Genomic DNA, 43,857 nt, shown 5'->3' with positions numbered 1-43,857 from the left:
TCCCGAACTTTTTTCACTTGTCTGTTTTCGGTTTTCAACTGACTGAACGAATACGCGGAATATTAATAATAACAATACAAATTTCAATATTTTCAAGTTTTACTATTGACAAATTAATATTTTTGCGTACAATATCATTTAGATTTAAGTGCCACCTAATTTTCACAAGGAGAGCACCACATGTACGCAACATTTGAAATGGCAAAAATTCGCCAGCACCAAACACTTGAAGCCGCCGCCCAAATCCCCCCTTCCCCGGCGCAGCATGATTTGTTGTCCATCTTAGGGACGCTGTTAATCCGCGTGGGACGCCGTCTGCAAGCCCGCCATCAATACGGCACAGTATTGCACGCCGGTTAGGATACAACCCCCACGCCCGGGGATACCGGTCAGCAACCCTGTTTTGCAATTCGGAACCTCCGGGCGTTTTTTTAGTGAAAGGTAAAGCCCTATGCACACTCTCCCTACCCAATGTCCCTTCTGCAGCGGCGAAGTCACAGTTACAAAAATTTACTGTCGCGAATGCGATACAACCTACGAAGGCCGTTTTTCGGCGGGTACGTTTTTTGCCCAACTTTCCAGCAAGCAACTCGAATTTGTAGAAACCTTTGTGCGCTGCGAAGGCAAAATCAATCGCATGGAGCAAGAGCTAAATCTCTCGTACCCGACCATTCGCAATCGGCTGCACGAAGTCATTCGGGCGATGGGGCACGAACCCGGCGCCCCCGAAGATGGCGCGCTTTCCGAAACTGCCCGCCGCAAAGTACTCGAAGACCTGGATGCGGGGCAAATCAGCTACGAAGACGCCATCAAATTGCTCGAAGAAGGCGAGGCCTGAGATGGTGCAAAAATCACTCGAACTCGGGCCTGCGCCCGAAATATTCGTTGAGCAAGTTGCCGGAGACCTGCACATCAAGGGCTGGAAACGCAGTGAAGCGCTGCTAAAAACGACTTGCGAAAACAAAATTGTATTTGAATTGAGCGATAAAGCCCTAAAGATTAGCTGCCCCGAAGATTGCATTCTCTACGCCCCACACGATTCTAAATTGAATATTCAGCAGGTCGGTAAACATGTACGCCTGCAAGCCCTGGAGGGCGTTACCAAAATCCACACTGTGGGCGGCGGGCTGACGCTGCGCGATGTCGGCGCAACCAACGTCGAAAACGTGGGCGCCGAATTTTCGGCCAAACGCGTGCGCGGCGATTTGCGCGTGGGCACAATTGGCGGCGGGGCGCGTGTGCGCGATATTGATGGTCAATTCGCTGCCGCCAGCATCGGCGGCAACCTGCGCCTGAGCGATGTCAGCGGCGGCGTGACTGCCGTAGCCCGGGGCAGCGCCCGCATCGAAATTTCGCCCGTGCCCTGGCAGGCCTACAACATCACTGCGGGGGGCAATCTTCGCTGCCATGCCCCCGAAGACCTGAACGCCGAAATTGCTTTCAGCAGCGGGGCGCAGAAAATTCAGCTTTCTTTCCCAAATCGCAGCGAAACCGTCCGCGAAGGGCTGTACACCGCCGAATTTGGTGAAGGCGGCACCAGCATCCAATTCAACGCCGGGGGGAAAATTGAACTCGTCGGCCTGGATTCCGATTGGGATAATGACGACTCTTTTGACATCCATCTCGAGGGCGATTTCAGCCGCATGGCCGAGAGCATCACCCGCCAGGCTACCGAACAAATCGAAGCCCAGCTTGGCTCACTCAACGAACACTTATCCGGCCTTTCAAAAACCCTCGAAGAAGCCGGTCTGCCCGCCGAGCGTTCACAAGAAATTTACCAACGCCTCGAGCAGGCCCGCCTGAAGGCATCACAGCGCGCCCAGGCAGCCGCCGAACGCGCCCAGGCCAACCTGGAGCGAAAACTAGCCGCCGCCCAACGCAAAGCGGTGCGCGAAACTCGCAAACAATCCCATAAATCGTTTTCCATTGATGTGGACGCGCTGCAATCCGCCGCCAAAACTGGCGCCGATCCGGTCAGCGACGAAGAGCGCCTGCTCATTCTCAAAATGTTGCAAGACAACAGCATCAGCGTAGACCAGGCCGAAGAGTTGCTATCAGCGTTGGAGGGCAAATAAATCATGCCACTTTCCGAAGAACGCAAACAAATCCTGGGGATGATCGATCAGGGCATTATCAACGCAGAGGAGGGATTCAATCTGCTGCAAGCGCTGAATGCCGAACCGGACGAGCATAACTCCTCCGGTGTGGATTCTGCTACCGAGGCAGAAATTCTCCCCAATGAGATTCGCGGCGAAGAAAACATGGCCCCCGACCCCGAAGAGATCGCCCGCTGGAAGCGCTGGTGGCTGATTCCGTTGTACGTTGGGGCGGGTGTTACCGCGTTCAGCGGATTGCTCATGTATTGGGCCTGGCACGCGTCGGGGTTTGGCTTCTGGTTCGCCTGCACCTGGATGCCCTTTTTAATCGGGGTGCTGTTTATGGCTATCGCCTGGAGCAGCCAAACTTCGCCCTGGTTGCATGTACGCGTCAAGCAAAAAACGGGTGAAAAACCCCAACGGATTAGTATCAGCTTTCCGCTGCCCATCCGCCTCTCCGCTTGGGGCTTACGGAACTTTGGGCATTTGATCCCCAATATAGATGCCACCGGCCTGGACGAAGTCATCCTGGCCCTGGGCGACAGCAAAACCGAAGATACCCCGCTCTTTGTCGATGTCAGCGAAGGCGACGACGGTGAGCGCGTACAGGTATTTATTGGATAGAGGAGACAACCCATGACCACAGCCGAAGAACGCATGAAAATTCTGAAAATGATACAAGAAGGCAAAATTTCTGCCGATGAGGGCGCAAAATTGCTTAAAGCGCTCAGCGCCAGCAGCGATAAACCCAAACGCAGCGATAAAACCAACCCAAGCGGAGCACGCTGGCTGCGCGTGCGCGTCACCGATATGCACAAGGGCAAAGCCAAAGTTAATGTCAATTTGCCACTCAAACTTATTGACGCCGGGTTGAATATTGCCGCCCAATTCACGCCCGATGTCGATTTTGAAGAACTGGGTACTGCAGTCAGTGAGGCGATTGCCGAAGGCATGACCGGGAAAATCGTCGATGTGGTAGACGCCGAAGATGGCGAACACATTGAAGTTTTCATAGAGTAAAAACAACTTATTCCTCCATGCCAGAAGGCGCACAAGTGTTGGCTTGTGCGCCTTCTACGTAAGGGATAAAATCAGACTTTACACTACATCGCCCTCACCCTGAGCCGAAGCTCTGAGCAAAACGAAGAGATAGCGAAGGTCAGGGTGAGGGTCGTGCGCAAAAAATACTCAACAAGGAGTGCCCCCATGCAACAACCAACGCAAAAACGCCCCACCGGGATGCTAGGCTTCAGCATTGTCTGGCTGGGACAGATTATCTCGGTGTTAGCCTCAATGATGACCAACTTCGGTATGACATTGTGGATGTATAAACAAACCGAGAGCGCCACGGCAATGGGGTTGATGCAGGTGGCATTTATCACACCGTTTCTACTACTTTCGCCCATCGCTGGGGCGATGGTGGATCGCTACAACCGCAAGCTGATGATGATGCTCAGCGATTTGGGCGCGGTACTCTCCACAGCAGGCATTTTGATTCTCTATTCTACGGGACATTTGGAATTCTGGCATCTCTATGTTGCCGCGGTTGTCAATGGCCTCGGGAATACCTTCCAATGGCCTGCCTATTCTGCGGCTATCACCACGATGGTTCCCAAAGAGCAATACGGGCGCGCCAACGGCATGATGTCCATGGTTGAAGCCGGGCCGGGCGTGTTGGCTCCCATGCTGGCTGGCGCGGTTTTGGCGCTCAGTTTGGATGGCCCCTTTGATAGCTTCGCACTGATTATGCTGATTGACCTGGTTACGTTTTTCTTTGCCATTGGGGCGCTGCTCCTGGTCTACATTCCGCAGCCCAAACAGACCACCGAAGGCGAAAAAGCCTCCGGCAGTCTCTGGCAAGAAGGATTGTACGGCTTCAAATACATCTTTGAGCGCCCCAGCCTGCTCGGTTTGCAGATCATCTTTTTCTTCGGCAATCTGTTTAGCGGCATTGGCTTTACCGTTTTTGCGCCTATGATTCTGGCGCGCACCGGACAAGACAGCCTCATCTTCGGCTCGGTGCAAACTGCCGGGGCCGTGGGTGGTATTTTAGGGGCGGTCATCATCAGCGCCTGGGGCGGATTCAAGCGCCGCGTGCATGGTGTACTTTTGGGCTGGATGATGAGCGGTATTTTATTCGCCTTGATGGGCCTGGATGCCGGGCCAACGCTGTGGATTGTTGTGATGGGCGTAGCCGCGCTCTTCTTCCCGCTCATCAACACATCCAATCAGGCCATCTGGCAAAGCAAAGTTTCCCCCGACTTGCAGGGGCGCGTTTTCTCGGCGCGGCGGTTGATTGCCTGGTTTGCACAGCCGATCTCGCCCATCATCGGCGGCACGCTGGCCGACTTCGTTATGGAACCGGCCATGCAATCTTCCAGCGGGTTAGCCGCGGTTTTTGGTCCGCTTTTCGGCACCGGCCCCGGCGCAGGCATGGGGGTGTTAATCGCGTTTGTGGGTCTGGCTGCCGCGCTGGGGGGCCTGATGGGGTATTTCATCCCTTATATCCGCAACGCCGAAGACATCCTTCCCGACCACGACGAAGGATAAAAACATAACGCCAGGGCGCGAAGACGCGGAGCCGCAAAGAAAAAACCTGGAAAATCTTTGCGACTTTGCTTCTTCGCGCCCTGGCGTTAAAAACGATATGATAGAATCCCCACGATGCAAATCTCCGATCAACTTCAGGGCATATTAGACACCCTGCCCACCAAAACCGGCTGCTATCTGATGAAAAACGAAGCCGGAAAAGTCGTCTACGTGGGCAAGGCCGTCAATCTGCGCAGCCGCGTGCGCTCGTACTTCAACAGCGGGGGGCAAGATCATCCGCGCACGCGCCAATTGGTGCATAAGATCCGCGACATCGAATGGATCGTAGTCGGCTCCGAATTGGAAGCCCTGATCCTGGAGATGAACCTGATCAAAAAGCACAAGCCCTTCTATAACGTGCGCCTGAAGGATGATAAACGCTATCCCTACATCAAACTCCATTGGGGGGAAGATTACCCTAAAGTCACCGTTACCCGCCGCGTAGTCGAAGACGGGGCGCAATACTTCGGGCCGTATACCGGCGTATGGGCGGTGCATCAAACTTTGGATGTGCTGCGGCGCATCTTCCCTTACCTCACCTGCAACCGCGAAATCACCGGCGAAGATACGCGCGCCTGCCTATACTACGACATCAAGCTCTGCGTCGGGCCGTGCATTGGGGCCATCAGCAAAGACGAATACCGCGCCATGATCGGCAGTTTGGGCGAATTTTTGCGCGGGCGCACCGACGGCATTGTCAATCGGTTGCGTGGTGATATGCAGACCGCGGCCAACGAGCTACGCTTCGAGCAAGCCGCTGCGCTACGCGACCAGATCGACGCCATCCAGCATATCGTTGCCCGGCAAAAAATTGTGCTATCATCAGATTACGAAGATACCGATGTGATCGCCCTGGCGCGCTCCGAGCGTGAAGCCTGCGTGCAGGTTTTCTTCATCCGCAACGGCAGGCTCATCGGGCGTGAGTACTTCCTCATGGAAGGCACCGACGATACCCCCGACGCCAACATAATGGGCGAATTTGTCAAACAATTCTACGACCAAAGCCCCAGCATTCCGCCCCAGGTATTGCTACCCCACGAAGTCGAAGAAACCAAAATTATCCACCAATGGCTGGAAAACCGACGTTCGGGCAAAAAAGTAAAAATCAAAATTCCCAAGCGCGGCCAAAAGCGCGAACTGGTGCAAATGGCCGCTGAGAACGCCGCCGAAACGCTCAAGGCACTCAAAACCCAATGGGAAAGCGACGAACACCGCCAAACTCAGGCGCTGGCTGAACTGCATGAAGCCCTCAATCTGCCCAAAGCGCCCGCCCGCATCGAGTGTTACGATATTTCCAACACACAAGGCACAGCCATGGTCGGCAGCATGGTCGTTTTCGAACAGGGCGTGCCCAACAAACAGCACTACCGCCGCTTCAACATCAAAAATGTGGTCGGCCCCGACGATTTCGCCAGCATGGAAGAAGTACTCATGCGCCGCTTCCGCCGCTGGCAGGCCGCCGAAGAGTTGAAGCAGGATGACAGCCCCGGAGCCAAGAAACCCGATGCGTCTTTTTCCGCTCTGCCCGATTTGTTGATTGTGGATGGTGGCAAAGGACAGTTGAGTCGTGCCGTCAAGGTGTTGGATGAATTTGGGCTGGTTGATGTGGTGCCTGTGGTGGGGTTGGCAAAACGTGAGGAAGAGTTATTTACCCCCGGAGAGCCGCGCCCTATTTTGCTCTCCCGCAAATCCGAGGGACTCTATCTCGTGCAGCGCATCCGCGACGAAGCGCACCGTTTCGCTATCACGGCTCACCGCAAGCAGCGCTCCCGCTTGGGGATCACATCCCAACTCGACACCATCCCCGGCATTGGCCCGGCACGCCGCAAAGCCTTGATGCAACACTTCGGCTCCATCAACGCCATCCGCCAGGCCTCCGAAAAAGAACTCGCTGCCGCACCCAAAATGAACGTCAACGCCGCTGCCGCCGTCAAAGCGCATTTACAGTAGCTAAAGGTGACAGGCACTTTCGTGTAGTATTTCGTGCAAAGCGAGTAAGCAAAGTGCCTGTCACCTGGAGTATCAGGATATTATGAAAACTGCATGGTATGTCGAAGACGATGGGGAAATGATCCAGGCCATTCGTTTGATGCTGCGCCTGCTGGATTATGAAACGCGCTCCTTTTTCGATTGCAAACGGGCTGCCAAAACGCTGCTGGCCGGAGAAAAACCCGATATTATCCTTTTAGATATTAACATGCCCATTGTTACCGGCATCGATTTACTCAAATATATCCGCAGCCGCGCCGATTTAGATGCGCTTCCGGTGATTATGCTCTCCTCTGAAGTCACCGATACGGTGATTAATGAGGCGGTTGGGTTGGGCGCGGATGCATACCTATTTAAACCAGTGACCATTGACGAATTAGAGGATAAAATAGCACAGGCTATACAAAGCCGTAATCAATTTATAGAAAGGAAATCAAAAAATGGCTAAAAAACAAGCAAAAAGAAGACGATCAACATCGCAAACGGTTATGCTTATTATTGGCGTTTTAATTATTCTCGCTATGATACTCCCATCCGTGCTAACTTTCATCCAGTAAATCAGGCTGCCATGAGCCAAAAAATCATCGTCTACGCAACAGCGTGGTGTCCAGACTGCCATCGAGCGAAACGCGTGCTCGACAAAGCAAACGCTGACTACGAATGGATCAACATTAGTAACGACGACAAGGCACGCGCCCAGGTTGAAAAACTCAACAATGGCAATCGCAGTGTGCCAACCATTATCTTCCCCGATGGCGATGTTCTCGTTGAACCCTCCAACACAGTTTTAAATCAGAAACTCGAAACGCTAGCCTGAGGCAATCGGCGTGGTGCGTTTCAGTCTCAGATAAGGCCTCGAACTGGAGTTTTTGCGCTTCCCGTTGTATACTCGTAGCACAACACTACTCGTACCGCAAGGCTTTAACAGCATACCCATTGAGGAGAGAGCAACATGAAAGTTTCTGTTCTGCAAGAGAATCTCACCCATGGTTTGAATATCGTATCGCGTGCAGTTTCCCCGCGCAGCACACTGCCAGTGCTGGGCAATATTCTGGTCGCCACCGATGAAGGGCGTTTACGCCTTTCGGCAACCAACCTGGAACTGGGCATCACCTGCTGGATTGGCGCCAAGATTGAGGAAGAAGGCTCCACCACAGTACCGGCGCGCACGTTTACCGATTTAATCAATACCTTGCCCTCTAGTCAAGTCAGCATGAACCTCGATATTCGCTCACAAACGATGAATGTGCGCTGCGGCTCATCCACCACGGATATGAAGTGTATCGATGCGCAAGAATTCCCCCCCATGCCCACCCCCGACATGCGGGACGGCATCCAACTCAATGTGGCCGATCTCAAAGAGATGATTCAGCAGGTGGTCTTTGCGGCTTCGAATGATGAAGCCCGCCCTATTCTCACCGGGGTATTGCTGAATGTGGAGGGCGACAAGATGACCTTTGCCTCCGCGGATGGCTTCCGATTATCGGTACGCTCGGCGGAACTTTCCTCCCCGGTGGGGCAACCCATCAAAGCGGTGATTCCCGCTCGGGCGTTGAGCGAATTAGCCAGGATCAGCTCCGATGGCAGTGAAACCGTCACAATGATGCTGCCACCCCAGAGCGGGCGCGTGATTTTCCGCACAAAAAATGTTGAGCTGGCTTCCCAACTCATCGAGGGGAATTTCCCCGATTACGAGCAAATCATCCCCCGCGGCCACCAAACCCGTACCGTACTTTCAACCGATGCATTCTTGAAAGCCTGCAAACAAGCCGAGATTTTCGCCCGCGAAGGCACGCTGATTGCGCGGGTGAGCATCACCCCAGGGGGCGAACTGCAACCCGGCACGGTGGAAATTTCCGGCCAATCGGAGGAAACCGGCTCCAGCCAGGCGGTGGTGGATGCTTCAATTGAGGGGCCGCCAGTGCTGATTGCCTTCAATGTGCGTTTCTTGCGCGAGGCGCTGGAGGTGATGAAAACGCCAACGGTTGCGCTTGAAACTACCGCCGACACCAGCCCAGGCATGTTGCGCCCGGTAAGTAATCGGGATTTTTTGCACGTCATTATGCCCATGCACCTGGGGAATTAATTTCACCTGTGTTTCGTTTTCATCCAAAGCCATTGCGGCTTCGGGCCTTATAGGGCTTTCGCCGCGTCGTGGAAAATTTTCGAAAAATAGGGGTGTGCGGGTTACTTGGTAACCCGCACACCCCTATTTTTCGAGTTTTCCGCTTGCAGTTGCGATTTTAGGAAAACATGACATTACCCAGCCCATCCACCGACCGATCTTTACGCATTCACTTGGCCTTGGCGCAATACCCAATTTTGCGCACGCGGATTCGCGCCCGTATGCGTCGCGAGCTTTTTGAACGCGGAATTATCTCGCCCAAAAATTTCGAGGCCGAAGTACGCGAAAAAGCGATTCAATCGCAGGCGCGCGAGGGGTTGCACGATCCGCTCTGGGAAGAAACTGAGGAGATTTGGGAAACGCGCATGTCGCGCATCCGCACGCATCTCACCGATTTTTATTTTGCCTACAACTTGCGTTACGAAGATTTCGAACGCATTGTCAAAGATGTTGTCGCCGAACGCGGCTCACGCCCAGATGAGATTGAAGTGTCCTTCAATCCGGAACTGGCGCCCCAGGAAATGCTCTTTGAGCACGCGCTGGCCCTTGAGCGCTTGCCTGCTGAAGAAAAAGCCCATTATCAACACCGTTACAACGAGTTGATCGTTGTACTCATCCGCCGCATGATCAGCGATCAACTGGCTTATATCAATATTGCCAAAGCCTGGTTTACAGCCAGCGATTTGATGGAAATTCGAAGGCGCAAAATTGGGCTGGGAAAAATTGGCGGAAAGGCAGCGGGGATGCTGCTGGCCGCGCGCATTCTTAGCGAAGTTGCTGAAGATGATATTCGCGATTCGCTGTGCATTCCAGAGTCGTTTTTCATCGGCTCCGATGTAATGTATGCCTTTATGACATACAATAATTTGCTGCACTGGAATGATCAAAAATACAAATCTGAAGCGCAAATTCACGCTGACTACCCCACAATTCAAGCCGAATATACGCAAGGCGAATTCCCGGATGATATTCTCGAAAAATTGCGCACCTTGCTCGACGAAGTCGGGGACAAACCGCTAATTGTGCGCTCATCCAGTTTGCTGGAAGATAATTTTGGCACCTCTTTTGCCGGAAAGTACGATAGCGTATTTTGCCCTAATCAGGGTTCAGTCAAACAAAATCTGCGCGATCTTACGCAAGCGATTATTCATGTTTTCGCCAGCGGCCTGAACCCCGATGCGCTGCTCTACCGCCGCAGCATGGGCCTGCAAGATTATGACGAACGGTTGGCAATTTTGATTCAGGTTGTAGAGGGGGAGCAATATGGCGATTACTACTTCCCGCACGCGGCCGGGGTTGGTTTCAGCCGCAATCTTTATCGCTGGTCGCCTCAAATTCGCAGCGAAGATGGCTTTTTACGCCTGGTCTGGGGAATGGGCACGCGGGCAGTAGATCGCGTGGGCACCGATTATCCTCGTCTGGTGGCGCTCAGCCATCCCCATCTGCGCCCAGAATCAGCCCCCAAGCTGATTCGCCAATACTCGCAGCACGCTGTCGATGTGATCAATCTGAAAGAAAATCGTTTTGAAAGCCTGCCAATCGAAAATGTGCTCGACCGGCGTTACCCGCTGCTACGCTATATCGGCGAACTTGATCAGGGTGGCTATCTTATGCCCATCCGCTCATTGCTCTCAGATGAAGATGTCCAAAATGTTGTGCTGACTTTTGATACATTGATTCAACGTACCCAATTTGCCGACCGGATGAAACGCATTCTCACGATGCTGGAACATTACTATAAAACCCCTGTAGATATGGAATTTACTATCCGCCTAAAAGAACTACAAAACCTGACACCGGAATTGACCATTTCGATTTTGCAATGCCGTCCACAAAGCCACGCTGAAGATGAAGAGGCGCATATCCCCGAACACCTGGCTGAAGATACAATTATCTTCTCAACCAGCCGCATGGTGCCGCAAGGGAAAGTGAAAAATATTCGCTATGTTTTATATGTATCTCCCGAGGGCTATTTCGCACTGCCCACCTCGGCGGCGCGCGCCGAATTAGGGCGCACTATCGGGCGCCTCAACACTGCACTGGCAAACGACACCTTCATTTGCATTGGCCCTGGGCGCTGGGGTACACGCAACCCCGATCTGGGTGTCAATATCCGCTACTCAGAAATTTATAATACCGACTCGCTGATTGAGCTTTCCGGAGCCGGAATTGGGCCTGCCCCGGAACCATCCTTCGGGACACACTTCTTCCAAGATTTGGTGGAAGCGCGCATATACCCGCTGGCAATTTATCTGGATGATGAAGATGTCATCTTTAATCGCGATTTCTTTTACAACACCCCCAACCGTCTGATCGAATTTGCCCTTGATGAGGTTCATCTGCAAAATAGTTTGCGCCTGATCGAGGTTTCAAGCTATCGGCCCGGCCACCACCTTGAATTAATCATGGATAATCCAGTTGGGCGGGCGGTAGCATTCCTTGCTGCGGACTAAAAAATGAAAAAATTTATTGCTGTTGCTGGAAATATTGGCGTTGGAAAATCAACTCTAGTAAATATGCTCGCCAAACACCTGAATTGGCAGCCGTTCTACGAACCGGAAGCTGAAAATCCCTACCTGCCAGATTTTTACCGGGATATGAAAACCTGGGCCTTCCATTCACAACTTTTCTTTCTCACCCACCGGCTGCGCATTCATCGTCGCCTGATCGATCAACCCCATTCGGTGATTCAGGATCGCAGCGTGTATGAAGATGCCGAGGTCTTCGCCCGCAACCTCCACCTGCAAGGCCAGATGGGCGAGCGCGATTACACAACCTATTGGGAGTTGTATCAGGTTTTGAGTGAATTCTTACCCCCGCCCGACCTGGTGGTCTACCTGCGCGCCTCCGAAACTACGCTGCTGCGCCGCATCCATCGCCGCGGCCGCGACTACGAGCGAGAAATCAGCCAGGATTATTTGCACCAACTCAACCAGTTATACGAATCCTGGGTCAACAACTTCAGTTTATGCCCGGTACTCACCGTCCCCGCCGATGACATGGATTTTGTCGAACACCCCGGCCATTTGGCGCTAATCGTCCAAAAGGTGCAACAAAAACTCACCGGAAAAGATGTGGTCGTTTTTGACCCTGAAGAAGTCGCCAACGGGCGCAATTATATTGTCAAAAAAAGATAAGTCGAAGCAATATTGCTTCGACTTATCTTTTTTCGACCAATTCCCCTCCCCCGATACGGGGGAGGGGACAAGGGTGGGGGCTATTCTTTGCTGCGCAAATGGGGGAATAGCAGCACCTCGCGTATGCTATGCTGATCCGTCAGAAGCATCACCAGGCGATCCACACCTAAACCAAAACCGCCGTTCGGGGGCATCCCGTAGCGCATGGCACGCAGATAATCCTCATCAATGGGATGGTGTTCTTCGTCATCGGCATCATAATCCCGCCCCATTTCAACAAAACGCGCCTCTTGATCGAGCGGATCATTCAATTCGGTGAAAGCGTTGCACAACTCCATACCGCCGATAAAACCCTCAAACCGCTCCACCGTCAGCGGATCGCCGGGGATGGATTTTGCCAGCGGAGAAATGTCGCGCGGATAATTATAGAGGAACGTCGGCTGGATAAAGGTTGGCTCCAGATAGGTGCTGCCCAGTAGATCGATGAGTTTGCCGCGCGTGGCTCCGGGTGGGGAATCGATGCCCTGGGCTTTCATCGCTGCGGCGAGACTCTCGCTCGTGAGGTGATTCTGAATATCAATGCCGATTTTGTCGAGAAGGCCCTGGCGCAATTCCACGCGCTGCCAGGGCGGATCAAGATTGATCGCTTGCCCCTTGAATACAAATGTACCCTTACCAAAGACTCGATTGGCCACAAATGCCAGCATTTGCTCGGTGAGCGCCATTACCTGTTCGTAATCGGCATAGGCCCAATAAAATTCTAGTTGGGTAAATTCTGGATTGTGTTTGAAAGACACGCCCTCATTACGAAAATCGCGCCCAATTTCATAGACCTTTTCGAAGCCGCCAACCAACAAACGTTTCAGATATAACTCGAATGAAATTCGCAAATATAAATCTTGCTTGAGTTGGTTATGATGAGTCACAAAAGGCTGCGCCGCCGCCCCGCCATAGATGGGCTGCAAGATGGGCGTTTCCACTTCGAGAAAACCCTCGTTATCCATAAAATCGCGCAAGGCACGCAGAATCGCTGAACGTTTACGGAAAACGGCGCGCACCTCAGCGTTGATGGCTAAATCGGCATAACGTTGGCGAAAACGCGTTTCGGGATCGTTGAGCGTGGCATGTTGCACAACTTCGCCATCCACAACTTCATCTTTTGCGGCTGGCAGCGGCGTGACTGCCTTTGCCAACATGCGGAAAGCCTCAACCCGTACTGTGGCTTCGCCGGTGCGCGTACGAAACATTAATCCAGTGGCCTGTACAAAATCGCCCAGATCAAAGTTGCGGCTGAAAAATTGCAGCGCTTCTTCGCCAACATCATTCAGGCGCAAGAAAAGTTGCACGCGTCCTGTACCGTCTTCGATATGTGCAAAAGTAATCTTACCCATCGGGCGCATTGAACGCAATCGTCCGGTTAATGTGACGATCACCGAGTCTGCGTTCTCATCCCCTTCAACCGTCTCGAAAGCCTCGATGGCAGCCTGCGCAGTATGCGTGCGCTCTGCCCGTGAAGGGAAAGGCTCTACACCTTCGGCACGCAGCGCATGAATTTTTTCAATACGAATTTGCTCTAAATTGGATAACTCAGCCGCCATGTTGTACTCCTTAGTCTGTGGGAATATCTCGGAAGTCGCTATCCCATATGGTTGGAAAATCACGAATTTTTTCGAATGGCTCAAATGGCACGAATATAATGACGGGGTTCAGATTTCACAGAAAAACACTCGTGTTATTTGAGTTACTCGTTATCATTCGTGATAAAAAACTACACTTTTGTAGTATCAAAATACTATAAAAAAGCCCCGCACCAACAAATTGGCGCGGGGCAAATTTTATCACGCCTTAACTTTTATTCGACCTTCAATACCGATACCGTAAATGAACCATTGGGTGCGTTTACAGTCACCAGATCGCCTTTTTTATGTGTTAGCAATGCTTTCCCCAAGGGAGATTCATTCGAAATCAATCCGTTGCGCGGGTCGGCTTCAACAGCCCCAACGATAGTATAGGCTTCAGGCTCCATACCGTCTTCCTTAATTGTCACTTTGGTGCCAATTTGCACAAACCCGTTTTTGTCTTCGTCTGAGATTAACTTGGCGTTTGCAAGAATCAACTCAAGTTCGCGAATGCGCCCTTCAACAAAAGATTGCTCATTGCGTGCGGCATCGCATTCGGCATCCGCATCGACGCCTGCATCGCCATCTTCAAGTGCCTCGCGCAAACGCTCGGCAACTTCTTTTCGCCGAGTTGTGCGCAAGTATTCAAGCTCTTCTTGCAGTTTTTCATAACCTTCTTGGGTCAAATAGGTTGGTGGCATCATTCGTCCTTGCACCTTTATGCTCATGTAACTGCTCAATATAGGTCAATCCCAAAAGGAGTCATTTGAGTGGTTACAACTTCTGGTTGTTGCAAAAATTCTTAGGGCCTGCACAACTATAATGGTCTGCGCCCCATCCTGTAACAAAAAACCTCTTACTGAGCGTAATCGTTCGGATGAGTGAAGATTATTATCAGCAAGAAGCGCCATGAACAAAAAAATGACGCATAACTTTCTGCGCCGCGGGCAGAATTCTAGCACAAGTTTTTATGCATGACAAGGGCAAAAACAGAACATTCATTCTAGCACCAAAGGGTCACGCCTGCTTGCCTTTCAACGTAAAATTGGATCGCGGCGTACATTTCATCACGACTGGCCCAAAAGGTGCTAATTTGAGATTGATGTGCCGCCACTGCAGATTGCCATTTTGCCAGTGCAGCCTTCGAGATAGGATATTGCCGGGGAGTCAGATCACCTACATCCCAGGCAGGGACATCCAGCACGTAGGGGTAGTCGGCGTAATACCCCAGGGGGCAGCCCAATCGCTCAGCCGCGGCCCGCGTCAGGCGATGATCCACATGCCCACCCAACCCCCAGGGAATGATGATTTTGGCATCGACGGGCAGGGTAGCCTTCATGGTTTGAGCCAACTGATCCACCAGCACGGCTTCATCTGGGTGAACTTCGCCAAAAATGGCTTCTTCGGTAGCATAAAGCGGTTCACCGGTGCGCAGCGAGCGGCGATAAATGCAATCGGGCAGCGAAAAATGACGGTATGCTACTTCCAGCACACGACATGATTCAATATCTTCGGCCCGACGCACAGCTGTGGCCTCGCGCCCCACACCCCAACGCCGATGCAGAGCGCGGGCAAAGGGCGAGAGTGGGCCTGAGGGCGCATCACCCGCGCAGATCGTCCACACACTGATGCGTTCACCAGCCAGACTTTGCCGCCACAGCAGCCCACCGAGCGAGAGGGCAATATCATCGAGATGCGGGGAGAGGTAAATCCAAGTCATTGGTGAGATTATATATCAGGACTTACGCACTTTCGCAAAAGAAAACCCAAAAATAGGGGTGTGTGGGGTGCTTTGCACCCCACACACCCCTATTTTTGGTATATTTCTCATCGTTTTGCGTAGTCCTATATATGAATTTTGTATGATTCCACTGCAAAATCACATCTATTCTTGACAGAAATAGTCTTATTATTTATGATATATATAAATTAAATTATTGAGTTTCAAATTAACTCTTAACCCTATCCACCCCCTTAGGAGGCTACGATGTTCCACAAAATTTTTCAAACCCTGGATACGAAACTCGGCTTTGAAGAAGCCAAAGCGCACTGCGACGTTCCCTGTGGCATCTACGACCCGATTGTTGCCCAAATCAGCGCCCTGACTGTTGTGCGTATGATGGATTTGATGGCCGGTCTGGAAAGCGAAGGCGTTGCCCGCGACAACAGCATGTCTCGCTATATTGCCGTGAAAGAAGAGCACGCCGAGAATGCCAAGCACGAAGTTCGCATTATCTGGGGTGATTATATTAAAGATCACCACGTTGAAGCACACCCCGAACTGACCGGCGTGGTTCACAAAGTTATGCAGCTTGGTTCCAAGGTGCGCCAGACTGCCGACCGCGAGGCGGGCGTGGCCTTTGTTGAGGCTGTCAATCAGTTTGCCGAGATTTTCTGGGCGACCAAGAACGTAAAGACCAAGAAAGCCAAAGCTCCCTACGCTCCGGCGTTGGAGATGGTTTATCCCGAACTCTAGAAAAAAAGAGCCGAAAAATAAAGCTGTCAGCATGGGTCACGCTGACAGCTTTATTTTTCGGCATTGTTCATGCTCAAAATTATTAAAGTCACCGGTGAGAGTTTATCGCCCAGATATCAGACGGGGGATTATGTGCTACTGGCAACCAATGTCCGCGTCCGGCGTTTGCGTTCTGGCGATGTGATTGTCTTTCGGCATGAAATCTACGGGCGGATGATAAAGCGCGTGGAACATATCTCACCTGATGGCGCACAAATCTTCGTCACCGGCACGCACCCTCACAGTATCGATAGCGCCACCTTCGGCCCCATTTCCCCGACAAATCTAATCGGCAAAGCCATCTGGCATATCCGCAAGCCACGCTGATCGTTTATAATCGGCGCTATGGAATCGCGCCCCCCCATCTCCCCAAAACTCGCCATCCCCTTTGGAATCCTGGCCGTTTCAACATCTTCCATATTTATTCGTTACGCGCAGGCCGATATGGCCTCAATCGTCATCGCTGCCGGGCGTTTGAGCATTGCCGGGGCTATTTTGGCTGTTCTGGTTGCATGGCGTCATCGCGCCGAAATCCGTGCCCTCACGCTGCGCGAATTACTGCTGGCGTTGCTTTCGGGCTTCTTCTTGTCGCTGCACTTTGCCACCTGGATTACCTCCCTCGAATACACTAGTGTTGCCAGTTCAGTGGTGCTGGTGAGCACCGCGCCGCTGTGGGTAGCCCTTCTGGCCCCGCTAACGATCAAAGAGCCAGTCAGGCGGGTTGTCGTATTGGGTATGGGATTGGCGCTGCTCGGCGGGACGATCGTAGGGTTGAGTGATTCATGCACCCTGGGGGGAGGCAGCCTGCAATGTCCGCCGTTCTCAGATTTTGTGGCGGGGGAGGCCTTCACGGGGGATTTACTCGCCCTGGCAGGCGCATTGGCCGGAGCCGGGTATTTGCTCATCGGGCGTAGATTGCGCGAAGGAATTTCACTTGTCCCATATATTTTTCTGGTATACGGAGTAGCGGCGATTTTTCTATTGGGGTATATGCTGATCGCCGGTGAAACATTGGCCGGGCATCCACCGCGGGCTTATTTGTGGTTATTGCTGTTGGCGCTGGTGCCGCAACTCCTGGGTCATTCAACCTTTAACTGGGCCTTGCGCTATCTATCGGCGGCTTTTGTTTCGATCACTTTATTGGGCGAACCCATCGGATCGGCGGTATTGGCTTATTTTCTCTTGGGGGAGACGCCATCCTTGATGATGGGTTTTGGTGCTATACTTATTCTGGCTGGCATCTGGGTTGCTGGTAGTCGCTAATTAAAAACCCGTAGGGTCTGTTTTTGTATGGCACGCTCATCTTCCTCATCAGCGAATAAAAAAACTCCGTCATCCCCACAATCTCAATTCTCAAACCGGGTTGTGGGCCTATGGCTGCGCTTCGAGCGCTTCGTCGGGGATATCGCCGGAGTATTGGTCATCGCCATTGCCCTGATGACATTATTGGGCATTCTCACCCCTGAGTTAGCCAGCGGCAAACTGCTCACCGCGTGGGTTAGTTTTATTAAACGGTGGCTAGGCTGGGGCAGCATTTTTGTGGTGCTTTCTACTGGTGCGCTTGGGCTGTTCCTGCTGCGCCGCCGGGCGGAGGATATGCCCGCGATCCGTTGGGGGCGCATTTTTGCCCTGGAGGGCGCGGCTTTCTCGTTTATGGCATTGCTGACGCTGATCCGGGATGATAATCTCACCGCCAATACGCTGGAACGCGCCGAACTTGGCCTGGACGGCGGATTGGTGGGCTGGGGTCTGGCAGAGTTGTTGAAGTCATTTATGCCCTATTTGTTGGCTTTGGGGGTCACGCTGATTGCCTTCCTGATTTTCGTCACGATGGGGTTAAATCTGGTGGGGTGGCTGACGGGCTGGCTGGAACGCGCCCTTTCGGCGGAATCTACCCCGAGAATTGCAGGACCACGCGCCTCTGCCGTCAGCGTGGCGCCTGCCGATCTTGGTAATTCACAACGAGCCGCGGCACAGGCATCCAAGAAAAAACCTCAACGGGTCGCGCCCGAATTCCGCAAGAGTTTTAAAGTTGAACCCACGCAAGATGAATTGCCTATCGAGCCACTGACGCGTGCCGAAGATTTGCCCAGTCTGGAGATGCTCTCTGCCGAAAAAGGGCATCGCCCCAGCGAGCGACATATCAACCAGCGCGCCGGGCTGATCGAGCAAACGCTGGCTGAGTTTGGCATCCCGGCCAAGGTGGTCGGTTTTCAGGTGGGGCCAACGGTAACGCAATTTGCCGTAGAACCGGGCTATATTGAGAAACCGGGCGCGACCGCCGATGAAATTGCGCATATGCGCAAAGTGCGCGTTTCGCAGGTTTCGGGGCTATCACGCGATCTGGCGCTGGCGTTATCGGCGTCGCGGCTGCGTATTCAGGCTCCGGTGCCGGGCCGAGCGTATATTGGTATCGAAGTGCCCAATTCGCAATCGAGCGTAGTGCGCTTGCGGGCGGTTCTGGAGTCGGCGGCTTTTCACAAGACCAAGTCGCCGCTGGCAATTGCACTGGGGCGCGATGTCTCGGGCGAGGCTGTAGTGGCCGATTTATCAACCATGCCACACCTGTTAATCGCCGGAACAACCGGTTCGGGCAAATCGGTGAGTATCGCGGCGATCACAACGTGTCTGGTGATGAATAATACCCCGCGCGATTTGCGCCTGGTGATGATTGATCCCAAAATGGTGGAATTGATTCGTTTCAACGGATTGCCGCACTTGTATGGCAAAGTGGAAACCGACCTGGAGCGAATTCTAGGGGTATTACGTTGGGTGGTCAGCGAGATGGATCGGCGTTATATATTGCTCGAAGAATCACGCTCGCGCAATATCGATACCTTCAACCGCAAGATGGCGCGCCGCAAAGATGGCGAAACCCTGCCGCGCATTGTGGTGCTGATTGACGAATTGGCCGATTTGATGATGTCGGCTCCTGAACAAACCGAGCACAATCTGGTACGTCTGGCGCAGATGGCGCGCGCCACGGGTATTCACTTGGTAGTCGCAACACAGCGCCCCAGCACCGATGTGGTCACCGGGTTGATTAAGGCCAACTTCCCGGCGCGTATGTCTTTTTCAGTAGCATCTTCAATTGACTCGCGCGTGATTTTGGATACCACCGGGGCCGAGCATCTACTGGGCAGCGGCGACATGCTCTTTTTACCGCCAGAAGCGGGCAGCCCCATTCGCGTCCAGGGCGTGTGGATCACTGACCATGAATTGGAAAAAGTTGTTGATTTCTGGCAGAAATCCAGCCAGATCAAAGCCGAAGATACGCCCCCCTGGGATGCCATGCTCGAAAAAGAAGCCGTACTTTCGGATCGCGATGGGCTGATCGAAGAAGCGATCAAACTGGTACAGCAAACGCAACGCGCCAGCATCTCCATGCTCCAGCGGCAGTTGCGCATCGGCTACCCGCGGGCGGCACGCCTGATTGACGAATTGGAAGACCTGGGGGTGGTTGGCGAGTCTCAAGGCGGCGGCAAGGAACGCGATGTGCTGATTAACGAAGCTGATAGCTGGATGGATTATCTGCAATAACCTTGCTTGACAGCCCATCTCCACTGCGATAGCATTCATGCTTGGTACAAATTGCGCCAAATTTCAGAGATTTTGTACTGGGCAGCATACACATTGCTCAAAGCGTCAAATATCCATGAGGACGCCGGGAAACCAAGCAAATAAAATCCTGGTAGGGTATTCCTGGTTTCCTCATAAAACAGGAACGTATCGTGACACAACTAGCTGAAAACCAAGAAATACCCCAAACCTTTACCGATATGATGAGAAAACTCTTCAAGGGTTTTTTCGACCCCATCGGCAAATTTCTCAATCAGATGGGCCTGACACCAAATACAATGACCCTGATCGGTCTGGCGGGGAACACGGTCGGCGCCGTCTTTCTAGCGCGCGGCGATATGTTGACCGGAGGGTTGATTATTCTGGTCATGGCGCCTATTGATGCGCTGGATGGCACCATGGCGCGCCTGCGCGGCGAGCCATCCACATTTGGAGCTTTTGTCGACTCGGTCACCGACCGCTATGCAGAGTTGATTACATTTTTAGGGTTGCTGTATCACTTCCATCAGAGTGAATATTGGTTTGCCAGCCTGTTGGTGTATCTGGCCGCGGCCGGATCCATGCTGGTTTCATATGTGCGCGCCCGCGCCGAAGCGCTGGATTACGATGCCAAGGTTGGCATTCTCACCCGCATGGAACGTTATTTTGTGCTGGTGCCCGCGCTGATTTTTAATATCCCTGTTATCGGCATTGGCATTATCGCCTTGCTGGCAAATATCACCGCGCTGCAGCGCATTCTCTATGTGCGCAAGCAAGCGCATATTGAGATGAAGAAATAATTATGCCCAACAGTTTCAGCATTGGCCCACTTGACGTACATTTCTATGGCATCATCATTATGCTCGGCACAGTAGCCGGAACCTTTCTGGCTGCTTATCGCGCCAAGCAACGTAAACAAGACCCTGAATTCGTTTGGGATAGTCTGGTTTGGGTCCTCATTGGCGGGGTAATTGGGGCGCGGTTGTGGCATATTTTCACACCGCCGCCCTCCATGGTCGCGCTGGGCATCACCACGAATTACTATCTAACCCATCCCCTGGATGCGCTGGCGATTTGGCGCGGCGGTCTCGGAATTCCTGGCGCGGTCATCGGCGGCGGGCTGGCTTTGTATTTTTACTGCCGCAAACAAAAAAACAGCTTCTTACTCTGGGCCGATATCGTTGCCCCCTCCCTGGCATTGGCGCAGGCCATCGGGCGTTGGGGCAACTTCATCAATCAGGAGCTTTACGGCGGACCAACCGAACTCCCCTGGGGAATTTTTATTGAACCGGCGTACCGCGTGGCCGGTTTCACACAGTTCACACATTTCCACCCCACATTTCTCTACGAATCGCTATGGAGTTTCGCCAATATGGCCTTGCTGCTCTGGCTGGGGCGTAAATTTGCCAAATCGCTGCATAATGGCGATATTTTCCTGGTCTATTTGATTGTTTATCCGGTGGGTCGTTTCTTGCTGGAATTTGTGCGCCTCGATTCGTCGCAGCTTGGGGGTATTAACGCCAATCAGGCCTTTATGGCCGTAGTCGCGCTGGCGGCAGGCGCGGCGTTGTTTTGGCGACACCGCAAAAAATAGCAAGCAAAAAAACTAACGCAAGGGCGCAATGAACAAAGCCGCAAAGGTTTTTATAATTTCTTTGCGATTTTGCGCTAACCAAGAGATGAAGCAATGATTATTGTTGAAAACCTCCGCAAAGATTTCGAAGATTTTACGGCTGTCGATAAAATCAGCTTCAGGGTAAAAGCCGGTGAAGTGTTGGCGTTGCTCGGCCCCAATGGAGCCGGGAAGACGACCACCGTGCGCATGTTGACATCGATTCTCAAGCCCAGTGAGGGACGCGCCAGCGTGGCTGGACACGATGTGGTGAGCAGCCCCGCGGGGGTACGCGCCTCGGTGGGAGTCCTGACCGAAAACCACGGCCTATATGCGCGCATGCCCGCCATCGAATACCTGCATTTTTTTGGCGAACTTTACGGCATGACGCCTGACGAACGCACGCAACGAATTACCGCATTACTGGCCCAGTTCGGCCTGGCGAACGCCCGCCAACACCGCATTGGCGAATACTCCAAGGGGATGCGCCAAAAACTGGCCCTGGTACGCGCCCTGCTGCATAATCCGCCCGTGCTGCTGCTCGATGAACCTACTTCGGCAATGGATCCGGAGAGCGCTCGGCTGGTGCGCGATGCCATCCAGGAACTGCGCTCGGCGGAGCGGGCGATCATCATTTGCACGCATAATTTGGCCGAGGCTGAAGAGCTTGCCGATCAGATCGCCATCATTCGCCGGGGGAAGATCATTACCCGGGGCACGCCGCTCGCTTTGAAGCAGCAACTCCTGGGGGCCGGGGAATTCGTTCTTCAACTGGCAGCCCACCTCAATGGCGATCCGGCGAATATCCCGCCCGGGGTGCAGATCAGCGCCCGGGGCGCCACCTGGCTGCGTTACCGCACCATGCAACCCGAAAAAGACAATCCGCAAATGCTGAAGGCTTTGCTCGAAGCGAATATCCCCGTGATTGCGTTGCAAGAAGTGCCGCGTAGTCTGGAGCAAGTCTACCTGCAAGCCGTGAGCGCGCCCGCGGGCGAGGAGGCACCCCATGTTGCGTAACCTGCGCCCGGCGCTGATTATTACCCGTCGTGAAATCCGTGACCAGTTTCGAGATTGGCGTATTTTGCTGCCAATTTTGGCGTTGACGTTATTCTTCCCCGGCCTGATGAATTTTGCCGCCAGCGAAGCCGTCAGCTTTGTAGAACGTTATGGCGCGCCAATAATTGGCGACCGGCTGATCCCGTTTTTGCTGATGGTTGTGGGGTTCTTCCCGATTTCGGTGTCGCTGGTGATCGCCCTGGAGAGTTTTGTGGGCGAAAAAGAGCGCCGCAGTATCGAGCCGCTGCTCTCCAGCCCGCTGACCGATCTGCAGCTATATCTCGGCAAGCTTTTGGCGGTGATGCTGCCGCCGCTGCTGGCAAGCTACCTGGGGATTGCAGTCTACCTCAACGGGGTTTACCAACAAGTAGGTTGGTCGCCCGACCCGGTTTTGTTGGTGCAGGTTGTCGCCCTGACAACAGTGCAATCGCTATTGATGGTCAGCGGGGCAGTGGTGATTTCATCGCAAGCAACTTCGGCACGCGCGGCTAATTTGCTGGCTTCGTTTATCATCGTGCCAGTGGCAATGTTATTGATCGGGGAAAGCATGATTATGTTCTGGGCGCGCTACCATATTTTGTGGTGGGCGATCTTCGGACAAATTCTGATTTCCGGGCTGCTGATCCGTATGGGAATTGCCTATTTCAACCGCGAAGAATTACTGGGGCGCGAGTTGGATGTACTCAACTTTAAATGGGGTTGGCAGGTTTTTTGGAAGTCTTTTCGGGGTGAAGCAAATTCGCCCTGGGCGTGGCTGCGGCGCGAGATTCCGAACACATTCAAAAATTTGCGGCTGGCATTGGTCTTCGTGTTGGCTGCCTTTATTGCCGCGGGTTGGATTGGCGCGCAACAGGCACAGATTTTCGTACTACCTGCCAACCTGATGAGTATTAGCAATATTCAGGATGGATTTGTGCAAGGCGTGGAGGGTTTTGAATCGCTGCGATTTTTCTCTATAGAAAGCATCCCCCTGATTGCGATGCACAATTTGCGGGTGATTGCGCTGGCTACCGTGCTGGGTATTTTTTCCTTTGGCGTGATGGGCCTGATCGTGCTGATGCTGCCCTTTATCATTATTGGCTATTTCACAGTCACCGTAGCGCGGGTGGGTATTTCGCCAGCCGTTTTTCTGGGGGCATTTATTTTGCCGCACGGCATCCTTGAAATTCCGGCCATCGCGATTGCCGGAGCCGCTATTCTGCGCCTGGGGGCTACGCTCTCAACCCCGGCGGAGGGAAAAACAATCGGCGAAGCGCTATTGCACTCGCTGGCCGAGTGGGTTAAGACCATACTGGTTTTGGTGCTGCCGCTGCTCATCGGGGCCGCTGCGCTGGAAGTTTTTATCACCCCTGCGGTGGTGCTGAAAATTTTTGGGGGATAGCTCTATAGAACTACCTCAACTCGATAGAATATATGATATAAAATACGCATTATGATCAAGATCATCATCCTGGGGTCTGCCAACTCTATCGCCGATGCACAACACGAAAATACACATCTGGCTATTCAGGAAGACAATGCGTTTATTCTCGTAGATTGTGTCGGGACGCCCATTGTGCGCCTGGAGCAAGCCGGGTTAGATTTCAATCAATTACACAATCTCATCCTGACTCATTCGCATCCCGATCACATCTCAGGCGTGCCATTGCTCTTAATGAATATGTGGCTGCTTGGACGAAAACATCCACTGAATATTTTCGGATTGAAAGAAACTCTGACTCTGATTCAGAACTTAATGGATGCCTACGAGTGGTCGAAGTGGCCCAATTTCTTTCCGGTTAACTTCCGCGTGCTGCCTGCCGAGAAGATGTCCCTGGCTTTGGAAACAGACGAATTACGCATTTTTACATCTCCGGTAAAACACCTGCTCCCCACCCTCGGTCTGCGCGTGGAATTGAAAAACAGCCACAAAATCTTTGCCTATTCTTGCGATACAGAACCTTGCGCGGCGGTTGAAGAATTGGCGGCTGGTGTTGATATGCTGATTCACGAAGCCACCGGCGAAGCCCTGGGGCACTCGTCGGCGCGCCAGGCCGGGGAAATTGCCCAGCGCGCCAAAGCCAATTCGCTGTATCTAATTCACTACAATCCGCGCGATGAGAATTATCTTAAACTGCCCCAGCAAGCCCGGGAGAGCTTTCGAGGCCCCGTGACGCTGGCTGAAGATTTTATGGAAATTGAGATTTAGGAAAATAAAAAAACAAGGTTATTTGTACCCCTGTTTTCGGCGAATCGCCGTTACCAGCCTTGCAGAAAAGGTTCCCACTCCTGGTTTTCTCTGACATACTTGCCAAAAATATACTGCGCCGAAGAAGATGGCTCAACCGGTTGTTTCAACAAGCGCATATTGGCCTGCTGAACTGTACGACCGCCTTTAAAGTGATTGCAAGCCGCACAAGCCGCCACTAGATTTTTCCACGAGTGCTCGCCCCCCAAATGGCGCGGCAGCACATGGTCAACCGTCAGGTTTTTCTTGTGCTGGCCGCAATACTGGCACGTATAATTATCCCGCCGGAAGATTTCACGCTTGCTAAAGCTAACATGTGGACGCGGGCGTTTGATCATCACCCCCAACCGGATAATTGAAGGCCTGGGAAACACCCGTGTGACCGCTTGAATCACCCCGCGGCCATTGAGCACCAAACTGGCCTTGCCAGAGAACATTAATAGAATGGCGCGTTTTGTCGTGCAAACATTGATCGGCGCAAAGTTTGCATTCAACACTAAAACCGGTTCCGACAAATTAGCCATCTAGCCCCTCACAGATGAAACAAGCAATAAGCAAAAAGGGATATGCATGGGGCAATGCCCCCGTGCATATCCCTTTTTTTGGAATTTTCAAGGAGCGCCAAGCAAAATTATAGCATAACTGAACGTGCTGCTCGCCAGTAGTTAGACTCAAGCCAATGACGAAAAAAACGCTTCTTCCATCCACCCCCGGCAGCTATATCTTGCTACTAAAACTTACCACGCCATTAACCATCACCATCGGCGCGCTGGGGGAAACCCAATTCCCGGCAGGCATCTATGCCTACCTGGGCAGCGCCCGCGGCCCCGGCGGTATCCGCGCCAGGTTGGGGCGGCATATCGCCGGGGGCAAAACACAGCGCTGGCATATCGACTATCTACGCGCCAAGACTGAAATAGCCGGGTATTCCTTTCTGCCCGAACTCAATATTGCTTCTGCAACAGCCATTCCCACAGAATGCCGCGGGAGCCAGGCGTTGGCACAACTTCCAGCGGCACAAATCCCCCTTACACAGTTTGGCGCACGCGATTGTCGTCATGGCTGCCCGGCGCATCTTGTGCTGTTACCGCCAGGCTTCGAGCTATCCGATTTGCGGCAACTTCTTACGGCGTAGCCGTGAGCATAATCGGAGTCAGTGTGGGGGTTGGCGTGAGCACGTACACTTGCGGCACCCAGCCTACACGTCCATCTTCATCCTGAACTTCCACCCACACCAAACCATCCGCAATTTCCTGGCCGTATAAAACCACCAGCGATTCACCCGCTCGCAGCGATGCAATTGCCGGGCCGCCGGGCGACTGGCGCAACTGCATCCCTGGAAAACGCACCGCAGCCGCGTACCCCGGATACACCGTAGGCGTGCCTGTAACGGTTGGGAGGGACGTAGCCGTTTCTGTGGGAAGCGGGGTTGACGAGGGCAAACTTGTAGGTGTAGCGGTCGGCGTGGCCGAAGCAGTGACTGTTGGACTCGGCCCCGGGGTGGGGGGGTAAGTAGGAGGAGGTGTATTTGTGGCTGTGGGGGGCACCTGCGGGTCAAGGCGTTGCGCCTGGAACTGATTCAGTAATAATTGAAATTCCTGTTCTTCAGCCAGCAAACCATCGGCCTGCAATCGGCTGCCAATGGCATCGCGCATACTGAGCATATCGGCATAGCCTAACAACGATGATGTGCGCACAGTAATTTCCAAAATCAGCACATTGGCATCATCGCTGATCTGCCATTCGGTCACTTCAGCTTGGCGGAATTCGGCCACTTCTTGCGCGGTAATTTCTTTGATCTGCTCATTGCGTTCTGCCACCGAACGCGTCGTATTGGCCTCGCGCACAAATTGCACGCTGATATAGGTCAGCGGGGCCAGTAACAACATCGTCACCAAAGACAAAACCACTAAACTGCGCGGCAGCCCATACAGGCGTCCGACCTTCTCTACGGAGCGAGGCATAAACCCCAGGGCAAAGAAAACCACCATCGCCGAGGCCGAAATCGCCACACCGTTGGTCACAAAGAGCAAAAACGCGCCCCCGGCCACATCCCAGCGCTGATATGCCAGCCCAATTCCCACCGTCGCCAGCGGAGGCAGCAGCGCCGTAGCGATCGCCACACCGGGCAGCGCCGCAGAAATATGCGGCATTGCCAGCGCAAAGGCCGCCGCCAAACCACCCGCCAGCGCTACCCCCAAATCCATCGGCGTGGGACGCGTGCGCGCCATCACCTCTGATGGCAACGAATCGGCAGTCAGCGGCAAAAAGGGCAACAAGCGGTTGCCCAGGGTGAGTATGGTGGCAATCAGCACCGCCAATGCCGCACCGCGCAACAAGGCCGTGGCGGCATCTTTGAGCAAACGGTCATCCCCGCGGATTGAACTCAGCCCCAGGCCGATAATCGGCGACATGAGCGGCGCGACCAGCATGGCCCCGATAATTGTCGCCGGTGAATTCATCAACAGGCCGAAGGTGGCAATTACACTGGAGAGCAATACCAGCAAGAAAAAATCAAAATCGGGATGCGATGAATTGCGCAATTGCACCTGAACTTTGCCGCGTTGTTCCTGACTGACTGGCGGCACAATTCGCCGCCAAAAGTGACGCACGGCCGTGCGCCAGGTGGTGGGCTTTGTGATCGGAGTTTGATCCATAAGAGATGTTCCTGTCGACGAGGGCTTGAGATAACGGGGGCAAAGACGATGGGGCGTACTTTCAGGGCAAAAAACGTCCGTAAAAATGCATCGCACCTGTGCAATTTTTTAACAAACCTATTTTACCCCATAGAAGCGAGTGGTAGAATCAGGACTATGGCATCCATTGCATCCGGTTTACTCGCCGACTTGCCCAAAAATATTCGTCCTTTCGATACCCGGCGCGACCTCCAACCCGCCGCCGATCTGATTGAGCTTTGTTTCGCTGAAACGCTCACTCCCGATGGACACCGCTACCTGCAAAATATGCGCCGAGCTGCCCGCTCCCCCGGCAGCCCCTATTGGGCAGCCTTGAATAATCCGCGGAATAATTTTCCTTTAGGCGGTTTTGTCTGGGAAGAAGATGGTGAAATCATCGGCAACCTGAATCTGATTCACTTTTTCCATCAGGGACGGCGGCTTAATTTGATCGCCAATGTTGCCGTCCATCCCAATTTTCGCCGACGCGGCATCGCACAACGTCTCACCCAGGCCGCACTGGAGAAAACCCACCGACGGCGCATCCATGAAGTGTGGCTGCAAGCCCGCACAGATAACCCAGCCGCACTCAACCTTTACCAGAATATGGGCTTTAGTCCCCAGGCGCGGCGCACCACCTGGCTAATCCATCCCCGTTCATTGGTAGAAAACGCTGTACCCGAACCAGGGAGCGTCACCATTCGCAGCCAACGGCACTGGGCACAGCAAGCAGCCTGGCTGCAGGCCAATTATCCTGCCGATCTGCGCTGGCATTTCCCGCTAAAAACACGCTATCTCCAGCCCGGACTGATGGGGCTATTATTGCGCTTTTTTGCCGAAGTACAAACCCGTCACTGGGCAGCCCAGCATCAGGGCAAATTGCTGGGCGTACTCACCTGGCAAGCTTCGCACACCCATGCCGATCATCTTTGGCTGTCTGCCTCGCCCCAAAACGAAGACCAGGCCCTGAAAATTATCTTGCCTTTCATCCGGCGAGAGCTTCTCCTGCGTCGCAAACTGGCGCTCGACTATCCTTCCGAGCGCGCCCAGACCACATTGATGGATGCAGGCTTCGAACCCCAGCACACATTATTGTGGATGAAGTTCAGCCAGCGTTAGCCTTTTCACCATCCGAAAGATGACCTCATCAACCACAAGGATATTCGCGCGCCGCATTGAGTTGGCGCGCCAGGCCCATAGCTGGAATCTAACCCCCAGAGATGCGATCCGTATTCAGACAGAGTTGCGCTCAAAGGTTGTCCACGCCCCATTGAGCAGCCACCCACTCCAGAGCGTAGCCGGGATCGACGTCGGTTTTCCACGCGGGAAGACTATTGCCCGCGCCGCGGTAGCGCTGCTCGAACCCACTCGCCTGGCACACCGCCTGGCTTCTGCAAAGAGTTGACTTTACCCACAACTCAGCGTATACTGGAAACATCTTCGGAGGCTGTTTGCTTATGCGAGTATCATGCAAAAACCGAGTTTATTTTGTGGCAAACTAAAGCACGCGCGTTTTCGCGTGCTTTTCGTTTAATCCAATATTATTGCTCACCTCGCAAACACGCATAAACTTCCATATAGATGGCATCAACCCGGGCAGTTAATAATTCAATCGGCCTTACGCAGTACGCTGAAGGATCTATCCTAAACAAAGCAGGCGGGGGCTTCACCACATACCTGTTTTTGGATTTTCCCGGCACGATTGCGTAAGCTCTAATTACAATATATCAGGAGACAAGATTATGGATTATGGGATGATCGGCAAGATCAAAAAAGCAAAACGCTATGCAACAGAAGAGCGCAGCCGCATTCAGGTAAATACCCTGAGCGTAACTTTTGACGGTAAGAACAACCCTCATCAAGTTGGTTTTGAGCAAGGACAATGGAAGTGTGATTGTGATTTCTTTCAAACCCGTGGACGATGCAGTCATACAATTGCATTGGAAGAAATTATGAAGGGTGCCGAGTGGGGCGGATAGTCTAGAAAATCAGTCAGATAGTGCTTAGATAAGTTTTACCTTGCACTATTTTTAAAACTATGCAGGATAAAAACGATACAAGCTCTATCCAAAAAGGAGTGGTGGAAATATGCGGCCACTCCTTTTTGGATTCAATTTTTCTGCCGCGCTCGCCCCATCATTACAATACACAGAAAGACGATCAGCGCCAAGAGCGTATCTACAAAGAGGGCACGAACAACAGCCAAAGCGCCATAATTCTCAAAGAATTTCCCCAACAGCCAGGGCAGGCCCATCGCCCCCAGGCCAGCGCCCACGAAAAACCAACGTGTCAATTTTCCAGTAAGTGAAATAATATTTTCAGCAAACGAGATGGTGCTCGGAAAAATGGCGGCAATGGACATCCCCAAGCTAAGTGTTCCGCCCCAAAGCGCAAGCACCGACGATGGGAAAAGTACGATCGCGGTTATGCTCAACAGCCCACCTGCCAGGCTCATTAGCAGCAACGTCTTCGGCTGTGTGCGCGTCGCCAGAGGGATACTGAAGATGCGCGCCACCGTAAATCCACCCCAGAAAAAGGCAGTCAAAATGGCGGCAGATGTTTCGGTCGCCAGCCCCATGGCGCGGGCATAGGTAAAAATCCAGCCGCTAAAACCAACTTCCAATCCCACATATAAAAATAAAAACAACGCGAGCAAGAATATCCATTTGCTGGTTGCGCTTTTTTGCGGTACTTGTACAGTCTGCGAAGGTTTCTCCTGTATAGGCGCGGCCGGACTGGGTAACTGCCAGATCCAAAATGCCATTGGGAAAATCAATATGGCAATCAGACGATATCCCATGACAAAATTACTGCCCCAATTCATGGTTTGCGCCAAAATCAGCGGCGCCAGAAAAGAGCCAACGCCAAAAAAAGCGTGCAACGCATTCATAAAGGGGCCAACTTTTTTCTGATGCACCCACACCAAGAGTGTATTCCCCCCCACATCGACAGCGCCCTCAGTAAATCCAAGAAAAAAGACAATCAATATCAGCAGCCACAAATGCATCACCGCCGGAAGCGCGAAAAATAACACCCCCAGTAAAAACAACATCGCCGCCATGATGCGATGCCCAGAGAAACGGTCGTACGCGCCCCCACTGAGCAGAGAGCCGCTCAAATAGCCGCCCGCCCGGGCTGAAAAAACCAACCCGATATTGCCCAGGGCCGTGCTGGTATTTTCAGCCAAAAAAGACAGCGAAGGCCCCATTGACGCGGTGACCATGCCCAAAATTATGAAAGCTCCATAATAAGCGTACGTCACGAGCAACGGGTTATGATTAAGTGTTTTCGATTTAGGGGTTTTCAGCACGGTGGTTTGCATCTTCATTCGTTAACGCGGCCAACTCATCTTCCAATTCTTCCAGTTGCTGTAATAGCCACGGTTGAACAGAATGTTTGGGCCAGCGGTCTTTTATTTCTTTGATTTGTTGTTCCAGTTCTTGAATGCGGGGGTTCATTTTTCCTCACTGAGGAACCTTCATTTACACGGCAGGCAACACATCAAATCCCGCCGGAATTCTGTGCTTATCACGCCATGTTACCGCCGCCTGCGTTGAAATTCATCCCAGCGACGGTAAAGGCGAAAAAGCATCGGGCCGACGAGTACCACTACCAAGACGATGACAATGGCAATTTCACTCCAGCCAATCGTAAGGACTGGGCGACAAGCCGCGGTGAGCAAAAACAAGGCAACGAAGGGCTTGCTCAAATTCATGGGCTGGATTGTATCATAGACAAAAAATCCCCTGGTCATATATGACCAGGGGATTTTTTGTGCGCTTGTTTGAATTTGAGCCTAGTGCCATGCGCCCAAAATCGCGCCAAAGACCACAAAATTGAGTAGATGATTGCCAGCCTCAATCGCCCAGATTTTTAGACCGTGCCCTGCGAATAATTTATTGACCAAATTGGTCGGAGCCACAAAACCAAGCCAAAGCAAAAAGCCAGTCGTCACGCCCGAGACAAGCGTGGCACCCCCTGCCATACTTCCCATTGCGTTGACCAACAGGGCCATAAATATAGCCTGAACAAGCGAGGCAAGGATCGTTAATCCCCAGGTCATACCCATATTACTGGTATCGGGCTCATCCTGCTCAGTTTTGCCAATTCCGCGCCACCAGATGGGGAAGAACGTCTTCGGGTTATACCAGACATACCCTGAGATCATGCTGGCGACTACACATGCCACAACTGCCAACCAGTTTATTGAACTAAAATCCATTTTATTCTCCTTTGACAATACGGACTAATATACTCCGATTTGCTAAATATTATAACCCGTTTCGTTGGATGAAGATACGACAACGAAGAGCACAAAAAATGGCGCGTAAGCTTGTCAAAGAATCTGGCTAAAACCGATCAATCACCACAACTCCGGTCGGAGGCGATTCACCCATAGATTGTAATACTTCGAAAGATTCTTCCAGGGAAACTGTCTTGCTGATCATTTTTCCGGGCTGCAGTTTACCCGTTGTAATCATATCCAGCATCGGAGCATACGCATGAGCCTGCATACCATGGCTGCCGATCAATTCAATTTCATTGAACATCACCCAACCCATCGGGATGGGAGTTTCTTTGTCTGCGTCGGCCATCACACCAACCTGAACATGACGGCCGCGTTTGCGCAAGCTCATAAGTGAGTTACGACAGGTTTCGTTGCTGCCCAAAGCATCCATAGAAACCTGCGCACCGCCTCCGGTGATCGTTTTGATGGCTTCTATAAGCTGCGCTTCCTCGCGCGCATTGAGCGTGACCGCAGCCCCCAACGTGTGCGCAAGCTTGAGAGCATCATCGTTAATATCCACCCCAATAACCTGGGCGCCCATGGCGCTGGCGATCATCACTGCCGAAAGGCCAATCCCGCCGCAGCCATGCACAACAACCCACTCCCCCGGTGCAACGCGTCCCTGAACCGCCACAGCGCGAAAGGATGTAATGAAGCGACAGCCCAGGCTGGCCGCTTCAATAAAATCTAAACTGTCCGGCAAACGCACGAGGTTGGTGTCCGCGTAACGAATAGCAACATATTCGGCAAACGAACCCCAGGCCGTGAATCCGGGTTGAAAATAATTATCGCAAACTTGCTGATTTCCTGAGAGACACTGTTCACAATGACCACAGCCGCAAGCAAAGGGCAGCGTGACGCGATCGCCCTCGGCCCAGCGGCGCACATCTTTGCCAACCGCGACAACAATACCAGCCAACTCGTGCCCAGGCACATGCGGCAAATGAACATCAGAATCATGTCCCATCCAGCCATGCCAATCGCTGCGGCAAATGCCATTAGCCATAACCTGAATGACAACACCATCGGCATGCGGCGTGGGGTCAGGTAGGGTTCTAATTTCCAGAGGTTGACCAAATTTTTCAAAAATGGCTGCTTTCATTGCTTTGCTCCTTCTACGCGTTGTTGGAAATTCAAAAAAACTCCGAAATTTAGGTAATCTCGGAGTTTTTAGCATCAGTTCTGTTTCATGCCGATGGTGACTTGCTCACCTTCAATCGTATGCGTCTCGATGAAGGCTTCGGTGGGGGGATCACCGGGGATTAGCTCAGTGGTGAGCGTCTCCGCCTGGATGTACTCGCCCCAGGCCCGGAACACATCTTCAAGCGAGCCAGCGGACGTGTACCAGGTGGTGATTCTGTCCTCGATGTTGAAATCTGCGCTCTTGCGTTGGGCCTGCACCCGGCGGACAATCTCCCGCGCCAGACCTTCGGCTTTGAGTTCTGCCGTTAGGGTGGTTTCAATCGCTACCGTGACCAACTTGTCCGCAGCCACAGCCAGACCTTCGGCGGCTTCGGTGGTGACGATGATTTCTTCGCTGGTTAGTGTAACGGTTTCTTCCCCAGTCGCAAGCTGCAAGCTGCAAGTTACGGGTTCGCCCGCTTCGACTTTGGCAACGACTTCGGCGGGGTCTAGCGCAGCCAATGCCGCCCGAAGAGCCGGGAAATCCGCGCCAAACTTGGGGCCAAGTAATTTGTTATTGGGCAGCAATTTGTAGCTCACCAAATCATCGGCAGTAGCAATAAATTCAAAGGCCTTGATATTGAGTTCATCGGCCACAATTTCGACCAATTCGTCGCTCAACTCGGCCTGCCCCTCGCTGACATAGGCCAACATTTTGCTAAGCGGCTGGCGCACTTTGATGCCTGCATCGCCGCGGGCGCTGAGGCCCAGGCTGGCCAGGCGGCGGGCCAGATCCATCTCGTAGATGAGTTTCTCGTCAATCGCAGCCTGGTCGACATCAGGCCAATCGGTGTGATGGACGCTCTCGTAGGCGTTTTCGAAGACACCGCGCACCAGATTTTGGTACATCACATCGGTGATGAAAGGAATCACGGGAGCCAGAGCGCGGCTCATTTTGACGAGCACATGCCACAGGGTGGCGTAGGCGGTATCTTTATCGCTGTCGTGTTCCGATTTCCAGAAGCGGCGGCGCGAACGGCGCACGTACCAGTTGCTCAGGTCATCCATCAGGGATTCGAAGGCCAGAGTAGCTGAATACGCATCGGAGTTGGTAAAAGCATCGGTCACACGCGCCACCACCTGGTTCAGGCGGGCGAGTATCCACCTGTCTAACGGATTGTCGCTTTGGGGCGTGGCTCCCTCCGGGATTGCAGGGTTGAAGCCCCCCCCCCCCGCCCCCCGGCCCCCTCCCCCCTCTCCCAATGGGAGAGGGGAAGGGGGTGAGGGAACCCAACCATCCAAACTGGCATACGTTGCAAAGAAAGAATAGACATTCCACAGCGGGATAATGAAGCGGCGGCGGGTTTCTTCAGCGCGGTGAAAACCGAAAAGCAGGTCATTTTCGGGCTTATGGGCGCAGTAGAGCCAGCGCATGGTATCTACGCCCATTTTGTCGGCGGCGTCGTTGAATTCGATGGAGTTGCCCCAGCTTTTGTGCATCTGGCGGCCATCTTCAGCCAACAGGCTGGCATAGCCAAAGTTTTCAAGGAAGGGCACTGAATTGTCGAGTACGGTTGCCATCGCCAGCAGCGAGTAGAACCAGTTGCGGAATTGGCCGGGGAAGGATTCGCTGATCCAATTGGCGGGGTACCATTTACGCCAGAAATCGGGGTCTTCGCGATAGCTGAGCGTGGAAAAGCTGACGATGCCGGCATCCAGCCAGGGGTTGCCCACATCGGGGATGCGGTTCATCTCACCGCCGCACTCGCAGGCGAGTTTGATCTTGTCGATGAAGGGGCGGTGGGGCGTGTGGCCTTTGAATTCATCCCAACCGGCGATGGCGCGCGCTTCGAGTTCGTGCTCATCGCCAATCACATGATAGCTGTCGCAGTCTTCACAGACCCAGATAGGCAACGCCAGACCCCAATAGCGTTTCTTGGAGATCATCCAGTCGTGCATATTGCGCAGCCAGTCGAGTTCGCGCTTGTGACCGAATTCAGGAATCCAGCGAATTTGATCGACCACGTCCATGATCTGGTAACGCAGGGAGGTTTCTTTCTCGGCGGCGGTGACTTCTTCGCGCGGTTTGTCGTAGAGTTCACCCATGCTGATAAACCACTCATCCACCAGTCGGAAAACCAACTCGGTTTTGCAGCGCCAGCAGGTAGGGTAGCGGTGGGTGTAGGGTTCTACCACATAGAGTACGCCTTTTTCTTCGAGATTCTTGAAAATGGGTTCGCCCACCTCGGAGACGTGCATCCCGCTGAGCCAGCCGAAGCCTTCAATGAAATCGCCTTCATCTTCGATGGGGGCAATCAGCGGGAATTTATGCTCCTTGCCAAGTTCAAAGTCTTCGGCGCCGCAGCCGGGGGCAATGTGGACGATGCCCGTACCTTCGGCTTCGCCGACTTCATCCCACAGGATGACCTGATGAGTCTGAGCGGCGGTGGCTTCAATACCTTCAATCAGTTCGTTGAGATAAGTCACGCCACCGGGTGTATTGGCGGCGGGCAGATCATCAAAGGGGCCGTCATAGGTCCAGCCTTCCATTTCTTTGCCTTTGAGTTCGGCCAATACCTGATATTCGCCGCGCAACATGTGCAGCGTACCTTTGGAAAGATACAGGATATGCTCGCCGTTTTGCACTTTGACGTAGTCGAGTTCGGGGCCAACGGCCGCGGCGACGTTGCTGGTGAGCGTCCAAGGGGTGGTCGTCCAAACCAAGAGTGATTCGCCGGGGCGTTCGCGCAACGGGAAACGGAGCGTAACAGAGCGATGCGTCAACTCCATATACCCATCGGTGACGATTTCGTGCTGGCTGATGCCGGTGGCGCAACGCGGGCACCAGGGCATGACATCAGCGCCGCGGTAAAGCCAACCTTTCTCCCAACTCTTTTTGATCATCTTCCAGATCATGAAGTTGTTCTCGTTGGAGAAGGTAAAGTAGCTGCCGCCCAGTTGGGGTAGACCCAATTGCCCGATGACCTGTTCCACCGTGTCGGTGACGGTTTTGCCATTCGGCCCAGTGAAGGTGATCTCTTGCAGCGGGTCTTCTAGCAGCCGGTCGGCCAGCCAGTTGAGTTTTTCAGGGTCGTTCCATTCCATCCAGTAGCCCAAACGCACGGATTGATCCGTTTGCACACCCGCATAACGCAGCACGCGCGCCTTGCATTCTTTGACGAAGGCATCCAGGCCGTAGGCTTCAATATCCATTTTCGATTTGAAACCTTTCTCTTTTTCGACTTCCACTTCAACCCATAAACCCTGGCAATCGAAGCCGTTCTGGTAGCGCAACTCGCGGCCGCGCATTGTCCAGTAACGGTTGTAAAGGTCTTTGTAGGTACGTCCCCAGCCGTGATGCACGCCCATCGGGTTATTGGCCGTAATCGGCCCATCAATGAACGACCAGGTTGGCTGTCCCTTATGGATAGCGCGCATTTTGGCGAAAGCATTCGACTCTTTCCAGAATTGCAATACTTCGTGTTCTTGTTCGATAAAATCGACTTTGTTGGGTACTTGTTTGAAGGCCATGTTTCCTCTCCGAAAAACAATTTACCACGAAGACACAAAGGCACAAAGGCACAAAGAGATGAATATTATCTTTTTGTTTTTCTTAGCGTCTTGGAGTCTTGGTGGTTAATTTCCTTTGTTGATTAAAATAAAAACTCTCACCCACTCAGGGACGAGAGTTGATAACTCACGCGGTACCACCCGGATTCCTGCCAAAATCAAGCAGGCACTTGGTCGGGGACTTTCAGCATTCACTGAGCATTCCCGTGCAATTGATAACGGATTGCAATTCCGTTTTCCCTACTCGCCAATGGCTTTCAGGTCAAAGCTCCGGAAGGATTTTCAATCTGCGTTTCTGCCCCGGCTCACACCAACCCCGGGTTCGCTGTCAGAGCGTAGCAAATTTACTCGTTTCCATCATCGCTTTTATTTTTTAATGATGGCGTGGATTATGCCATAAAGTAAAACAGGGGTCAACGTAAATATATCTGATTTCAGGGAGGTATAGAGAAAAGTGAGAATTTATATATAATGAAATAGGCTGCAATTCAAGAATCTATCATTACTGTCTGGAGGTAGCTACAATGATACGAAAAAACCTTTTACTCTTTTTTCTAGGGCTGGCTGTCTTCTGTTTCAGCGGTTTTGCGCCATCGCCGCCCGTGCTTCAGATGAAATTGGCGGATGATGAACCGGAACTGCCCTGGTATGTCTATGAGGCGCTATCGGGCGTTTCCGTATCTTTTGTCGAAAGTTTTGACGAGTTCGACGAAGAAAAATACGCTTACGGCGATCTTGAACACCGCAACGGCATCATTGAGTTGACATCCTATGGCGGCTGGGAAGGCTATTTCACCAACCTTTATCTAGACGGTGCGCCAGTGGCTTATCTGACACGCCTGCAACTGACCGAAGAATATAATTTCATCTACAGCATGGAGAGTGGTGTACGCTGGGAACCCGGTTATCGAGAATGGTCATTTATCGAGTACGGCCAGGCGCGTTCCTGGATGTATGAAGAGCAAACCGAATATTTTGAACTGGATGGAAATTCAGCCTTTGAAGTGGGTATCTGGTACGACGTGCTGGTAGCCATTAAAGAAGATGGCGCTGCGTTGGTCTACTTTTGGGAGGTCGCTGAACCCGAGGCATCATCCCATCTCGAAGTTGATCTGGGCCGCGATTTTCAACGCGATAACTGGAATCTATTGGCCGTTGTTGAAAATTCGCAGTTGCTCATCGACCACTTTTTCGTCCTCCGCTTTGACGATTTTGGCCCCGGCGATCCGGCCCCTGAAGGCGGCGTTGTCCCGGAAGATCAACAAAACCAAGGAGACGAACAGGAAAACGGCCAGCCCGATGAAGAGCAACAGGATGTTATCCCAGGTGGCGTTGTCCCGGATGATTCCTGCACTGCTTTAGATACCTGGCTCGGACTTGGGCACATGACCGTTTATGGTGAGGACGATGAAGGTAATTACACCTTCGATGTTCATATTCCCCCCGACTATCAGGTAGATACCCAACCCAACGATGATGCACTGGGCTGGGATGAAAAAGTCGTTCTGACAACCCCGAATGGCGTGCCAATAGACCTTTCGCGGGCCTGGATATATAACGAAGGTTACGAACCGCCTGCTGATTCCGCCGATTGGGGTTGGGATGAAAACGTCTCGTGGGTGGGCTGTACCCTGGAAGATGATGTCCTGCACTGTGCGGCTCCCGTTGCAAAAGAGGATGAAGTTGTTCGCATCATCTGGGAAACGCTCGATGCGGATTGGAACACCTGTGCCAGCGGCATCGTCTTCGAACGAAATAACGCGGGAGACTTTGAGCCTACCCGCGCCGTCCCTGGCACGCAGCAAGCCAATGGCGAAAACTGCGGCTATCCCCCACCCGGTTCTTATACGGTAGAGAACTATGCCCGTGATGATGGTACCTGGACGATTGGGATTGAATATGACATCATGCAAGATATTGATGGCAAATTACCGCTGGCTGGTTGCACTGTCAACGTTGCCGGTCGTTATACTACAAAGTGTGATGATGAAGCTGACCCCATGCTTTACTGCTACTTTAATCAGAAAATGGAAGAGACTTTAGGCCAAGTTACGCTGACAACACCTGATGGCTGTACCTTTGTTGTTCATGAGAGCTGGTCTGTCATGCCGCCTGAAGATCAGGGCCAACAAGATGCTGGCAATCCCCCTCCGCAAAACAAGGATGATGGCAATGATGGTGATAATGACAACGAATCAGAAAGCTGTTCGCAGGATATGAGCCAATCCAAATGTGAATCAACGGGAGGAAGCTGGCATACAACCTATTGTCTGAATCCGCCCTGTCCAGCCTGGTGCGATTGCCCGTAGCTAGAAACAAAAAAGGGCGTGCGCTGCACGCCCTTTTTTGTTTTCTGACCACATTTTTACGCAAATAACGGCTCGTACTGATTCGCCTTAGTAATCATTTCTGCCTGCGCCGTGTCACTCAGCGGTGTGAACTGTTCGCAAGCCTGCAGCACCAACGGCAGCACGCGCGTATCACCGACCGTACACAACCCGCTGACATCTTGCGAAAGCGCAAAATTGACCGCTTCCTGAATGATCCCCTGTTCGGTGAAGGGCTGATACCAGGTCGTATGCGTTGGCTCTTGCTCGCCCCACGGCCTACGGCACACGGTTTTGATAATCATCGTGCCTACATCACGCTCCCGACAGACGCGTATCAATTCTTCGCTGTTGCGCCGATATTCGGGGTTGGCATATTGTACAAAATTAAGCGGGAAAAGCACGCTGTCAAAATCAAACCGTTCCAGAGCTTCTAGATAAATTGCCGGGCTGTCCACGCCGTGGCCGGTGATGCCGATATAGCGCGTCAAGCCCTGCTCGCGGGCTTCGATGATCGCTTCCAGCGCACCGCCCGGAGCCGTGGCCGCGTCGAGTTCGTCCAGAGTGGTGACGGCGTGCATTTGGTACAGGTCAAATGACTCGACTTGCAGCAATTCCAGCGAACGGCGCATCTCAGCGGCGGCGCCTTCCTTTGTACGCTCCATCGTCTTGCAGCCTAAAAAAACTTGTTCGCGAATGCGCGGCATCCACGGGCCGAGGCGCAATTCCGCCTGACCGTAGGAGGGTGCGACATCAAAATGATTCACGCCCGCCGCGAGTGCCTGCTCCACAACCACATCGGCATCTTCCTGCGAAATCTCCCACAACGCAGCCGCGCCAAAAATAGCGATACTGCTCTCATGTCCGCTGCGTCCAAAACGTCGTTTTTGCATGACAAACTCCTTGATGAACCACAGAGCGCATAGAGATCATTGAGAGCTGATATGAAATTTTTTCTCTGTAGTCTCTGTGTGCTCTGTGACTTTCTATTGATTTAGTACAAAATCCAGCGCGTACTGCGCGTCTAAATAAAAACGATTCGCTTCCAGTGCGGCCCGAAAATCGGCCACGGCACCATTGATATCGCTCTGACGATACAATCCCCAACCATGCCAAAGCAACGCTTCCTCCGAATTGGGTGTGCGCTGTAGGGCATATTTGGTCACCGTGAGCAAATCATCAATGCGGTTGGTGTGGAAGTAGGCGAAAAACGGCCCAAATTGATACCGCAACATGCGCTGCGGCAGTCCGATATTACGCGCCTGATCGTAGGCCTGGGCAGCTTCTTCATAGCGTTCAAAATAGACCAGATTGGTGCCCAGGTTGAACCAGGCATAAACATCTTCGGGGTCTGCATCAATCTCGACCTGGGCCGCGTCCAGGGCTTGCTGGCGGCTGATGGCCTCATCCCACGCCTCCCCCAGGATCGCCCGCACCGTCTCTTCTTGCGCGGGCAAATAACTCAACATATACAAGCGATTGAAGGGCTGCCAGTATTCATCCAACTCGGCATACGTCAACACCTGATCGGGGCCATGATAGGTATCTTGTACCAGAAATACCCCGCGGGCTTCGTTGTAACCCGTCACCAGCAAATAATGCGCCGCCCAGAGATCGTCGTTAGGCCAATACTGGCCTGCAAAAAAGAAACTCGATTCAATCAGCACCGGGATTTCAGCCGCTACAAACTGCTTCAGCAACTCAATATCGCCGCCCACGCGGTATTGGGTGTTCAGCCAACCCGCATAGTTGCGCGCAAAATAGGCCAATTCTTCTACATTGACATTGCGGTCGCCGCGCACGGGCTTGAGTTCATTCGAAATACTGAACTGATCGCCCTCCCAACCATAATAATGCAAATACATCGAAAGCGCCGCCGGGCCACAGTTGTTCCAGTCTTGCTGCTCCCAGCCCAGTACGGGCAATTCAACTTTTTCGGGGAGCGGCGTGGGGGATGGCAGGGGTGTTTCTGTGGGAATATCCGCGGGGAGGGGGGTTGGGCTTGGCTCGGTGGTGAGCGTGGCCGAAGGGGTAGGCGACAACGCCGGAGCCGTGGGCGAAACTTGCGCCACCGGGGTGGGGATGGCCTCAACCGGGCTGACCACCCCCCGCAGGTAGGTCAGGGCAATATCCAGACGCCACGACAAGCGCTGGTTAATCGCCGGAATTTGATACAAGAGCAGGCCAACCAGCAACAGGCCCAATATAACTGCAAGGGTGAATATCATTCGCTTTTTTAGCATGCCAGAATTGTATCACCATCGTTGACGGGCAATACCCTGCATGGTAGAATTTTTCCCGCTTGTGAAACCCCGCCCCCATCGTCTAGTGGCCCAGGACGTAGCCCTCTCAAGGCTAAAACCGGGGTTCGAAACCCCGTGGGGGCATCGCCATCAAAGAAGTCGCTCATCACTTGAGTGACTTTTTTGATTAAGCTGGAACTTACGCAAAACGATGAAAAATATTCCGATGTCTGGAATACGAATGAATATTGCCATACTACAGCGCGATCTCGATGAACTACAAAGCTCCCCGGTGCTTTTTGACGCGCTGAATTTTCAGGCTCGCAAAGAAGCGCTCGATTTTGTGCGCGTTATCGGCAAGCTCCACACCGAGGATCACCAAACCAGCCCTGAGCGAGTCCGCTTATTTCAACAGGCTCAGGCGCTGGGTGAGCAGTTAGAAGCAACCAACGCAGCCCTGTTCCACGATTGGAAAATCCGCATTAAAAACCAACCGCCTTCTCGCGAAAAATTACGCCAATGGCTGCAACCCTACACAAATTACGCGCCGCACCAATGGGGCATATCCCATTATGGCTATGAAAATCTCGATTTTTTACTCGATGGCGTCTTACTTCCCCAGCCGCAGCCCCAGGCGAATCTCCCGCGCGAATATGGCATGGTGCGCTATGAACCTGCGCCCGCCAGCGTGATCCTTGAATTGACCGAGCGAGTTGCCTTCACGGATAACGATGTTTTTTATGATCTGGGCTCGGGGCTGGGGAAAGTGACCGCGTTAATGCACTTACTGACTGGCGTGCGCTGCGTTGGGGTAGAGTATCAGCCTGCGTTTTGTGCCTATGCGCGCCAGCAGGCAGCAGCCTTACAGTTGATAAATGCAGATTATATCCAGGCCGATGCGCGCGTAGCAGACTATGCCGATGGTACGGTTTTCTTTTTGTTCAATCCCTTTGGGGGCGATATTTTTGCAACAGTGCTGGAGCGACTGCGCCAGGAAGCGCAACAGCGCGAGATTCTGATTTGTTCGTATGGTGCATGCACCCAGCCCCTGGCAGGGCTGAATTGGCTTGAGCGTATCCCGCCGGTTGGTGATGATGATTTTTCCCTAGCCATATTCACGCCGCGATGATGAAATTATGCAAAATAGTAGCGATTCGTACTCTATTTTGTCGAGAAACGCGTAAATCATAGTATCATTGTGTTATCGTTCAAATATCAAAAACCCCCTGCTTTAGAGCAGAGGTTATTCCCATGATTTTTGTTTAGAGACCTATGAAATCAAAAATAATCCTACTTGTCGAAGATGATCCCAAAGATGTTGAACTTACACTCATCGCTTTGGAAGACTATAAACTGGGCAATCAGGTTGTTGTTGCCCATAATGGCGTTATTGCGCTCGATTACCTATACAGACGCGGCGAATTTTCAGACCGCCCTAAAGAGCATCCTGTAGTTGTGTTGCTAGACTTGAAGATGCCAAAAGTGAGCGGCCTGGAAGTTCTGCGTCAGGTAAAGGGCGACCCTGATCTCAAGCATATTCCCATCGTTGTCCTGACTTCGTCGCGCGAAGAACAGGATATTATTGAGAGCTATAATCTTGGGGTCAATGCATACGTCGTCAAACCGGTGGCTTTTCAACAATTCCTGGAAGTTGTCCGGCAACTGGGCTTGTTCTGGATTTTGACGAACGAAGTCCCCAAATAACAGGCCAGCTTATATTGCCAGGAGAATTAAATGTCGCCGTCGCTCCCATTGCGAATTCTGTATCTCGAAGATGATCCGTTAGATGCAGAACTGGCAATTCTAAGACTTGAAGAAAATGAATTCGCCTGCGATTGGCACCGCGTTGCAACGCAGGATGAATTTATTGCTTCATTGGAAAATGGCGCATACGATCTCATCCTGGCAGACTATAACCTGCCTACCTTCACCGGACTTGAAGCATTAAAACTATTCACAGAAACAAACCTGGATATCCCTTTTATTATCGTCTCTGGTAATCTGTGGGAAGAACTTGCCGTAGAAACCTTAAAACTGGGGGCCACTGATTATGTACTTAAAGACCGCTTATCCCGGTTAGGCCTGGCGGTTCGGCGCGCTTTGGATGAAAAACAAATTCAGCGCCAGCGCCGCGCAGATGCGCAGAAAATTCAACATCTTTTACAACATCAAATGGCGGCCAATCAACTTTCTATTGCCCTGGGAGATGCCCGGCAGCTCGAAGATGTGTATCAGATCATTCATGAATATGTACGCGACCTGATGCGTGTCGATACGTTTATTATTTCATCTTTCAGTCATCAGACTAACCTGATCCACGCAAAATATGTCTTCACAAATGGTCAGGTATGCGATGTGACGGCATACCCACCGATTCCACTCAATGAGAGCGAAAATGGTGGCCCACAAAGCCAGGTTATCATCACAGGAAAAGCCATTTATTATCCCGATTATCTGGCCGCTATCGAAGCCTCTAAAACACTGTACCATATTTCAGATACCGGGCAGGTAAACAAAACACATCCCATATCAGAATACGAAGAGCCCGTAACCCGTTCTGCCATTTTTGCGCCGATCAAAGAAAAAGGCGAGACGGTTGGCGTGATACAAGTGCAAAGCCACGAACTCGAAGGATATGAGCAAGACGATGTAGATATTCTCGCAGCATTGGCAAATGTGGCCGCTATCGCCATTCAGAACGCGAGCCTGCTTGAAAATACACAACGCCAACTCCATAAACTGGAAGCGCTGCATAATATCGATGTCGCCATTTCAGCCAGTATCGATGTACAAATCACCCTGAATATTTTGCTGGAACAAGTTGAAGCGCACCTCAACGCCGATGCATGCAGCATTGCTTTATTGCCTGCGAACGCAAATATGCTGGATTACAAATCGGTGCGCGGCTTCCGCTCACAAACGCTCGCTTATTCAATGTTCCGTTTGGGCGAAGGGCTGGCCGGGCGAGTCGCATTAGAACGCAAAATTATCCATATTGAAGATTTATCGCAGCTCGACGAAGAGGGTATTCAGCCATTTATCAGGGAACAGTTTCTTACGTATTATGGGCTGCCGCTGATCTCAAAGGGCCAGGTCAAAGGGGTGCTAG

General features: G+C 52.5%; 42 protein-coding genes, 1 tRNA gene and 1 other annotated feature. Of the genes, 30 read left to right on the top strand and 13 right to left on the bottom strand.

The window, feature by feature from the left end:
* Positions 1-180: 180 nt before the first annotated feature.
* The 12 genes from HN413_10545 (at position 181) to HN413_10490 (ending at position 11,936) form a co-directional block, all read left to right on the top strand.
* A complete protein-coding gene (locus tag HN413_10545; GenBank protein ID MBT3390840.1) occupies positions 181-360 on the top strand; it encodes a hypothetical protein in 180 nt (59 codons plus the stop codon).
* Positions 361-451: 91 nt separating this feature from the next.
* Positions 452-838, top strand: a complete 387-nt coding sequence (locus HN413_10540) for a DUF2089 domain-containing protein (protein MBT3390839.1) — start codon at positions 452-454, stop codon at positions 836-838.
* A 1-nt stretch (position 839) separates the two neighbouring features.
* The gene (locus tag HN413_10535; protein ID MBT3390838.1) at positions 840-2,075 is read left to right on the top strand and encodes a hypothetical protein; all 1,236 of its coding nucleotides are present in this window, start codon (positions 840-842) and stop codon (positions 2,073-2,075) included.
* 3 nt (positions 2,076-2,078) lie between these two features.
* Complete coding sequence (locus HN413_10530; GenBank protein ID MBT3390837.1) at positions 2,079-2,720, top strand: hypothetical protein; 642 nt, start codon at positions 2,079-2,081, stop codon at positions 2,718-2,720.
* Between the two features lie 12 nt (positions 2,721-2,732).
* A complete protein-coding gene (locus HN413_10525; GenBank protein ID MBT3390836.1) occupies positions 2,733-3,116 on the top strand; it encodes a hypothetical protein in 384 nt (127 codons plus the stop codon).
* 219 nt (positions 3,117-3,335) lie between these two features.
* Positions 3,336-4,646: an MFS transporter gene (locus HN413_10520; GenBank protein ID MBT3390835.1), complete on the top strand. Its 1,311-nt coding sequence runs from the start codon at positions 3,336-3,338 to the stop codon at positions 4,644-4,646.
* 114 nt (positions 4,647-4,760) lie between these two features.
* A complete protein-coding gene (uvrC, locus tag HN413_10515; GenBank protein MBT3390834.1) occupies positions 4,761-6,635 on the top strand; it encodes an excinuclease ABC subunit UvrC in 1,875 nt (624 codons plus the stop codon).
* An 82-nt stretch (positions 6,636-6,717) separates the two neighbouring features.
* Positions 6,718-7,122 (top strand): response regulator, encoded by a 405-nt coding sequence (locus tag HN413_10510; protein MBT3390833.1) that lies wholly within the window; start codon positions 6,718-6,720, stop codon positions 7,120-7,122.
* A gap of 120 nt (positions 7,123-7,242) precedes the next feature.
* Positions 7,243-7,491: an NrdH-redoxin gene (locus HN413_10505; protein MBT3390832.1), complete on the top strand. Its 249-nt coding sequence runs from the start codon at positions 7,243-7,245 to the stop codon at positions 7,489-7,491.
* Between the two features lie 135 nt (positions 7,492-7,626).
* The gene (gene dnaN, locus HN413_10500; protein MBT3390831.1) at positions 7,627-8,760 is read left to right on the top strand and encodes a DNA polymerase III subunit beta; all 1,134 of its coding nucleotides are present in this window, start codon (positions 7,627-7,629) and stop codon (positions 8,758-8,760) included.
* A 167-nt stretch (positions 8,761-8,927) separates the two neighbouring features.
* Positions 8,928-11,252: a hypothetical protein gene (locus HN413_10495; protein MBT3390830.1), complete on the top strand. Its 2,325-nt coding sequence runs from the start codon at positions 8,928-8,930 to the stop codon at positions 11,250-11,252.
* Between the two features lie 3 nt (positions 11,253-11,255).
* Entirely contained in the window at positions 11,256-11,936 is a 681-nt protein-coding gene (locus HN413_10490) for a deoxynucleoside kinase (GenBank protein MBT3390829.1), read from the top strand.
* Between the two features lie 80 nt (positions 11,937-12,016).
* Here the strand turns inward: HN413_10490 and lysS are convergent, their stop codons facing one another.
* From lysS to HN413_10475, 3 genes are all read right to left on the bottom strand, one after another.
* Positions 12,017-13,534, bottom strand: coding sequence for a lysine--tRNA ligase (gene lysS, locus HN413_10485; protein ID MBT3390828.1), 1,518 nt, complete (start codon positions 13,532-13,534; stop codon positions 12,017-12,019).
* Between the two features lie 254 nt (positions 13,535-13,788).
* Positions 13,789-14,256 carry a transcription elongation factor GreA gene (greA, locus tag HN413_10480; protein MBT3390827.1) on the bottom strand — a complete coding sequence of 156 codons (468 nt, stop codon included), beginning with the start codon at positions 14,254-14,256 and terminating at the stop codon, positions 13,789-13,791.
* Positions 14,257-14,558: 302 nt separating this feature from the next.
* Positions 14,559-15,275, bottom strand: a complete 717-nt coding sequence (locus tag HN413_10475) for a PIG-L family deacetylase (protein ID MBT3390826.1) — start codon at positions 15,273-15,275, stop codon at positions 14,559-14,561.
* A gap of 267 nt (positions 15,276-15,542) precedes the next feature.
* Here HN413_10475 and sodN point away from each other — a divergent pair, with 267 nt between their 5' ends.
* From sodN to HN413_10430, 9 genes are all read left to right on the top strand, one after another.
* Positions 15,543-16,031, top strand: a complete 489-nt coding sequence (gene sodN, locus HN413_10470; protein ID MBT3390825.1) for a superoxide dismutase, Ni — start codon at positions 15,543-15,545, stop codon at positions 16,029-16,031.
* Positions 16,032-16,100: 69 nt separating this feature from the next.
* Positions 16,101-16,397: a hypothetical protein gene (locus tag HN413_10465; protein ID MBT3390824.1), complete on the top strand. Its 297-nt coding sequence runs from the start codon at positions 16,101-16,103 to the stop codon at positions 16,395-16,397.
* Positions 16,398-16,415: 18 nt separating this feature from the next.
* Positions 16,416-17,333 carry a DMT family transporter gene (locus HN413_10460; GenBank protein MBT3390823.1) on the top strand — a complete coding sequence of 306 codons (918 nt, stop codon included), beginning with the start codon at positions 16,416-16,418 and terminating at the stop codon, positions 17,331-17,333.
* A gap of 27 nt (positions 17,334-17,360) precedes the next feature.
* The gene (locus HN413_10455) at positions 17,361-19,610 is read left to right on the top strand and encodes a DNA translocase FtsK (protein MBT3390822.1); all 2,250 of its coding nucleotides are present in this window, start codon (positions 17,361-17,363) and stop codon (positions 19,608-19,610) included.
* 191 nt (positions 19,611-19,801) lie between these two features.
* Entirely contained in the window at positions 19,802-20,428 is a 627-nt protein-coding gene (locus tag HN413_10450) for a CDP-alcohol phosphatidyltransferase family protein (protein ID MBT3390821.1), read from the top strand.
* 2 nt (positions 20,429-20,430) lie between these two features.
* A complete protein-coding gene (locus HN413_10445; GenBank protein ID MBT3390820.1) occupies positions 20,431-21,222 on the top strand; it encodes a prolipoprotein diacylglyceryl transferase in 792 nt (263 codons plus the stop codon).
* 93 nt (positions 21,223-21,315) lie between these two features.
* Complete coding sequence (locus tag HN413_10440; protein ID MBT3390819.1) at positions 21,316-22,257, top strand: ABC transporter ATP-binding protein; 942 nt, start codon at positions 21,316-21,318, stop codon at positions 22,255-22,257.
* A complete protein-coding gene (locus tag HN413_10435; GenBank protein ID MBT3390818.1) occupies positions 22,247-23,677 on the top strand; it encodes an ABC transporter permease subunit in 1,431 nt (476 codons plus the stop codon). The genes HN413_10440 and HN413_10435 overlap by 11 nt, the downstream gene beginning before the upstream one ends.
* 51 nt (positions 23,678-23,728) lie before the next feature.
* The gene (locus tag HN413_10430) at positions 23,729-24,484 is read left to right on the top strand and encodes an MBL fold metallo-hydrolase (protein MBT3390817.1); all 756 of its coding nucleotides are present in this window, start codon (positions 23,729-23,731) and stop codon (positions 24,482-24,484) included.
* Between the two features lie 50 nt (positions 24,485-24,534).
* Here HN413_10430 and HN413_10425 read toward each other — a convergent pair whose 3' ends face one another.
* On the bottom strand, positions 24,535-25,038 hold the full coding sequence (locus HN413_10425; GenBank protein MBT3390816.1) for an HNH endonuclease: 504 nt from the start codon (positions 25,036-25,038) through the stop codon (positions 24,535-24,537).
* 164 nt (positions 25,039-25,202) lie between these two features.
* Here HN413_10425 and HN413_10420 point away from each other — a divergent pair, with 164 nt between their 5' ends.
* Positions 25,203-25,658 (top strand): GIY-YIG nuclease family protein, encoded by a 456-nt coding sequence (locus HN413_10420; protein ID MBT3390815.1) that lies wholly within the window; start codon positions 25,203-25,205, stop codon positions 25,656-25,658.
* Here the strand turns inward: HN413_10420 and HN413_10415 are convergent.
* Positions 25,648-27,180, bottom strand: a complete 1,533-nt coding sequence (locus tag HN413_10415; GenBank protein MBT3390814.1) for a DUF389 domain-containing protein — start codon at positions 27,178-27,180, stop codon at positions 25,648-25,650. The two genes, HN413_10420 and HN413_10415, sit on opposite strands and share 11 nt — an antisense overlap.
* A 156-nt stretch (positions 27,181-27,336) precedes the next feature.
* On the opposite strand from HN413_10415, the gene HN413_10410 reads away from it, so the two are divergent.
* The 3 genes from HN413_10410 (at position 27,337) to HN413_10400 (ending at position 29,177) form a co-directional block, all read left to right on the top strand.
* The gene (locus HN413_10410) at positions 27,337-28,317 is read left to right on the top strand and encodes a GNAT family N-acetyltransferase (GenBank protein ID MBT3390813.1); all 981 of its coding nucleotides are present in this window, start codon (positions 27,337-27,339) and stop codon (positions 28,315-28,317) included.
* Positions 28,318-28,336: 19 nt separating this feature from the next.
* Positions 28,337-28,603 (top strand): hypothetical protein, encoded by a 267-nt coding sequence (locus HN413_10405; protein MBT3390812.1) that lies wholly within the window; start codon positions 28,337-28,339, stop codon positions 28,601-28,603.
* Between the two features lie 337 nt (positions 28,604-28,940).
* Positions 28,941-29,177 (top strand): hypothetical protein, encoded by a 237-nt coding sequence (locus HN413_10400; protein ID MBT3390811.1) that lies wholly within the window; start codon positions 28,941-28,943, stop codon positions 29,175-29,177.
* A gap of 131 nt (positions 29,178-29,308) precedes the next feature.
* On the opposite strand, the gene HN413_10395 is transcribed toward HN413_10400, so the two are convergent.
* The 6 genes from HN413_10395 to HN413_10370 all read right to left on the bottom strand — a co-directional run bounded on the left by HN413_10395 (position 29,309) and on the right by HN413_10370 (position 36,139).
* A complete protein-coding gene (locus HN413_10395) occupies positions 29,309-30,526 on the bottom strand; it encodes an MFS transporter (protein MBT3390810.1) in 1,218 nt (405 codons plus the stop codon).
* Positions 30,492-30,656 (bottom strand): histidine kinase, encoded by a 165-nt coding sequence (locus HN413_10390; protein MBT3390809.1) that lies wholly within the window; start codon positions 30,654-30,656, stop codon positions 30,492-30,494. The genes HN413_10395 and HN413_10390 overlap by 35 nt, the downstream gene beginning before the upstream one ends.
* A gap of 80 nt (positions 30,657-30,736) precedes the next feature.
* On the bottom strand, positions 30,737-30,913 hold the full coding sequence (locus HN413_10385; GenBank protein ID MBT3390808.1) for a hypothetical protein: 177 nt from the start codon (positions 30,911-30,913) through the stop codon (positions 30,737-30,739).
* Between the two features lie 81 nt (positions 30,914-30,994).
* The gene (locus HN413_10380) at positions 30,995-31,420 is read right to left on the bottom strand and encodes a DUF1761 domain-containing protein (protein ID MBT3390807.1); all 426 of its coding nucleotides are present in this window, start codon (positions 31,418-31,420) and stop codon (positions 30,995-30,997) included.
* A 127-nt stretch (positions 31,421-31,547) separates the two neighbouring features.
* On the bottom strand, positions 31,548-32,588 hold the full coding sequence (locus HN413_10375) for a zinc-dependent alcohol dehydrogenase family protein (GenBank protein ID MBT3390806.1): 1,041 nt from the start codon (positions 32,586-32,588) through the stop codon (positions 31,548-31,550).
* A 74-nt stretch (positions 32,589-32,662) separates the two neighbouring features.
* Entirely contained in the window at positions 32,663-36,139 is a 3,477-nt protein-coding gene (locus HN413_10370) for an isoleucine--tRNA ligase (GenBank protein MBT3390805.1), read from the bottom strand.
* Between the two features lie 144 nt (positions 36,140-36,283).
* Positions 36,284-36,548 (bottom strand) — a binding site (T-box leader).
* Between the two features lie 154 nt (positions 36,549-36,702).
* On the opposite strand from HN413_10370, the gene HN413_10365 reads away from it, so the two are divergent.
* Positions 36,703-38,487, top strand: a complete 1,785-nt coding sequence (locus HN413_10365) for a hypothetical protein (protein ID MBT3390804.1) — start codon at positions 36,703-36,705, stop codon at positions 38,485-38,487.
* Between the two features lie 56 nt (positions 38,488-38,543).
* Here HN413_10365 and HN413_10360 read toward each other — a convergent pair whose 3' ends face one another.
* Together HN413_10360 and HN413_10355 are read right to left on the bottom strand one after the other, a co-directional pair.
* A complete protein-coding gene (locus tag HN413_10360; GenBank protein ID MBT3390803.1) occupies positions 38,544-39,398 on the bottom strand; it encodes an aldo/keto reductase in 855 nt (284 codons plus the stop codon).
* A 93-nt stretch (positions 39,399-39,491) separates the two neighbouring features.
* The gene (locus HN413_10355; GenBank protein MBT3390802.1) at positions 39,492-40,748 is read right to left on the bottom strand and encodes a hypothetical protein; all 1,257 of its coding nucleotides are present in this window, start codon (positions 40,746-40,748) and stop codon (positions 39,492-39,494) included.
* A gap of 71 nt (positions 40,749-40,819) precedes the next feature.
* On the opposite strand from HN413_10355, the gene HN413_10350 reads away from it, so the two are divergent.
* The 4 genes from HN413_10350 to HN413_10335 all read left to right on the top strand — a co-directional run.
* Positions 40,820-40,892 (top strand) — tRNA-Glu (locus tag HN413_10350).
* Positions 40,893-40,989: 97 nt separating this feature from the next.
* The gene (locus HN413_10345) at positions 40,990-41,877 is read left to right on the top strand and encodes a class I SAM-dependent methyltransferase (GenBank protein ID MBT3390801.1); all 888 of its coding nucleotides are present in this window, start codon (positions 40,990-40,992) and stop codon (positions 41,875-41,877) included.
* A 143-nt stretch (positions 41,878-42,020) separates the two neighbouring features.
* A complete protein-coding gene (locus HN413_10340) occupies positions 42,021-42,452 on the top strand; it encodes a response regulator (protein MBT3390800.1) in 432 nt (143 codons plus the stop codon).
* A gap of 30 nt (positions 42,453-42,482) precedes the next feature.
* Positions 42,483-43,857 (top strand): GAF domain-containing protein (locus HN413_10335; protein ID MBT3390799.1); only part of this gene is annotated, 1,375 nt, incomplete at its 3' end.

The organism is Chloroflexota bacterium (genome assembly GCA_018648225.1).
GTDB lineage: Bacteria > Chloroflexota > Anaerolineae > Anaerolineales > UBA11858 > NIOZ-UU35.
The sequence above is the reverse complement of the archived record's forward strand: the minus strand, read 5'-3'. Positions and strand labels throughout refer to the sequence as shown.

Bases quoted from the DNA above. Each gene is read 5' to 3' on its own strand.
- HN413_10380 (MBT3390807.1), bottom strand. From the start codon at position 31,420: ATGGATTTTAGTTCAATAAACTGGTTGGCAGTTGTGGCATGTGTAGTC.
- HN413_10540 (MBT3390839.1), top strand. From the start codon at position 452: ATGCACACTCTCCCTACCCAATGTCCCTTCTGCAGCGGCGAAGTCACA.
- HN413_10545 (MBT3390840.1), top strand. From the start codon at position 181: ATGTACGCAACATTTGAAATGGCAAAAATTCGCCAGCACCAAACACTT.
- HN413_10525 (MBT3390836.1), top strand. From the start codon at position 2,733: ATGACCACAGCCGAAGAACGCATGAAAATTCTGAAAATGATACAAGAA.
- HN413_10405 (MBT3390812.1), top strand. From the start codon at position 28,337: ATGACCTCATCAACCACAAGGATATTCGCGCGCCGCATTGAGTTGGCG.
- HN413_10390 (MBT3390809.1), bottom strand. From the start codon at position 30,656: ATGAACCCCCGCATTCAAGAACTGGAACAACAAATCAAAGAAATAAAA.
- HN413_10360 (MBT3390803.1), bottom strand. From the start codon at position 39,398: ATGCAAAAACGACGTTTTGGACGCAGCGGACATGAGAGCAGTATCGCT.
- HN413_10465 (MBT3390824.1), top strand. From the start codon at position 16,101: ATGCTCAAAATTATTAAAGTCACCGGTGAGAGTTTATCGCCCAGATAT.
- HN413_10455 (MBT3390822.1), top strand. From the start codon at position 17,361: ATGGCACGCTCATCTTCCTCATCAGCGAATAAAAAAACTCCGTCATCC.
- HN413_10395 (MBT3390810.1), bottom strand. From the start codon at position 30,526: ATGAAGATGCAAACCACCGTGCTGAAAACCCCTAAATCGAAAACACTT.
- HN413_10420 (MBT3390815.1), top strand. From the start codon at position 25,203: ATGACGAAAAAAACGCTTCTTCCATCCACCCCCGGCAGCTATATCTTG.
- lysS (MBT3390828.1), bottom strand. From the start codon at position 13,534: ATGGCGGCTGAGTTATCCAATTTAGAGCAAATTCGTATTGAAAAAATT.
- HN413_10375 (MBT3390806.1), bottom strand. From the start codon at position 32,588: ATGAAAGCAGCCATTTTTGAAAAATTTGGTCAACCTCTGGAAATTAGA.
- HN413_10370 (MBT3390805.1), bottom strand. From the start codon at position 36,139: ATGGCCTTCAAACAAGTACCCAACAAAGTCGATTTTATCGAACAAGAA.
- HN413_10520 (MBT3390835.1), top strand. From the start codon at position 3,336: ATGCTAGGCTTCAGCATTGTCTGGCTGGGACAGATTATCTCGGTGTTA.
- HN413_10365 (MBT3390804.1), top strand. From the start codon at position 36,703: ATGATACGAAAAAACCTTTTACTCTTTTTTCTAGGGCTGGCTGTCTTC.
- HN413_10435 (MBT3390818.1), top strand. From the start codon at position 22,247: ATGTTGCGTAACCTGCGCCCGGCGCTGATTATTACCCGTCGTGAAATC.
- HN413_10510 (MBT3390833.1), top strand. From the start codon at position 6,718: ATGAAAACTGCATGGTATGTCGAAGACGATGGGGAAATGATCCAGGCC.
- sodN (MBT3390825.1), top strand. From the start codon at position 15,543: ATGTTCCACAAAATTTTTCAAACCCTGGATACGAAACTCGGCTTTGAA.
- HN413_10385 (MBT3390808.1), bottom strand. From the start codon at position 30,913: ATGAATTTGAGCAAGCCCTTCGTTGCCTTGTTTTTGCTCACCGCGGCT.
- HN413_10490 (MBT3390829.1), top strand. From the start codon at position 11,256: ATGAAAAAATTTATTGCTGTTGCTGGAAATATTGGCGTTGGAAAATCA.
- HN413_10415 (MBT3390814.1), bottom strand. From the start codon at position 27,180: ATGGATCAAACTCCGATCACAAAGCCCACCACCTGGCGCACGGCCGTG.
- HN413_10430 (MBT3390817.1), top strand. From the start codon at position 23,729: ATGATCAAGATCATCATCCTGGGGTCTGCCAACTCTATCGCCGATGCA.
- HN413_10495 (MBT3390830.1), top strand. From the start codon at position 8,928: ATGACATTACCCAGCCCATCCACCGACCGATCTTTACGCATTCACTTG.
- HN413_10535 (MBT3390838.1), top strand. From the start codon at position 840: ATGGTGCAAAAATCACTCGAACTCGGGCCTGCGCCCGAAATATTCGTT.
- HN413_10340 (MBT3390800.1), top strand. From the start codon at position 42,021: ATGAAATCAAAAATAATCCTACTTGTCGAAGATGATCCCAAAGATGTT.
- HN413_10345 (MBT3390801.1), top strand. From the start codon at position 40,990: ATGAATATTGCCATACTACAGCGCGATCTCGATGAACTACAAAGCTCC.
- greA (MBT3390827.1), bottom strand. From the start codon at position 14,256: ATGCCACCAACCTATTTGACCCAAGAAGGTTATGAAAAACTGCAAGAA.
- HN413_10445 (MBT3390820.1), top strand. From the start codon at position 20,431: ATGCCCAACAGTTTCAGCATTGGCCCACTTGACGTACATTTCTATGGC.
- HN413_10355 (MBT3390802.1), bottom strand. From the start codon at position 40,748: ATGCTAAAAAAGCGAATGATATTCACCCTTGCAGTTATATTGGGCCTG.
- HN413_10400 (MBT3390811.1), top strand. From the start codon at position 28,941: ATGGATTATGGGATGATCGGCAAGATCAAAAAAGCAAAACGCTATGCA.
- HN413_10410 (MBT3390813.1), top strand. From the start codon at position 27,337: ATGGCATCCATTGCATCCGGTTTACTCGCCGACTTGCCCAAAAATATT.
- dnaN (MBT3390831.1), top strand. From the start codon at position 7,627: ATGAAAGTTTCTGTTCTGCAAGAGAATCTCACCCATGGTTTGAATATC.
- HN413_10475 (MBT3390826.1), bottom strand. From the start codon at position 15,275: ATGACTTGGATTTACCTCTCCCCGCATCTCGATGATATTGCCCTCTCG.
- uvrC (MBT3390834.1), top strand. From the start codon at position 4,761: ATGCAAATCTCCGATCAACTTCAGGGCATATTAGACACCCTGCCCACC.
- HN413_10505 (MBT3390832.1), top strand. From the start codon at position 7,243: ATGAGCCAAAAAATCATCGTCTACGCAACAGCGTGGTGTCCAGACTGC.
- HN413_10440 (MBT3390819.1), top strand. From the start codon at position 21,316: ATGATTATTGTTGAAAACCTCCGCAAAGATTTCGAAGATTTTACGGCT.
- HN413_10530 (MBT3390837.1), top strand. From the start codon at position 2,079: ATGCCACTTTCCGAAGAACGCAAACAAATCCTGGGGATGATCGATCAG.
- HN413_10460 (MBT3390823.1), top strand. From the start codon at position 16,416: ATGGAATCGCGCCCCCCCATCTCCCCAAAACTCGCCATCCCCTTTGGA.